This is a genomic window from Antarctobacter heliothermus, from assembly GCF_900188425.1.
GTDB classification, from domain to species: Bacteria; Pseudomonadota; Alphaproteobacteria; order Rhodobacterales; family Rhodobacteraceae; genus Antarctobacter; species Antarctobacter heliothermus.
Genome location: NZ_FZON01000003.1, coordinates 1 through 53329 on the forward strand (window position 1 = coordinate 1; position 53329 = coordinate 53329).

Consider the following 53329-nt stretch of genomic DNA (forward strand, 5'->3'; position numbering starts at 1 on the left):
GTCTGATCGGCGAACCGGACCTCGATGGAGCCGGTCAGCGCGGCGATGGAGGGATCCGCCCCGTCGATGCGACCGTCCGAGCGGATGGTTTCGATCCGGTCGAGATTGTTGGCATAGGTGATGTCGGCCGAGACGACGTTGCCGAGGGCCGAGCCATTGCGCGTGATAGCCCCGTTGAAATGGCCGAAGCGCTGCAATTCGAGGGCGGCAGGCGTGCCTGCACTGGTGGTCGTGCCCACCGTCTCGCCCTGCGCCACCAGTCGGGCCGTTGCAGTCAGCAGACCGGATCGCTGCATTTGCCAGTTGATCTGGTCGAGCACGCAGCCCGAATACATCGCAAAACGCGGCACCTCGGGCATGCCGGTCTCGATCGACATGCTGGGCAGTGTCCAGGACCCCGACTGGAACTCATGGGCCCAGGGGCCGGTCCCGGTCGTGGTCGGATCGCCAAAACCCGCCTTCAGCCAGAACCCGAAGGCCTCGGCATCAAGCGGCACGACGACATCACCGTCAGCCGTCACCGCATCCTTGATCGGCGCCAGTGGATCGCGGCCGTAGCCCAGCAATTCCGAGTTCAGCAGCGGCTGCTCCGCGCCGAGCGACGTGCTCGCGAAGGGCATTTTCGTGAAACCGCCTATGGGCGGCGTTCCATAACTCGTCTCGAACGCAAGCGCCATCTGCGCCCGCGCCCCTTGGGCTCGTGCCATCGTGTTCTCCTTGGATTGTCGGGATCAGGCCAGCGGATCGGCCATGGAATAGTACAGCATCACCGGAATGACGGCGGCCTTCAGGCTGGCCGCGCCCTCGACAGGCAAATCGACCGGGCGCGGCGCTTCTGCCTCGACCCAGTCGCAAAGGCCGCCCAGCGTTCGGTCGGCGGCAATCGCCGCGCCGATGCTTGCGGTCAGCGTGTCGAAGACCGCGTCACGGTCCGTGCCCTGCGCGACCGCCTCGATCTCGGCACGGTGCTGGTAGTGGTATCGTAACGGGGACAGAGTCACCTCGGGCTCGCCAGGTTCGCCATCGCGCAAAATCAGCAGCCCATCGGCTGGCACGCGCTCGGGCAGCACCTCGCCGCGCAAAGCGGTGGAGGGCAGAGCCAAGAGCCGCGCATTCAGCGCGGCGAGGATGGTTTCGCGAGAGGTGGGCATAAAACTGGATGCGCTCCCATGTTGTTCTTCGTTGTTCCGAATCGGATTGACGTGCTTCTAGATCGGCCGTAGAAAGGCTTGGTACAACGGAGAACAACGTCATGTCTGATCGCAAATTTACGGCATCCAAGTCAAGATCGAACCGTCCCGGTTGGAGCGTCACATTCCGACATCCGGCTCGCACGGACAGTCGCGGCGAATGGGGCCTCAAGATTAGGAAGGGTCTCGGGACCTCAGACGATGCTGCGGCCGATCTCCTTGTTGGGCAGTTGAACGGACTTCTTCAGGATGAATCCTGGTGGAGCGGTGATCGCCGCAAGGACGCAGAATTCCGTTTCGATTCAGTCGTGGTTTCGGCATTTTTCGACGGTATCGAAGTAGTTGCTCACGACGCCGAAGGAAGGCGATCTGATGTAATCCCTTTGCCTTCTGTCGATGATGGCTATGGCACTATTCTATTTTTGGGGACCACCGGGGCAGGAAAAACGACCTTGCTACGCCATATCATCGGATCAGATCCCGAAAAGGATCGGTTTCCATCCACATCAACGGCCAAAACAACAACTGCTGACATCGAAATAGTCGCCTCTCCCGGGGAATTCGCCGCTGCAGTGACTTTCATGCCCGAGCATGAGGTTCGCGCTCATGTCGATGAATGCATAGAAGAAGCTTGCTTAGAAGCGATTCAGGGCAAGCCGGATCCCAAGATCGCCGCTGCGTTACTGGAGCATCGCGAACAGCGCTTTCGTCTGTCGTATATTCTCGGCGCTTGGAAGACCTCTGTCGAAAGTGATGATGATGATTTCTCCTTTGAAGACGACGGAACACCCGAGGCGGCGATAGATGACGACGAAACAGTTTCGTCAGAGGAAATCGAGCATCAGCACGCTTGCCTTAATAGTTTGGTCTCGGCGATTAAGGAACTGAGCCAAGACACAGGTTCATCATTTGAAGCGACCCTCGGCAAACTCAAGGATCAGAAGACAGCTGATGATCGCGCTACTTGGCTTGAGCTTTTTGGCGTCGAGGCATTCCGAAATCCAAAGTTCTCTAGCGTTGCTCTCGATATCATGGATGAAGTGACAGATCGCTTCGCCCGCATTGATGTCGGCAACACAGAGCGCTCCGCGACCGACTGGCCGATCATCTGGACGTTTGGTAGCCCGGATCGTGACGAATTTCTCTCCGCCGTACGCTGGTTTTCCAGCAACCACCACAAGCAGTTCGGTCGCTTGCTGACGCCATTGGTGGACGGCATCCGTGTCCAAGGGCCCCTCTATCCAGATCTTGGTGGCGACACCGCCGAGCTAAAGCTTGTCCTTCTGGATGGTCAAGGACTTGGGCATACTGCGAGCAGCGTTTCGTCCGTGTCGACGCGCGTAACCAATAAGTTCTCGAAAGTAAACATGATTCTGCTGGTCGACAACGCGCAGCAGCCAATGCAGGCGGCACCATTGGCATTGTTACGTGCTGTCGGGAGTTCTGGCTTTTCCGACAAACTGGCGATTGCGTTCACGCACTTCGATCAGGTCAAGGGTGCCAACTTGGGCTCATTTGACCAGAAGCGGGATCACGTTCTCAGCTCAGTAGGAAACGCGGTAGCAAACCTACGAGACATCGTTGGTGCTGGCGTGGCAGGTGCCATCGAACGCCAGGTAGACGCAAATTCCATTTTCTTAGGCGGCTTGGACAAACCGACTTCCAAGCTGCCTGGTGGCTTCAAGCGACAACTGGAACAACTGATCGAGATGATGCAGGCAGCTTCATCCCCCAACGGCGAGACAGACTGTAGCCCAATCTACGATCTCAAAGGGTTGGAAATCGCGATGCATGACGCGATTGATGCGTTTCGCGATCCTTGGCGCGCGAAACTTGGTCTTGCTTATCATGACGGCATATCCAAGGAGCACTGGACCCGTATCAAAGCACTCAGCCGCCGACTTGCATCCCGATGGGCCGACGAATACGACGATCTTACCCCCGTAGCTGACCTCCTCGCGAGACTTCAGGAGGAGGCTTCGAAGTGGTTGGAACGTCCATCTGGATGGACCCGCCTGCCTTTGGACGACGAAGAACGTGAACTAGCACTTGACCGCATCAGAAGGGCCGTGTTCGGACGACTCTACGATCTGACAAAGAGCCGCCTGACAGATGACCAAGTTGCGGGCTGGCGGGACGCTTTTGACTATAGTGGGTGGGGATCCGCGACACTTCGTGCCCGTGCCATTGAGACAATCCATGAAAACGCAGCCCCAAGAATTAGTGCCGCAATGAACGCTGATGCACGGCTTTTCTTAAACCGTTTGCACGAAATACTGCAGGAAGCCATCACCGATGCGGGTGGTCAAATCTCTGCAGCCTCTGCTCAACGCGTTCAGTGAGGTAAGCCGCAATACCTGCCGTGACGGGCGGCTAGATCCGCCCGTCCACCCAATTCGCCACGATCAGCCCCGGCACGCCATCCAACGCCCGGTCCGCATCCTGCGCGAGGTTCAGTCGCTTCGGCAGCTTGACCTGCGGCACCAGCAGGAAGATCGGCGCGGTGACCTTGCCTCGGCCGGTCTTTGAACGTGACACCACCGCCTGACCCTTGGTATTCAGCCGTCCCTCCGCCACAAGCAGGCTCGGACCCGTTCGGCGATAGACGAAGCGCAGGCGCAGACCGCGGCGTCGTTCCCATTCGCCGGGGGTGATACGGCCACCGCGTGTGGATTTGCCTGCGGCGGGCAGCGGGATCGCCAGCCAGAAGCCGTCCTTCGAGCGGATCAGCGGGCCGGTGTCATGCGCCCCAACGATGACCGGGGCCTTGGACCAGACCAGCGCAGCCGCATCAAGGCTTTCGCCCGACCGCGGGAAATTCTGGCTTCGGATTGAGTTGGCGAGCCGCCGTCCGAGCCCCGCGCCAGTAATCTGCGTGCGCCAGGCAGTCTTGAGCCCGGTCCCGGCCTCGCGCATGGCGGCTGTCACCGCGTGTTCGCCCGCTGCGACCTCGGCTGCCATCATCGCCACGATATCCGGATCGATGTCGAGCTTCAGTTTCACGCGGGCCTCAAGTCCACGGTCCAGACCAATCGTTCCCGGTCACGAACGGGCTCGCCCTGAATGAGGAAGGCTTCGCCGTCGATCTCGATGCGGTCGCCAGGCCGCGGGGCTGGAACCTCCGCGACGCGTAGGTCTATCCGGGTCGTTTCCGACCAAAGGCGGGCATCGCCAAAGTCGGTGATCGCATCAGCCTGCCGCGAGACGACGCGCACCAGCATGGGCGCGCCGCCGTCGGAGGTGTAGATCGCCTCGCGCCCGATGTTCGGGTCGGCGAACAGCAAGTCGACGGCGGCGTCGAAGGCAGACATCACGTCCGCCTTGCCGAGCGCAGCACTTGTGGGCGAGTGCAGATCGGCAGCGGGTTCGACTCGATCTCAAGGCGGATCCATTCGTCACGATCCCGGTCGGGGATCATCCGCGCGTAAAGCGACTGACCCAAAGTGTTCACCGTCTCGAAGGTATCGGCGGGGGCGTGGTAGATTTCGAACAGCCCATCGACCGCCTCGGGATAGAACACCGCCTTGTCCGTCGCGACGCCAAAGCCCGCGCCACCTCGGTAACGGCGGAAGGTGATGCCGCCGAAGCTGACCTCGTCGGCGACACGCGAGCGCAGATCGGCGGCGGCCGCAGTGTTGAGGTAGGTCTCACGCACCTCCTTGTGCGCCACCAGATCGGCAAAGAAGGCCGAGCCGCATTCCGCACGCAGCGCGATGGCGCCAGTGGCGAGCCCGCCCATTGTCTCCTCGACGCTTTCGATCAGCGCCTGGCAACGTTTGCGCAGCGCACCCGAGGCGGGGGTGGCGTTATCGAGGTCAAAGTCCACCTCGGTGGCCGGGGAGATGCCAAATTCGGTGAAGTAGTTCACCACGGTGGCCCCATCGCGCGGGTCCTTCACCAACCCTTGGATACCGTTGAACAGGTGATACTCGAAGGTGGTCTCCGCATCGTTGCGCAGACGGCCCAGCTTGCGGGCGACTTCGGCTTGGACCTGCTGGGTGGCGGACTCGGTGCCAAAATCGCGCACCTGCTGGATTTCAGAGGCCCAGATCACGTCCTGCTTCTTGAACTGGCGGCAGACGAAGGCCCGCACATCGCGGCGTTCGGGGATCTGCTGATCATAGGCCGAGCCGCGTTCCGAGAACGGGATCAGCGACAGCGTGCCGTCCCGGCTCTCGATCACGACGGTGCGCGAGCGGACGCCTCGCGCACCGAACAGACCCGACCCAGACAGGGTCGCGGGTTTGTAGGGAATGTTTTCCAGCGCGCGGGTGAGTTCAATGATGGTGAAGGCATCGCCTTCGAAGATGTCCATAGTGGCCATGGGAATGCCTCCTGAGAATGTGGATCAGCGGACGAGGATGTCGGCGGCGAGTAGCGCTGTGTAAGCAGCAGCGATTTCGCCCTCGCTGGGCGTACCTGCGAAGACGAGGTCGTGGCGGTTGACGATGGCCGGGCCCCGGACCAACGCGACGGCTGGCGCATCGCCACCAGCTGCGTCGGCCTTGCCCCAGAGCACCGCCACGGCGGTTTCTGTCCCATCGACGGCGGCGGGATCATGGGCGGCGTATTTACCAGACGCGGTGATCTTGCCCAGCACTGTGCCCGGATCGAGCGTGCCAGACGCAACGGTGACGGCTTCGCGGGTGTAGTCGCGGAAGGCTTCCCAGACGAGGAAGCCTCCGGGATGCGTGGTCTCGGTGAGCGTGGTCATGGGATTACCCTTTCAATTTGAAGGTGCGGGCGACGATCTCGCCCCAGGGGCGCGCGGAAGAGCTGCGGCCCGGTTGCGGGTGATGGGCGGCAATCTCGGGGTCTGCCTCGGCCTTTGCGGCCAGCAACGCTGTGCGCACCTCGTCGAGGTCGGCGTCCTGTTCGAGGAAGCGCCCGGCCATCTGTGGCTGGCCTGCAAGGCGGCAAAGATCGACGACAGCGCGGGCTTGGGCCATGGCTGAAGCGCGGATGGCGCTGGCATCCGAAGCAGTGTTGGCGGCTGCAACAGTGCTTGGGCTTTTGTCATCCGAGGGGACGCTGCCGTTAGAAACTCCCTTCTGTGGCGTCGCTGACTCGTCGACGGGAGCGCCCGGATCAACGTTCCCGACGGGAACCTTGGTCGCTTGGTCGGGCACAGGTGGCGGATCATCACGCCCCGCAACGTCATTGTCGTCTGCAGCAATGTCGGCCTCAGGTGCCGCACTTTCTGCCGTCACAACTTCAACCAGTTCGGGTGGCGCATTGCGGAACCGGCCAATGTCGAAGCTGGCGGCAATGCGCACGGGTTCTGACAGGCGGGTGGCCAAGCCTGCATCGAGCGCGTCTTGCGCATCAAACCAGGTCTCAGCCGTCAGCAGCGCCGCGATCTCCGACTCCGACTTGCCGGATTTTGCGGCATAGCCTCGCGTCATGCTGGCTGCGATCTTGTCCAGGGTGCCGGCCATGTCCCGCATGTCCGCCGCCGTGCCCATGACGATGCCACTCGGGTCGTGGATCATCAGAAAAGCGTTTTCCGGCATCACGATCTCATCGCCGGCCATGGCGATATAGCTCGCAGCCGAGGCAGCGATCCCGTCAATCCAGACGGTGACAGTGCCGGCATGACGGATCAGCGCATTGTAAATCGCCACCGCATCGAAGACCGACCCGCCCGGGCTGTTGAGGCGCAAATCGATGGGGGCGTCATTCGGCAGCGCACCCAGCTCGGCCAGAAATCCCTTGGCACTGATGCCATAGGCACCGATTTCGTCATAGATCAGCACTTCCGCTCCCGAAGCCTGGGCGCGGATCCTGTACCAAGTGTTCATGGTGTTACTCCTGTTGCGATTGAGCGGCGGCCCCGTCGCCTTCGCCATCTGTTTCCGGCGTCCGGGTCGGTGTGGCCCGCGCGCCCTGTGTCTCGCCGGGACTGGTGCGGTAGCTGAGACCCAAATCGGCGACGCGTTTGGCATCGGCCGCGTTCTCGCGGTCAACTTCCTCAACGTCGTAGCCGGTGGCCTCGACGACCTTCCGGCGCGAGGTGATCCCTGCCTCCATCGCCAGCACTTGGGCCTGGATGTCCTTCAGCGGATCGACCCAGTCCCAGCGCGGTGGGATCCACTGAACCGGCCGCGCCGCGATGGGGTCCGAGATATCCAGCGCGCCCGACAACACGGCTGTCTCCAGCCAGCGCCGCCAGATCGGACGACACAGCTGGTGGGCCATCACCCCATGTTGCAACTGGCCAATGCGGCGGCGGAACTCCACGAGTTCGGCCCGCAGGCTCGAATAGTTCGCCTGCCGCACATCCCCGGTGACCAGATGATAGGGCAGACCAACCGAGGCCGCGATCGAGAGCAGCGTCCGGTATTGGAACGCCTCGTAGCCGCCACCCACGTCGGCGGGGCTGGAGAACTTTACGTCCTCGCCCGGCAGCAGAACCTGCATCGTGCCCGGCTCAAGGCTGGCGATTGCCGCCCCGTCCAGATCGGCCTCACTCTCACCCATCATCGGGTCTTCCGGCGCGGTCTTGGTGATGAACCCCGCGAACATCGCCGCGGTCTTCTTCCGGTCCAGTTCCGCGTCATCGTACTGGTCCAGCAGGAACAGCCGCACCATGGCGGGCGCCACATGCGGCAGGCCCCTAATCTGGCCCGCGTCAATGGGGCGGTAGATGTGAAGCACATCCTCGGCGGGCACGCGCACCGTTTCCGGGATCACCGCCCCCTGATCGGTGCTGTCGCCCGGATGGCGGCGGCGGAAGTGATAGGCCACGCGCCGTCCAATGCCGTCAAACTCGATTCCGCAGCGGATGCGATTGCCGTTGCCTGCAGCCTCCGCCTTCTCGAAGGGCAGCATCTCCGACTGAAGCAATTGCAACTGCATTGGCACCAGCAAGCCGTCCTCCGCGCGCCGTGGCCGCAGCCGCACGAAGCATTCGCCCGCCACGAACATCTCCCGCGCCACCATAGCCTGCAGGCCATAGAAATCGGTCAACCCGTCTGCGTCGGCCTCATCGGTCCAGGCGAGCCAGAGTTGCTGGACCCGATCCCGTATCGCGGCATCCCCGATCAGCGACGAGGGCTTGATCCCATCGCCAACAAGGTTTGCAGCGAAAGCCTCGCAGGCATTGGCGGCGTAGCCGTTGGTGACCACCAGTTCCCGCGATCGTGCCAGGAGACGCGGGCCGCCCGAGGCGACCAAGGCGTTGATATTCTCGAGCGGCGGGTTCCAGCCGCGAAGCCGACGTTTGGACATCGCGCCTTCAAGCCGCGCTGACACAGCGGCAGGATCGCCAGAGGGACGGCGACGGAAACGGTCGAACAGGCCCATAGATTACAGCCCTTTCGCTGTCGTCACGCGGACCTGCCGCACGATCCGTCGTCCCTCGGCGGCCGCGATCTCACGGTCGAGCGCCTCGATAGCCCGGTCGATTTCCGCCACACTGCGGTAGTCCACCGTCTTGCCGTCATAACTGACGCGCGCCACGCCAGACGATCGCTGCGTAGAAAGAGCCTCGCGGCGGGCGCGAAGGTCAGTGATCGTCGGCATCTGTATTGACCTTTCTGTGAAACCCGTTTCAACGTTTCCAACGTGCGACCAGTCGAAAGAGAAACCATGACGCCCACAGAAATTATGCACGATTTGATGCAACACGATGTGCATCTCAGAGCCACGCTAATGGCAGCGCGCAAGCAGCGCAAAGCCATGGGTCCTTTGTTTGTCGATCTGGTCACGCGGCTTGGGCACCAATCCATGCGTGAGATGGATCCGCTCGAATTGAACGCTTTGCTCCCGAGTCTTTTCTTGCTGGGCGAGTGGCGAGAGCCATTCGCATACAGACCATTTGTCCGGCTGCTGTCCCGACCATCGCCAATCGTCGAGCATCTCCTTGGCGATCACGCCACCGAAAGCGGAAGCTACCGCATACTTGCCAGCGTATTTGACGGAGACTTGGCGCCACTTTGTGACGCTGCATGCAATCCACGTGCTGATGAGTTTGTGCGGGGGGCATTCATGAATGCGCTCGTCCTTGTCTCTCTCGCGCATCCGGAGCAAAGGAAACAAATCGAGAATTTCTTCAGGAAATTCCGAAAATTGTGCCCTGATGCTCCAGACGATGTGATGATATCCTGGATGACTTCGATCGCAGAGCTTGGGCTGGAAGATATGTTGGAGAGCATTCGCGTGGACATGCAGAATGAAAAACTTCCAGCTTATTACACCGACTTTGCCTCTTTTGAAGCTCTGTTGCGTGAAACGATTGACGGAAACGGAGTGCCTGTTGGCGGTCGCTATCGTAAATTCCTGATCAGCGATGCCATCGATGATCTGTTGCAATAAACCGCGCGGTCCGACTGACATGCAACTCATTTAGGCGTTCAGCCCATATAACTCGACCGCACGCTCCGCCGCCGTGCAGTCGCGCTAGCCAACTTAGGTTTCACCGTGCCTGTCTCTTCGTTGTGGTTCGGCGGCGCCACCTGCCGTTCCAGATCGGCCCACCGCGCCTCTGGCCAGCGATCGGCCCCGAGGATCCAGGCGGCGGCGCGGGCATAGACTCGCGTGTCCAGCGCCTCGTTGCGTTCGCGCAGCTTTTGCCATTCCAGCCGGGCAAAGCCGCGTTTTGTGCGCACGGTCACCAGCTGCTCGGCGGTGAACTGCTTCAGCCACTCGCCGTCCGCCCAATTCGGCAGGTGGACTGTGCCGGGCGGACAAAGCTGCCCGGCCTCAAGTTCTTCCCGCGTCGGCCGGTCCTGGCGCAGGAAGCGATAGGTCTCTGCCTTGAAGGTCGAGGTCGCGACGGTCCAGAGCCGCGCGCCACGCCGGAGCCGTTTACCGGCAATGGTCGCGTCCACGAAGGTCGGGCCCGTCACCGGGCTGGTGCGGTTGAACCCCTCGACGCCTTTCACCGGCGCGACCTGCGCAAAGCCGACCTGCCGCGACCAGGCATAGACGGCGCTGGTCTCATAGCCCGTGTCGATGGCAAGACGGGCCAGTGTCATCGGCTGACCAGAAACATGCATCCATGTCTGGCCGAGCAAGTTGGCCAGTTGCTGCCAGCAAGCAGGATCGCCGGGGCCACCCTCGAAGACCAGATGGTCGATGAGCCAGCTTTCGAGGCCGCGACCCCAGGCCCAGACATCCACCTCGATCCGATCTTTCTGGACGTCCGCGCCAGCAGTCAGAAACAGCCCACCCGCTGGAACGCCGCCTGCGTCCCAGGTCTCGCGGCGGTCTGCCAGCCGCTGCCAGTCCGGCGCCTCGCCGGTCTCCATCCAGGTCTCGCCAAGGATGGTGTTGCGAAACGCCCGCATTGCCTCGTCCGACCCCCGTGCCGTCTCATGCGCCCGTGCAATCCGGGGCCAGCTGAGCCAGCCTACCGGCGAATAGAGTGCCGAAAGATGATATCCGACCGTTGCCGGATCGGCAGAAATGGCCGTTGCCCGCCACTCGCCTGCTTCCAGCATCGCCGTCTTGTGGTGCTCGGCGATGGCCGTCTCGCACCCCTCGCAGAAGTATTCAGCCGTCTCCGGCTGACCGGTCTCCCATCGCAGCCGCTCGAACTTCAACCAGTGCATCGCCCCGCAATGTGGGCAGGGCACGAAGAACCGGCGCTGGTCGCTGGCCTCGAACTCCCGCTCGATCCGGCTCAGGCCCCGGATTGTCGGGGTCGACACCAGGAACACCTTGCGCCGGTGCGAGAAGGTCAGCGACCGGGCCTCCGCCAGCGAGACCGGATCACCTTCCTCGTCGGCCGAGGCTGGATAGGCATCAACCTCGTCGAGGAAGATATAGCGCGCCGGGGTGGACCGCAGCCCAACCGCCGAGTTCGCGCCCGTCATGATCAGGATGCCGCCTGCGAATTCCTTTGACAGCATCGTATTGCCCGCGTCCCGCGACCGCGCCGGTTTGACCCGCTCCCGCAGGTCCGGGCTTTCGTCGATCAGCGGGTCGATCCGCTGGCGCGAGTTGCGTTTCGCCAGTTCCACCGTCGGCTGGACCGCCAGCATCGGCCCCGGCGCGTGGTGGATTGTGAAGCCAATCCAGTTGTTGCCCGCTTCCGTCGCACCAACCTGTGCGGCCTTCATGAACACGATGCGCTGCGTCGGATCACTGGGACTCAACCGATCCATGATCTCGCGCATGTAGGGCGTGCGCGCGGTCCGGTAGCGCCCGGGCTCAGCCGAGGCACGCGACGCCAACATGCGGTGCCGGTCGGCCCACTCCGAAACCGTCAGGTCTGGATCAGGCTGCACCCCGCGCGACCAGGCACGAACCAGAGCCCCGGCGCCCTCGAACGCGAAGACATCGTCATCCAAGCCCGGGCCGGATTTCCGCGAGACTTTCGAGTTGGGCGCGGACATGGGCCTCCAGAACCTTCTGCATCTGCGCCGCCTCCACCTCGAACCCATCCCCGACCGCAGCCGTCAGTTCCGAAGCCATCAGCGCGGCGACGCGCGCAGGCCAGGTCACCCACACGTCGCGCTCTTCTCGCGCAAGCCGGAACATCAGCGTCTCGGCCCGCGCCCGGTCGACCAATTCGCTTTTCAGTTTCTGCAGCCGGATCCGCCGTTCCTGCGCCTTCAGCACCTCGTTGGCAGTCTTGGCCTGCAGAAACGTTGTTCCCCCGCCGACCGGTAGCGCAGACAAACCCTGCTCGCGGAGCGTATCACCGACGGCGGTAACCGCCACCTCCGGCACAGGCCGCAGTTTCGGCTGCGGCGGTTTCCTCGTCTTGGAAGGATCGGTTGTTTCAGCGCGCAGAGCATCGCTGGCCATCGCGTCGATGCTACCATCGTCATGCAGAACCAGCCGCCCGGCGGCCTTCGCCTTCTGGATCGCGCCCCGGGACAGCCCGACGCGGGCGGCGTATTGGCGTTCGCTCAGACCCTCCATTGCGCACTCCGATTATCATTCAATATCCTGTGCTTATGATGTTGATAAGCCTCTGCAGCGGAGCGAACGTGATCCTACGAAAACGATGCAACTCACCACGGAGCCGCCACGATGACCCGCCTGAACCCGATCACCACACCCCGCCACCAACTGCGTGCAGAGAAGGCGCGTCGCAACAAGGAGGCGGCATTGAACGCCTTCATGGGCAAGAAAACCGAGATCGACGAGATGCTGGCCCGCTTGGCAAGCCTGAGCGACGACCACTTCAACGCCCACCCCGACGAGATCAACTGGGGCCATGTCGGCACCCTTGAGCATTACGCAAGCCTCCTGAAGCGCATCACCGACAGCGCCTTCAGCGAAGGCGAGCACGGGGAATGAACGGAGCAAACGCCATGGAAACCAGCACCATCTGCATCGCCATTCGCGGCCTCAACGAGCCTTGGGACACTAGCCGCATACCGGAGGTCCTTGACGAGATCGCAGCATTGCTCCGCGAGGAAGCCGACATTCCCGCGCGCCTCACCGCCGACAGCATGACAATCGCAATCGACGTCGCCACCGACCGACTGCCCGACGCCGCAGCGCTGCTGCGAGACCTCGGCCTGATCTGACCTCGGGCCGACGCCCGAGCTCCAGCCGCGCCGATGCGCGGCTTGGGGTCGTAGGAGACCGCGACGGTCGCGGTCCGAACACGGAGCCGACCCCATGACCAAACTTTCCGATACCCAGACGATCATCCTGTCCCGCGCAGCCCAGAACGCGGACCGCATTGCATTGCCGCTGCTCGAGAGCCTGCGCGGCGGGGCTGCCGCCAAGGTGGTCAGCGCCATGCTCACCAAGGGCTTCCTCGAAGAGGTCGAAGCCGACATGCGCAAGGGCGAACCCATCTGGCGCGAGACCGGAGACGGCCACGGCGTCACGCTGGTCGCCACCGACGCAGGCCTCGCCGCCATCGGCATCGAGCCCGAGAACGCGAACACCGCGCCTGCGGGCGCGACGGACGCGCCGACCGAGACTGAGGCTGTGCCCAAGGCGCGCACGCCGCGCGAGGGCACCAAGCAGGCCACGCTGATCGTCATGCTGCGCGCGCCGGAAGGCGCAACCATCGAGGAGATCATGGCAGCGACGAACTGGCAGTCACATACGATTCGTGGTGCCATGTCCGGCGCGCTGAAGAAGAAGCTTGGCCTCGAGATCACGTCAAAGAAGCTCGATGGACAGCCACGACGCTACGAAATCACCACATAAAGAGCTGCAGGTCACCAGATGTACTATATGTTGATATTTTCCTTTCAGAATCGGTGACAACCGCCTGTTATGAAACAGTCCGGCAGCACCGCCTGCTGCCTTTGCCTTACAACTGGGCCAGCCAGGTGCTGGCCCATTTTTTTAGCGCCCGATCTGGGGCGTCTCCATGTTCGAGTCGTCTCCGTCAGATCTCATGGCATCAGCGATCAGATGATCCACCGTGTGCTGGAAATACGCGACAAGCTCACCGTGCAGTGTCTTGAATTCCGACATGACCGTCCGCTCGAAAGCGTCTGGCTGCACCCGCACCATCACCGTAGTTCGACGCTGGCGCGGGTAGCGATAGGGCTTGACCCCGTGTTTGCGGCAGAGCGCCACGAAAATCCGAACTGCCCAGCGGTCTGGAAGCGAGTATTGCAGTTCGGTGGCCCCCTCATCGGTGGCGTTTGTCATCTTTGATGTCAGCCGATCAAGCGCCGCACCGGCCGCCGCGCGTTCGCCTGCGGTTGCTCCGCGCGCAAAGAGCGCTTCAAGCTTCTCAAGCTTTGCCCGAATATCTCCAGTTTGTTCCATACTGCCCCCTCATTTCCGGGCTGTGCTTGATCCATTTGCGGAGTTTGGTCAACGCTCGCGAGGCCGCCCTGAATCTGCAGGAAAGCGGGTGTATCGTGGAGGTAAGGGTTCCCTGCCACCGAACCTTGCTAGATGCGTGACCGCTTCGAACAATCGACGCAACAAATAGCCTCGCAGCAAAGAGACGCCGACAAATACGAGACCAATGGTCAGATGTTCAGCGAAGCCCGCCTCGATCCCGAACCACGGGAACACCACGATCTGCGTTGCAATAGCCAGCACGTAGCCGACGATCACGTTGGCGACGGACTCGACAAGTGACATGAAGCGTGACTGTTTCATGGACAAACGCGCTCCGCCTTCAAATCATTAAAGGTCCTTTCATCGGCGTCAAGAATGGCATCCTTCCCAGTAAACTGCTGCCATCGCTCCACAGCGACATCGACATAGGCAGGGTTCAATTCGATCCCGAGGCAGACCCGGCCCGTGGTTTCCGCCGCGATCAGCGTGGTGCCCGATCCCATGAAGGGCTCGTAGATCGCTTGACCCGGACTGGAGTTGTTCAGCATCGGCCGCCGCATGCATTCAACGGGCTTCTGCGTCCCGTGAACGGTTTCAGCATCCTGATCCTTGTTTGCGATCTGCCAGAGCGTGGTCTGCTTGCGGTCACCAGCCCAATGGCCCTTGCCGGTTTTCTTCACGGCATAGAGGCATGGCTCGTGCTGCCAATGATAATCGCCGCGGCTCAGCACCAGCCGGTCCTTGGCCCAGATGATCTGCGATCGGATGTTGAAGCCGGAGGCGATCAGGCTGTCGGCGACCGTGGTCGCGTGCAACGCCCCGTGCCAAACATAGGCGACGTCTCCCGGGAACAGCGCCCAGGCCTCACGCCAGTCAGCGCGGTCGTCGTTCAACACTTTGCCGGTACGCTTGGTCGCAGCGGCACCTACCTTGTTGCGCCAGCCGGGATCGTATTCGACGCCGTAGGGCGGATCGGTGACCATCAGAAGCGGCTTCACGTCGCCCAGCACCCTTTCGACATCGGTGGCAATGGTCGCATCACCGCAGAGCAGCCGATGCTTGCCCAGCACCCATAGATCGCCAGGCCGACTGATCGGGGTTTCTGGCGTCTCTGGAACATCGTCCTCGCCCTCGCGGGATGCGGTTTCAGGATCGACCTCGCCATTTAGCAGGGCCTCCAGTTCACCGTCATCAAAGCCGATGAGCGACAGGTCGAAATCCTCGGCCAGCAGTTCGTTCAGCTCGGCCGACAGCAGCGCCTCATCCCAAGGGCTCTCTGCCAGCTTGTTGTCCGCGATGCGGTAAGCCCGGCGCTGCGCCTCAGTCAGATGGCCCAGCACGATAACCGGCGCTTCGGTCAGCCCCAACTGCGTCGCGGCCAGGACGCGACCATGGCCCGCGATCAGTTCTCCGTCATCGGCGACGAGGCACGGCACCGTCCAGCCGAACTCCGCCATGCTGGCAGCGATCTTCGCGACCTGATCCGCGCCGTGCGTCTTCGCGTTTTTCGCGTAGGGCTGGAGCTTGGCCAGCGGCCAGGTCTCGATTGCGTCCGGAGCAAAGCTCAGCGTCATGATGTCGGTTCGCCTCAATGTAGTGGATACCCTGGACTCCGGACACCGGCAGCAAGCCTGGACTCCGTAAAGGGTCCAGCGGCCACCGGGGTGTTCGGCTCCAAGAGTTTGTTTTGTTGTGGTTTTTAGCAGGGCAGGGGGTGGATGCCTGCTGGGGTGGCTTCCCAAAAAAACGGCCCTGTCGCTGGCGATATTGCGCGCTTCGCCCCCCCGTATACGGTTGCGAACAGGAAGGACCCGTTCAATATCAATGGGTTAGATGATGCAACATTTTGGGCGGAGACGGTTTTTATCGATCAACCGGTAGGCGGTTGCAGACCTACGAACCATCAGCCGCCCAAAAGGAAACGGGGAGAGCCGTCTTCCAACGTACTCTCCCCATTATGCCTTTCAGGTAACATGGAAATGTTGCATGTGTCGAGAACAAAAGTGTTGCAACACATTGGAGTCATTAGGCATTCAACCTCGCGGCAATCTTAGTGAGCGCCAACTGCCACCTCCGCCACGCAGTGGTACGATCCACCCCTAACTCGCCACTGATCTGTTTCCACGGCACGCGCGCCGCACGCGACCAGATCAGCTTGCGCTCAGCCTCATCGATCCAAAGCACCCAGTCAAACGTCTGCTCCAGACGCGTGATGGCTAACGCTGACGGCCAGACCCGCATGGGCTCCGGCTCCATGGCAGCGATCTCCTTCTTCGACCGAACGAAGTCGGGCCAAGCGTTGAAGTACCCCTTTGCCTTGACCGGTGGCAGCTTGCGGAGGGTGCGGAACGCTTCCTCGAAATGGTCGGCCACGTCGTCGGCGGTCCAGATGTGATCACCCATTGCGCACCTCCCTGTCGGGACGTGGCCCATAGAGTTTGGCACCCAGCTGTTCCACCAATGCGCGTTCAGGCCATGTCAGACGGTCGTCATGGACGCTGACAGCCAGCACGCCCTGCTCATACCAGCCATCCCGCTTGACCTGCTCGGGGTCGCGGCGGTGACCACCGTATCCCTTTGGGGTGAACCGCATGCCGCTCATCGCACACCCCCTTTCGTCTCGATGGCCCAGAGCAGGATGGCGATGGCATCGGCCTCGTTGTCGTCCGCAGGGCTGAAGCCCCGGGCACGCGCGGCATCGATCATGGCCTGCTTGGGTGCGTTGCCCTTTCCGGTGGCATGACGCTTGATGGTGCCAACGGGCACGCCCTCGTATGGCACGCCCCTGAGTTCGCCCCAGCTGGTCAGTGAGGCCATGAGGCCGCCGTAAACATGGGCCGCATCAGTTCCTGCGTGGCGGCGAACTTCCTCGAACCAGATCGTGGCGATCGGCCCGGACAGTCGGTCCAGCTCGGTCAGCCAGTTGGTGAACCGCAGATAGCGCATGCCACCACCGTCATAGCGGCCAGGCTTGAAGCTGGCCGTACCGCTGGTGATCAGGCCGTCAAAGCCACGGATAGCCCAGCCGGTGGTGGTGCCGAGGTCGAGCGCCAGGATGCAGCGCGGGGTGTTGTTGGGTTGGGTCATTCAGACCTCCTCTTCGGTTTGGCGAGCGAGGCGAGAGGGCTGGCCGGTGAAGGCTGCGGTCTCGCCAGGCCCCGAAGGGTGGTCTGGTCACGTCAGGTGCGGGACGACTGGGCCGTCCGCCGAATTCTTCTTTGGCTTCAATGCACCCCCAATGAAGGTTTGGCTCGTCTAACTCGTTGAGGTCTCTTGGTAATATATAATAATTCAATTATTATATAGATATAAAGGGTGTCTCTCTTTCTATTATAAACCGCGCGCGCGAACACGCGAGGTGTATAGGTATCCTCTTGAAAGATTGAAGGACGTGAAGGAACGGGTTTTCAGCCTTACTTTCAGAAGGTTGTACGTCATGGCGATTCCTTCTGTCTGATTTTGCGGCCTGAAGTATCTCGCCACGGTCCATGCCATCTGGCCATTCGGTAGACCATGGCCTGCCTCGTCGATGAACCGCGCATGCCGGTGGTGATATCCCCGCCTTCGATCAGCGTTTCCAGAATCTCATTTCGGTCGCGGGATTTCAACCACTGTGATGCCCGCGTGATCTCAGATTTGGTGATCCCCTTTGACCCGGCATTCCGAATGATTTCCTTGAGCCGTTTGAGATGCGCCTCAACCTCAGTATCGGCCACATGCCGCTCGACAGCCTCGATCGTCTGCCGTGCGTAATTTTGAACGAAACCGATGGCCCAGTCTGTGGCGGTCAGGTCTATTTCAGGCTTCGTAGGATCACGCCCCACCGCCACAATCAATGCCAACTTCAGCGCGTTTTCACCAATGCGTGCCAGGATCGCCGTACAGGCCGTACCAGCGGCTGCCCGCAGCTCCCCCGTCAACTCGACACTGAGCGCCTTGAACCTTGCCCGGGCCTCATCCGTCATGGGCACGATCATCGGCGTCACGATGGTGTTTTGATCCGCCGTTTTACCCATCAGATTGCCCTTGTGGCGCCCTCCGCCTGTTGCCACGCGCTTCAGGCCCCGGATCAGCGCAGGTGCGGCCTGCCGGATACCAACCGCGATGTTCTCGTCTGGGTAATCCTCGTCGCTGGGCAGGATCAGGAAACGTGCAAGCGAGCCATCGACGACGTTTGCGCCCTGCAGCGCGCCCCAGAAATGCAGTGGCGTCGTTGTGCCGTAGACGCAAAGACAGGGCTGGACGATGTCGCGCCGCTCGTTCGACCCGTCCCGGTTGGCATATTCTGCACCGAGGAAGATGCCACCTGCCGCCGTGAAGAGTTCGGTCATGTTGTCGAGGATTTCGGTGATGTGCCGCGGGCTGCGTTTACGATCTGCGGCGGCCGCGAGAAACATGCCGAATTCGTCGATTTGGAACAGGATCGCAGGCTGGCGGTGCAGCGCGGTCAGGAGCCCGGCGCCGGAGGCGATCTTGTTGCCACCAAGGTGATGGGCCAAGCCCGCCTCGAAGAAGACCTCGTTGATGATTTCGCGGGCGTGGTTCTTGCCCGATCCACTATCGGCAATGCCGACGACATAGAGGTTCGAACGCAGGTTGCTCTCCGTGCGATATTGCCGCCCCATTAGCGCGCCGATCGCACAAAGGCTGGCCCCGAGTGACAAAAGCGGCTGGGGCCGCCGGGCTGTCGAGAGCATGTACTCCGTCAGCCCACCCACCAGCCCGTCCGGCATCACGAGCGTGAATGGCGGGTTTGTCGGTGTGTCAACGCTTTGGTTGGACTGAACGTCCAATCGCGACAACAGCTCTGCCGCCGGATGCGCGCCATCGCAAGACGCAGCGCCATCAAGGCGCATATCGCCGCCGGGCTGCCATCCGCGCTCCATCGCGAGGTGATAGATCGTACCTGCGCCGATCCGGTCCGGCTTGAAGCTGGCCCAAGCCTTGGCCGTGGCTGCAGGCACATCCTTCGCCGCCTGCGCCGACCAGTCGACGAATACATCGGCCCCGGCTTCGCCAAGCGCACCTTTCAGCGCCATACCAATCCGCATCCAGCTGTCATAATCCAGCTCGGCATTGGGCAACCATGCGAGGGCCGATGCAATGGCTGGCAATGTGCCCACTTGGCTATGGGCGCGCAGGTGCTCCGTGGCAGGTGATGCCGTATTGAGGCCACGCTGCCGCAGGGCCTCGGGCAGCAGTGCATAGGCCTCCTCCAGAAACGCCGCTGCAGCCTCCGCGGTGATTTCTGGCAGATCGGTGATGTCGAGATCGGCCAAGCCTTCATCCGGCCAGGCATAAGGCGCGCCAGTGTCCGGATGGATGGCATAGGCGACGAATTGCTGGCCAAGGCAGAGAACCTCCAACGGATGGCGCTTGATGCCGCGGAATGGCGCGGCAGTGCGATAGATCAACATGCGCTTTGGTGCCTTTCCGATCCGCAGGGCTCGCGTGTCACCCAGCCGGTCGCGCGCCAGTTGCTCGATCTGGAGCGCCAGTTCACCATCCTTGACGATGTCGATATCGACCGCAGCAACCGCGCCGCCGACGATCCCGATGCCGCAATCGGGCCAGGCCGACCAGGTCGCGATTTCGACCTCGGTTGTCGAGCGTTCTGCATGCCGGTTCCATTCCGGATAATCCGCCCAGGCCCCGCGCTTGAACTGTCCGGGCTTTTTGGTGCCCGGGCTGATCGGCAGAATGGCATAGCCATTGGTGACAAGACGCGCGCCAAATCGCGCCATGTTGGATATATCAGCCATCAGAAGGGCACCTCGGGGATCATGGCGTCGAGCCGCGTTCGGTCTTTGCCCGCAAGCTCGCGCAGGTGGTCGCAATAGCCGGTGACGACCGCATCAAGAAAGCGGTCCCACTCGGTCTCGGTCAGCATGGCGAGATCAGATTTGCCAATGCTCTCGAGGTATTCGCCGCCCTGTTGTCCGCCGACAGTCATCGCCTCGCTCTCGTTCGGGGTGGGATCGATCATGCCCTTCCTCCCGTGACAGATGTCCTGGCAGGCGCGAGAACAGAGGTGCTTGCGACTTGCGTCCCGCCGGCGGTCAGAGACGGAGAAACCCGCATTGAACCAGCCAAAGCCGCGAGGTTGCCGGTGGCAGGCGGCGCAGAGGCCGGGGTGGGTTTGTCGCATGGATCGAACCTGTAACCGGAGATTTCAAAATAGCGGCCCGAGGGACGGACCGAGATCGCGCTGGGGCGTGCGAGTTCACCAGCTTGAAGGATGGCTTCATCGACGCTGAGCGGTATGGGCAGACCGGGCGCGCGCTTGCGCCACCAGTCCGCCGCCTTTTGGCGCGCATAGCCCCGATGCTCGATGCAGACCCATTCGCTGTAGGATTTGAGCCCAGAGCTATAGGTCACCTTGAGCGAAGGAAGCCCGCCCAGCTTGTCGTGGCGGCTGTAGGAGACGCCATGGACCGGTAGCCATTGCGGCGCTTTTGGTGACAGAACTGGCAGGGCAGCGGCGGTTGGTGCGATCTTCACCTCACGTGCTGGGAAGACATAGCCGCAGTCCGAGCATTCCGTTGCCGAGAGCGCGATGATGCTGTCGCACGCGGGGCAGACCTTTGTGGGGGCTTCACCACCCCCGCCATCGCCCGGGCGTTTGGGGCGTACCAAATCAATCGGCCCGTGGCGGCGCACATTGCCCGCAAAGTCGAGCACCAGGCAGTTTTCCTTGCCCGGAGCCAGACGCGTGCCACGACCCACCATCTGCACGTAGAGCCCGGCCGACTGCGTCGGACGCAGGAGCGCAATGAGATCGACGCCGGGCGCGTTGAAGCCGGTGGTCAGCACGCCCATTGAAGCCAGCGCGCGGATCTCACCGCGTTTGAAGGCCGCGATAATGGCATCGCGCTCGTCCTTTGGTGTTTCGCCGAAGATCGTGCGGCAGGTGATGCCTTGGCGGGCGAACTCCTCGGCCACATGACGCGCGTGATCCACGCCCGAGCAAAAGGCCAGCCAGGATTTGCGGTCTTTTCCATGGGTGATGATCTCGGCAACGGCCGCCCGCGTCGTCGCTTCCTGATCGACTGCGGCTGCCAGATCGCGCGCAATGAAATCCCCCGCACGTGTACCAACCTTCGAGACATCCAGCCGCGTGGAAGGCTGTTTTGAGACCAGCGGACTGAGGTAGCCCTGATCTATCAGCTCGCGCACCGGAGCCTCGAAGGCGATATCGGTGAAGAGCGCGTTCTTGCCTTCATGCAACATGCCGCTGTCCGTCCGGAACGGCGTGGCGGTCAGACCAATCACCTTCAACGCCGGGTTGATCTGCGCCAGACCGTCGAGAAATTGCCGATACATCGTGCTGGAATTGCCCGGGATGAGATGGGCTTCGTCGATCAGCACCAGATCAGTGTGGCCGATTTCCCGCGCGCGACGGTGAATGGACTGGATGCCTGCAAACAAGACGCGGGCTTGCGCCTCGCGCTTGCCCAGACCCGCCGAATAAATACCCGCGGGAGCCGCTGGCCAGAGCCCGATCATCTCAGCATGGTTCTGGGCGATCAACTCGCGGACATGGGTCACGATCAGGATGCGCTGATCGGGCCAGGCTTTCAGCACGCCTTCGATGAAGGCGGCCATGACGAGCGACTTGCCTCCAGCGGTCGGGATCACAATGCAACAGTTGCCAGATTTGTTCTCGTAGTATTTGTAGATCGCGGAAATTGCAGCTTTTTGATATGGGCGCAGGGTCAGCATTTTGATTTCTTTCTCAGTGCGGCATGCAAAGCCAGGTGCTCTCGTGCTGGCAGCACTTCTAGATTTTCTGGCGCGTTGTTTTGTTTGTCGTGATCTTTGTGATGCACATGCTCATCCGGCCTGAGGGTCCGACCAGCCTTCTCCTCAGCAATCACTCGATGTTCATGACGGCCAAAAAGCTTGCGATAAGTTGATGGCTTTACTGACGGGAAACGGTGCAGTAGAGCCGCACGATTACGCTCCCGGCGAACGTTTTCTGGCGTGACGTAGCTCGGGTCCCCGTGTCTCCGAATTCTCTGGGCATGCAGGCCACAGTAACCCTTTCCGCCCTTCTCAATTGTCGCTTTGCAGTCTGGATATTGGCAAACTTTTGGAGGTTGGCGGCTTTTCTTTCGGCGTGCTGAAGTCAACTCGCGTGCGAGACACCCGCAGGAACGAACACTTCCAGAGCTTAAATTGCCGCTCGTGGCACGGTGGTGCGCGCCACAGTCACAAATACAACTCCATGCAATTTCGCCTTTTCGATTCCGCGCGCCGCTATCAGCAATAATCGTAAGCCGTCCAAATTTCTGGCCGATGCTAATTTTTGAGGGTCTCATCGTTTGCCCTCCGTTGTACGGGCGTCATTTGACCAGGAGGAGCCATCGCCCATGCGGTAGGTGACAATGTCGTCTCCCGCATCGATGACCTCACCCGGCACGAGATCGGGGTTGAAGAGATGTTTGCCGCAGGCGGCGCGCTGCTCGGCAGGCGCGAGCATTCGGTCGTGGCGGGCGCAGTGCCATCCGCCTTCGATCGGCGTCGCGTGCAGGCATGACCGGCAGGTCACGGCAGCACCGCCACCGTCGTGGCAAGCAGCACGGTGATCGCAAAAACGGCATTCGAACCAGCTGGGGGCCTCGCTGATCCGCGCAGGCGGATGCTGGGCGAAGATGACTCGGCCAGCCTTTTCCAACAGGCGTTCTGCCATCGCGCTGTCAGCATCGATCCGCTCGATATGCAGCGCGTCAGTGTTCTTGCAGACCGCCATGTAGAGCGCACGCGTGATACCGGTCAGGTGCATGTAGATCTGCATCTGCGCGGCGTGCTGGGGCTTGGACAGCGCCACGCCCTTCGCGCTCAGATCCGCATAGCTCTTTGCGCCGTGCGTCTTGAACTCTAGCACGTGCCAGGTTTTTGGGGCCTCAAGCAACCCGAGCGCCACGCCGTCCAAAGAGCCGCCGAAATGCCCACCATGGGCCTCGACGCGGATTTGCCGCCCTGTTTCCGGATCGACCTCCAGCACGGTCGCGCCGGTGGCGCGCAGGTTGCACACCATACGGTCCTCTTCCTGTTGCCCGGTCTCAAACAAGCGCAGCAGACGGCCGGAAAAGCGTGACGGTGTGACCCAGCGGAAATCATACCAGAGTGCGCGTGGACAGGATTTACCGATGATCGACGCGCCGAGGTGATCGCGGAAGCCATCGCCCTGGCGGGCCTCATAATCGCCATAGATCGCCGTAAGTGTTGGCGTGGGCGGTGCGGGCAGATCAGCCATCACAACCCCTCCCGTTCGCTGCGGGCTTGGGCCTCAGACAGAATGCCGTTCCAGGTTTCGGGGTCATGGCGCTCACGCAGCAGGCCGATCAGGGCATCCTTCAGCTTTTCACGGCGCCGACGACCGGTGCCTTTCGCGAGCAGTTCTGCCCGTTCGCGGCACAGGTGGCGCAGCGCGGTGCGGGCCCGGTGGAACCAGTCAGGATCAATGGGCTTTTGGCCGCGCTGGCGTGCAAGATCGGCGGTCGCGATCTGTGTGCGAATCTTGGCAATATCGTCGTCGAGGTCGATCAACCGGCGCTGGTCATCAGGCAAGCCGGGGCTGATCACAGCCACAGGGGCTGTGTTGTTCAGGTCAGTCATGGGAATATCCTCAGATGGGTTTGGGCGCTGCCCCGGCAAACGGGAGCGGAGCAGCGCGGATCATCAGCCCTTCTTGTTCCAGGGTGCCGAAGCCATCTTGGCGGGCGCGGCGGCCTGCATTGTGGGCGGAGCCGCTGGCGTTGCAGCAGGCTTTGCGGCAGCGGCTGGAGATCCCCCACCTTCGGGCGGCAGATAGGCGATGGCGTTGCTTTCGCCGTAGCCGTTCTTTGGCGGCTTGATCTTCACCTGGATCGTCATCGGGATCAGATGTAACTCCTCGCTGTCGCTGACATGCATCCTGCCCGTCGCATGGCAGATGGCAGACAGCGTGCGCTGCGCGATCTCGACCGTGGTCGGGTTCGGGTTCACCAGGTTCAACTGGTCGAAAATCTTCCGCCCCTTGTATGGGCCATCCAGAATATCCAGCATCAGCCAAAGAAACTGACCCATGCCATTGCGGGTCACGCGCATCTCGCTCTCGACGATCTGGGCGCGGTATTTTCCGGCGGGCAGAAGCTCGTAGGGTGTGGTGGGTTCAACGCTGGTGGCGTCAAATGACGTATCAAAACGTGCCATGGTCGTGTCCTTTCAGGTGAATCATTCGGATTGGGGCATGGCCGCCATGAACTCGGCCCAGCTGAGATCGAGCGTGTCCGGCAGGCCGTAACGGTTTTTGGCGAGAAAGGCGGGGCGCTCTTCGGTGTGCATGACGCGCGCACCGGACCCGAGCGCCCGAGTCACCTTCTTGTTGAAGCCGACATCGGATTTGGCGACCGAGATCCGGTAATTTGCGAACAGCACTACATCCGAATGCTCCTGCAGCAGCGCTGAAGCGCGGGTCTGCAGCTTGATGACATACCGGTCGTAGGGTTCGTGCTCGGGGCTGTCGAACCGCTTGATATCGGTATGGGCAATCTGGATGACCGCCATGCCCTTGCGGTCGCGAAGCGCGTTCAGCTTGTCGAGATATTCACGCCACACGGTCAGTGCTTCGGCATAGCCCTTGCCGAACCCGGGCGTTTCGATCGACTGCCAGCCGTTGCGTTTGCAGGCTTCTGCCCAGATCAGCGGCTCCAACCAGTCGACGCTGTCCACGACAACCGTGCCATAGTCGTGATCTTCCTCAATCAAGGCGTCCAGCGCTTCCGCCACCTCGACATAGCTGGTCGCCAGGGGGAAATGCGGGACCTGCAGCTTGCCAAGCCCGTCTTCGGTCATGATGAACACAGGCCTGTCAGATTCCGCCGCAAAGGTGGATTTGCCAACACCGGCAACGCCGTGCATCAGGATCCGTGGAGGCGTCAGCGCCGTGTTGTTGCGCAGGGATGCGAGAGAAATGGCCATCAGTTTGGGTCTCCGTCAGGATCTGTGTCGAAATCAGGCTGCGAACCGCCTGCCGGCGTGGAGGTCACGGCCACGTAGAGCGCATCGAGCCGGTCGGCCTCAGCGAGGCACTCCAATGCTTTGCGCCGCATGGCGCGCCGCGCGTCTTCAAGCAGATCGAGATCGGCGGCCGGATCGCGGGAAATGGGAGGAAGCGTGTTCATTGCGCAGCCTCCTTGCCGCTGAGATGGGGCAAACCGTTCTGGGTCAGGATGGCGGTGAGACAGTCGCCAAAGCGCCAGGTCGGGTTATCCACCCAAAACTGATCAGCCTGACGCAACGCTTCGCGCCATTCGCGCAAAGCCGCACTGTCATTGGCAATTTGGCGGTGCCGGATCTCGATGGCTCGGGCAAATTCGGTGCGCGTCAATTGGCGGGTCGACACCAGCGTCGTACCTTCAAGATCCATGGCAACGGCCGCTGGCAATGAAAACGGCAGTTCCGCCTGATCCGGCGCAGCGGCTTGCTCTGCTTTGAGCTTCAGGCGGCGTGCCCTTGTGTCGATACGGGTGACAACACCATCGATCCCGGCGAGATACTGCCCGTCCGCATCGATATCATCCCAACGCTTGACAGCAGCCTGGCGCTTATTGACCGCATGGCCAGCCATCACGTCACCGATAATCTCGGCGACAACATCATTCAGTCGCATATGTCCCATTCTGGACCTCCTGTTCGTAAAGGGTGCTGAAGTCATTGAGCCAAGCCGCCGCGCGCCGGATCGGCGCTGTGTCAATGGCATGACGAGAAGCGGGCGGTACGCGGCGTACTGCCTCCGCAGGGTTCGGTTGTTCATCGATGCGCTCGATGATCTCTTCGATCCGACCGCAGATCGCACGATCCTCTTGCGTTCCGAACACCGCGGTCTGGCGCGCCCGTTCCTCCGACGTAAGCGGCGGCGGGCGATCCTCTTCAAGGCGCTGGACGCTGTCCTGCACCCGCTGCAGCCGGTCAATCGAGCGTTGCAGCCGATCATCTGCCGCGCGGCGGACCGCAGACCGCGTGGGTTCCTCGCCCCGGTCGAGACGCTCATCTAGCGCACGCCGGATCAAGCCTGGTTCCGCTGCTTCTGCATCTCTGAGCAGACGTGCTTCGTGGATCTCGCGTCGGTTCAGTCCAAGGTCGGCGGCACTTGGCACAACTTCGTTCGCATCGCGAACGAGGTCAGTCCTGGCACCTTGTCGTCCAACGTCACCATCTGCCTGTGCACCATCATATTCATCAGCCAGTCGGCGCTTTGCGGCTGCCTCGATCTCCAGTGCATGGGCCTGCGCACGATGTGCCGCCGCAACCAGGTCGTCATGCGCGGCTTTGGCCCGGCCCAACCGGGCTGCGCGTTTCGCCGTGTCATAAACAAGGCCCGCTGCCTCGCGTGCCTCCAGAACCTCCGCCGAGGTCTTCGCGTTCGAGAGCATGCTGGCCGCGCGATCGATCATGCCGGGAAGGCTCATATCGTTTCCGGGAATGGGAAGCAGTGCCGTCATGCTGCACCCCCGTTCGGTTCAAACCGAAACTTTGGTTTGCCGGTCCGGACGGTGCGCGCAGGTTCAAAACCCTTGCGCCAGCTTTCTGGCAGCGCGCTGTATTTGCGCTCGGAGACCGACAGCTTGGTGTCGATGAACTCATCCGGGTCTTCGCCAGACGAAGCGATGCTTTCGGCGATCTGGGCGAGTTTCGCCTGATCCCAGTCGATCCGTTTCGCCAGATCAGTAATTACGGTGACGCCGTCATCTTCAAAGCGGATCGTGCCCGTGTCCTTGCCCGCCTCAGCGCGGCATTCGGCAGCACGGTCAGCGTATTTCAGTGAGATGGCACCATCGAGCCAATCCGAGACCATCTTGGCTTGGGTGAACTGCTGATCGGCAGCATCCTTCAGCATTGCCAGCTGATCCGCAGGCAGTGCCGCGATCTGACCAACCGGCATGCAGTGGATATCGGCCAGTGTAATATGGTTTGAAATTGTCATGTCGTCCCCTCTCACGCCGACATCGGGCGGTGGGGCTCGTGGTCAGCGCCACGGATTTGCTCGGCCTCAAAGCCCTCGACATCTTCGAGCCGGTAGATGACCCGGCCGCCGAGTTTGATGAATTTCGGGCCTTCGCCCGTGTACCGCCACCGCTCCAGTGTGCGGTGCGAGATGTTCCAGCGAGCCGCCAGCTCGATCTGGGAAAGGTGTCTTAGCGCCATGTGAACCTCCTTGGGGTTTTTGCGAACACTTGCGGGGCCAATATTGCTGAGGGAGTGGGAGGCACCGTGGAGGCAGGCGGGAGGCAAACTGGGAGGCAGTGAAAATGGCTGGCCATAAATGAAAAAAAAGCCGCCCCGAAGGACGGCTTTTTGCCAAAATAATTTGAGGGTGGTGGATTAGGGGTTGATCCAGCAGTTTCCGTCGTCAACCTTGATGAACCGCCATTTTTCGGCGCTGCGACCAAAAGCTTTCTTCAACGTGTTCACCTTGCCGCCATAACCCGCCTCTTCCAGAACTGCCGCCAAGCGCAGCACCTGTGAATTCGACCAGTAGGCTTCAAATAGTATCTGCAGAAAGCGGCGCTGTTTATCCCCACCGAATGTCAGAGTTTCGTCCCGATGCCAGACGATCCCGCAATCATCCGAATGGTCGATCGGGAACTTGCGCTGAACCTGGCCTGGAAACACACGGGCACCAAGCGCCTGCGGCGAGATCGCGAGCTTGCCAGGTGCGCTGGCCACATCGGCAATGCTGACGACGATGTTCCGCTTGTTCGCCGTCAATGGGATACGATCGCCTGGTGTCGAGGTCAGGACGACACGCACGTCGTCTGGCGGCCTGCGTTCCAGAAGGGCATTAATCTTGTCCCAAACAGAAGCATCGGCGAGGCGGCGCGCGTACCAGACCGGCACCGGAGCTTTCGCCCCTGCCAGCCTGATAGTTCCAATATCCCAAGCAAAGCCGTCAATTAATGGTGCCGGGCGTGGCGGCCCAGCACGATCAAACGCGACCAGCAACTTGGCAAAGATCAACGGATAATCGACCGCCAGCGCGGCGATATCCTCTGGGTCGACCGTTATCCAGCGACCGACACTGTTAAGATAGCCGTACTGTCTGCGTTCGGCACACCACTCCGCCGGGATGGGCTCATCCTCGAAGTTGTCCATCGCTGTGACGACCGGGATAAGCCCGGACGCCACCAGCAGCTTAGCCCCGAGCAACTGATCCGTTGCCCGAGGCGCTATCTGCCGCAATGTCGCCCCTTGCACCTTGGCAGCACGGGTTTCCATCACCTGCAACAACAGGTCTACTGCCCGCTTACTCAATGAGGTCGCCGATATCTGCGGTGTCGGTCAGGATGCCCCAACGGCGCAGATACTTTTCGCCGATCAGACGCTCATGTGGGGTCATGTCCTTCAGGCTACAGCCATGAGGCATTGTGACTTTGAGCGTCAGGGATTTTCCCCGGCCGCCGCTTGCGCCCGGGTGGAACTTGATCGTGAACCGTGCGCGCGTGATGACCCATTCCGGCACTTCGGTCGCGATCGGCAGCACATGTCCGGTGCCACCGATATCCAAGCCGATCCGCTTTTCCGCCATCTCCCAGACAGAGCGGTCGGCACCCGACATGGATTCCAGCGTGATCCGCTCGTTGCGCTCGCCAACTTCCATGAAACGCAGTTCCTTCACGGTGACGCCCGTGATCCCGTCCTCGATATCAGTCGGGAAATCGAAGGGCTTGAGCAGCATGCTGAGATCGTATTCCCGCAGGGGGATGTGTTTTTCGTCAAAAACGATCCCCAGCAGATCACGCGCCATAAACGCGGTCAGGTCCTTCCGGTCTTCCAGCGTGTTGGCCACCACCTCGATAACGCCGGTATCGGCCTCATAGGTCAGCGCCGCCTCGAAAACCGGCTTCACGATGCGCCGCGACAACGTGCTGTTCGCGTCGAACTCCAACATGTCTTCCGGCCGTCCTTCGCGATAAACTGCGATCTGGACGAGATCGCATTCCTGATCATCAAGGATGACGCGGTGGCGGTCGAAAACATCAACATGGACATGCGGCGTTGCGAAACGGTCACGGATCGCCTTGGTGAAGGCAGCAACCGAGACGGCATCCCGGCGGACGGCGCGGTCTTTCTCAACTTCAAAGCCGCTCCAGGACCGGCCCCGGCGCCGTTCATCGTTGTAGCGGACCTCTTCTGCCTTTCGGAACTGGTCCGGTTCATTCAGAAACACCCAAAGCGACCGGTTGTTCGCCCCCTCCAACGTGTCGAACACTGCCCGGTCAATAACGACATTCTGCAGGGCGTTCTGGCCGGGCTCATCGGCAAGGGCTGCGACCTGACCGGCATTCATGACAACGCGCTGTTTTTCGTCATCGTTCATGTCGTCGACAGCCTTGATCAGGGGCTCGACAACCTCCGACTCAGGTCTGGTCCAATCGACCGGCGCAAGGGACGTGAACCCTGAACCCGTGAAATAGTCTTGCAGTCGGGGGACGGGGGTCTTGCGGAGGAAGGCGGCAATAGCGGTCATGGGAGCCCTTTCTTGGCCATGATGAGGAGGGAATCGACGCAAAGCGATACGCAGGCGTTCGGTGTAGACCGAACAAAACGCCACGTCTACTTGCGCGCTACGATTTTGTTCGGCATACCGAACAAGCTTCCTGCAACCAAGGAAAACAAGGATGATACGATGACCACGTCCCTCGGTGCCAAGATCAAGCGCCACCGCCAGGAAAAGGGATACTCCCTCGACAAGCTCGCGGAACTGACCGACTCGAGCAAGAGCTATATCTGGGAATTGGAAAACCGCGACGCACGAAAGCCGTCCGGAGAAAAACTGACACGGATCGCTCAGGCCCTCGAGGTCACCACCGATTATCTGCTGGATGAAAGTGAGGAGCCCGGAGACGCAGTTCTGAAGGAGGCCTTCTTTCGCAAATTCAGCAAACTAGCCCCGGACGACCAGGCGAAGATCAATCAGATGATCGATATGTGGGGAAAGAAGGATTGAGCCTGCCGACGACGCCCCAAGGATGGGCGATCCGCCTTACGCAGATCCTGTCGCTATATCAGGCGGCGCATGGGCTGCCGCGGTTTCCGATCGATGTGGCGGCGCTGGCGCAGGATTTTTCGCGACAGGTGTTTCCGGACGCGCCGATCACCATGGTCGGCGGGCTGGAAATGTCTAAAGGCGTGGAAGGCATGTTGATGCCGCACCCCAACGGTTCCGGTGAGTGGGGTATCATTTACAATGAGACCATCCGTTCGCCGGGGCGGCGGAACTTCACGTTGGCCCATGAACTGGGCCACTACCTGCTGCACCGGCAGACCAATCCCAACGGCCTCGAATGTAGCAACCGCAACATGGCTGACTGGGATGAGGGCCGGAACAAGATCGAAGGTGAGGCCAATACCTTCGCCTCCTACCTGTTGATGCCGCTCGACGATTTCCGTGAGCAGATCAAGGGACGCGTCATCGATATCGATGTGATGACTGATTTGGCCGACCGCTATGCCGTGTCGCTCACGGCGGCGATCCTGAAATGGATGACCATCACCGACAAACGGGCGATGATCGTGGTAGGCAAGGAGGGATTCATCGACTGGGCATGGTCCAGCGAGCCGTTGCTGAAATCCGGCGTCTTTTACAGGGCGCGGCAAACCGTGACCGAGATGCCAGCCGCCTCCTTGGCCGCGCAGGAGGTGGACTGGGATACTTGTCGCCATGGTCACCTCCATCCGGCAGGTGTCTGGTTGGGATCTGAGCCTGTCCATGAAATGACGGTGTTCTCGCCCCGCAACGACCAGATGACGATCTCGCTGCTGCTTTATCCTGACCGCGCTCCATCCCGCTGGGAAATGGCCGAGCTGGAAGAAGAGCAGACCATCGATACATTCGACAAATTCATGGATGGTCGCACAGGCTGATTCGGCTCTGTGACTCCAATTGGCACCCCCTACGGGCGCATAGTCATTGCGCAGAAATACGCGGCTCTACGCGCAGGTCGATGCTGTCCTTAAATTATTGAATTGCTTGTGATTTCCTGATTTCGAGATACATTGACGGCATCATTCCAATCGCGAAAAGTCGCCATGTCCAGCATCACATCAGGCCCGATTTCGGGTCCTAATCCTCTTTGTCCTGAGCGCATGTCAGCGGACGCGCGCCTCGAAGAACTCGGTCGTATTCTGGCGGCTGGCGTCATTCGCCTGAACGCCGAAAACGCCAGTTCTTTATCTGCCGAAGGCGGAGACAGTTTCGTGGACTTCTCGCCCCGAAAGAGCGGTGGTCGTCGGACAAAACGTATCCGCATCGGAGGAATTGATGAAGCATCACAATAAGATAACCCCTAAAAAACCTGGGCAGGACGGAGCGATGGATCAAACCGTCCTGGCCCGCCTGGCCGCTTTGAAGACCATGTCGGTCAAAGACCTGAAGGCTGAATGGGAAAAGCTCATCGGCAGCGCCGCGCCGAACAACAGCAGGACCTTTTTAGAAATCCGCATCGCCTATCGCATCCAAGAACTGACCTACGGCGGCCCCGACCGGGAAACGCGCCGCATGTTGGATCTGCTGGCCGATGAGGTTGAGGGTGTCGCCCGGAGGAAAAACCAGATCGCCGATCCGCGCAATCCAGTCATAGGCACCAAGCTCATCCGGGAATGGGACGGGGTCGAGCAGACGGTGATCGTCCTGAAAGACGGTTTCGACTGGCAGGGCCGGAAGTTCAAATCGCTCTCGGCCGTGGCCCGTGCCATCACCGGAACGCGCTGGAATGGCTATCGCTTCTTCGGCCTGCGTGAACGCAAACGGGAGGAGGCATGATGGACATCAACGCCCGCCCCAACCGCCGCCTGCGCTGTGCCATCTACACCCGCAAGTCGAGCGAGGAAGGGCTCGACATGGAATTCAATAGCCTCGATGCCCAGCGGGAGGCCTGCGAAGCCTATATCGCCAGCCAGCGATCCGAGGGCTGGGTTGCGACCCGCGAACGTTACGACGATGGCGGTTTTTCCGGTGGCACCCTCGAACGTCCAGGTCTCAAGCAGCTTCTGGCCGACATCGACGACGGGTTGATCGACGTGGTCGTGGTTTACAAGATCGACCGTCTGTCGCGGTCGCTGATGGATTTTTCTAAGCTGGTTGAGATCTTCGACCGCAATGGCGTCACCTTCGTCTCGGTCACGCAGTCGTTCAATACCACCACGTCGATGGGGCGGCTGACGCTGAACATCCTGCTGTCATTTGCCCAGTTCGAACGCGAGGTCATCGGCGAACGCATTCGCGACAAGGTGGCGGCATCGCGCAAACGCGGGATCTGGATGGGTGGCTATGTTCCGCTGGGTTATGATGTGCAGGATCGCAAACTGTTGGTGAACGATGCCGAAGCCGCATCGGTCCGGCGCATCTTCGAGCGGTTTGTCGAACTCGGGTCCGCCACGGTCCTGGCGCGCGAACTCCGCCGCGACGGCTTCCGCAACAAGCAGGGTACGCTGATCGACAAGGGCTACCTCTATCGGCTCCTGAACAACCGCGTTTATCGTGGTGAAGCCGTCCACAAGGGCAAGGCTTATCCCGGCGAGCACGACGCCATCATCGACGAGGACCTCTGGGATCGGGCGCACGCCATCCTGCAGGAAAGCCCGCGCAAACGTGCCAATAACAGCCGGTCGCAGACACCTGCGCTTTTGAAGGGGCTGATCTTCAGCGAAACCGGCGCGGCCATGACGCCCACAAGTACGAAAAAGGGCGCGAAGCTTTACCGCTACTATGTGTCAATGGACGTCATCCGGAACCGCGAGACCGGCGAAGAGACCGCCCCGATGCGGCTGGCGGCCGGAATGGTTGAGGACGCGGTCGTGACCGAGGTCCGCCGTATTCTGCAAACGCCGGAGGTGGTGACACAGGTGATTGCGGCCCTGAAGATGGAAAATGGCGCGATTTCTGAGGCCGACATCATCGGGGCACTGCATGAGTTCACCGCGCTCTGGGCGCAGCTGTTCCCAGCCGAGCAGGCACGGATCATCCAGCTTCTAATCCGTCGTGTCACCGTCACAGCCGACGGCTTGGAGGTGGACATCAGGCGCGAAGGGATCGCAGGCGTCATCCGCGAGATGGTCACGCCGCGCAATCTGGAGGCGGCAGAATGACGAAGGCCAATGACACGATCCGCGTGCTGATCCCGCTGACGGTCCGCAAAAAGAACGGTCGGCCGAAAATAATGCCGCCCGCCGATTACAGACCAAGCGAGGACCAAGCCCAAGACCCGCATATACTGCGCGCCATCGGCCGGGCCTGGGGCTGGCGGCGGCGCATGGACGCTGGCGAGTTCAGCACGATCCAGGAACTGGCCGAAGCCGTCGGTCTGGCCGAACGCCATGTCAGCCGCCAGTTGCGGCTGGCGTACTTGGCACCGGAGGTGCTGAAACGGCTGGCCTGCGGGCGCGAGGCATCGGCCGTGACGGTCATGCATATGACTGAATGCGCGGCGCTGTCGTGGCATCAACAGGCGGCCGTGGTTTTCGGCGGAACGTCAGATGCCCCAAAGCATTACCAAGGCTAGATTTTCCTTGGCTTATCGGCCACCTTCGGCCCATGAGCGCAAACTTATCCTTTCAACAGCTTGAGACCTACATCCGCCAACAGATGCGGATGTCGCATGTATATCAGCCGGTCATGCTTCAGGTTCTGCTGGAAAAGGGTGGCTCCGCATCGACTGAGGACGTTGCCAAGGCTCTGCTGAGCTATGATCGCTCGCAGGTCGAATACTATGAAATCCGTACAAAAAACATGGTTGGCAAGGTCCTCACGCAGAATGGCGTGATCGAGCCGGTCAAAGATGGACGGCGCATTGTCGGCTACAGGCTGGCGGCCAGCGATCTGTCTGAACAGGAAATCGCTGCACTCGTTGATCTCTGCCAGCAACGTCTGTCCGCCTATATCGGTCAGCGAGGTGATGGCATTTGGGGGCACCGCGGCATTGCGGATGGCTATGTTCCTGGCTCGGTTCGATATGAGGTCCTAAAGCGGGCCAAACACCGCTGTGAGCTTTGCGGGGCCCATGAAGAACAGGCTGCCCTGCATGTCGATCATATCGTGCCACGCACCAAAGGCGGCAGCGACGACTTGAGCAACTTTCAGGCGCTCTGCGTCACATGCAACACGAACAAGCGAGACAGGGACGATACCGATTTCAGGGAGGTTCTGGCCTCCTATGGTGCCAGAGAAGAAGCCTGCGTGTTTTGCGGGATTGGCGCAGACAGGATCGTCGCCGAGAACGAACTCTGCTACGCGATCCGCGATGGGTTTCCCGTTACCCCAATGCACACGCTGGTCATCGCCAAGCGGCATGTGGCCGATTACTTCGACCTCTATCAGCCCGAGTTGAACGCGATCCAATCAATGCTCAAGGCACAACGCGAACAAATCCTAGCCGAGGATCCCGCTGTCAGAGGCTTCAATGTCGGGATCAACGCCGGGACCGATGCCGGTCAGACCATCTTCCATGTCCACGTTCACCTGATCCCGCGCCGGGAGTACGACGTTGCCGACCCCCGCGGCGGTGTGCGAGGGGTCATCCCTGAGAAGCAGAAGTATTAGGATGAAATGCGATCAGTTTACCCCGCGATGGGTCGCCGAAGGCTTCTACCTAACGTAAGGTGGCAATGAAAATATGACTCTAAAGTACAAGAGGCTTACAAAAATGAACCGAGCGGAAATATCTCGATCAACCAAGGAATCATCAAAAGAGTGGATTGAGAAATTTCCAAAAGTTGCAGCCATGGAACGGGACCCACGGGGCCTCCCGATCCCCGCGAACGTTAGCCGCGACTCGAAGAATGGAAAGCCATTTTTCGCGATAACAAATTTGATACAAGAGATAGAACTTTTTTGCTCCCAAAAGTGCGCCGTGACCGGAACGCTGCTCAACGTAGAAGACGTCTGGTTCATTACCACTCCGGACTTGGCTTTCGTACCATTCGGACTCCTATTGGACGCCCCGATGTGCGGGGAGGCTAAAGACTTTACATTACGAGTCTGCCCATACTTTGGAGTAAGAAATTATGATCGCCTTTCCGATACGCAGGCGAAAGCGATGGCTCCAAAGCTTTCCGATGCAAGCTCAGGCAAACGCTATGAGACCCCTGCTGAATTCGTGGCAGTCAAAGTCACAGGATTCCAGGGAGAACCTACCGCAGAAGGCATGCGATATATACCGAGTCGGCATTATGCGAGTATTGAATTCTGGGAAGAGCGCAACTGCCTGCGTGTCATTGATGGTAAAGGCGTCCGGGCGGAGATTGCTCAGGGACTGGAAAAAGCCTTGACGACCTGTCCGCCTGCACAGTGGCCGAACTGGGCGACAATGTCTCTAGATGGAAGTCTGAACGGGCGCTGGCCTTGGGCGCAACCTGAGATGAAGGAACTTCTGCTTCAAGAGGCTAGAAAGTTCGCCTGAAACGTCGTCGCGGTCAGCGAGACATGTGCGTCCAGCGGCGGGTGCAGTTCGAACGCCTTCGGCTCCCGCGAGAAATTCCAGAGCCGGAACAGACGCCATTCCGACCGGCACTCCTCGGCCACGGCCAACTCGTTGCGGGTGATGTGGAAGGGCGTGCGCTCCCAGCCGTTCGTGGTCTTGACCTCGATCAGCCGGGGTAGCCCGTCCGGCGCGAAACTCGCGATGTCGTAGCCCGCGCCATCGCCATCCTCCTCCGACACCCAGCGCACCTTGCGCGCCAGATCGTCCCGTCCTGCCGTTCGCAATGCCGCCCGTTCATGCGCCAGGACACGTTCCTCTCCAGCGCGGCCGAGGGCCCGGTTGCGCTCGTCCCGCCCAGCCACGTCGAATTTTCGGGCGATATGCAACATCTGCTCCAGTTCTTGCGGCGGCGGCTGGTTCGACAACGTCGGTGATGGTCCAGTCCAGATCTGCGCAGCCTCGCGCAAGCCATTTGCTGGTCGCGAGCCTGGCATCCGCCCAAGCCAAGCCGGGTTCCATGCCAACCAGCGCGCCACAGCATCAACCAAGGTCATCTGGAAATTGAACGCTGGCTTGTAGCCGGGGATCCAATCTTCGCCGAGCCCCTTCAGCACCGCGCTGATATTCTGATGCTTGAACTCGATCGAGCCTTCCGTTCGGCTTCGCAAATGAGGCATCAAACTGCGCCGGTGCTGAGCCTTGTTGTAGGGACGGCCCGCCATGTCCTCGGCCAGCATCGCGAAGTAATCCGCGACGATCAGGTCGTTTTCTTCATCTGTCCAGGGCCCGTTCGACATGCCGCCAGGCTATGAGCGGAAAGTCTGTTTGTCATCAACGACTTCTCGCGACCGTTCGCACCGTTTCGAAGAACCACGCCGCCTTCGAGTGTCTCCGTTTGCTTTGATAGCGGTCTAACCGGCCTCAACTGCGGCGTAATCCATTTTCGGCAAGCATCTGAAAAGAATAACAGTTTTGAATGCGTCTCGATTTGGGTGAAGGGCGGGTGAAAGGAGACCCGGGGCGTTCGGAGACCAATTTGGGGCCAACGGCCAGTCTCCGAAAGTCGGATGGCCTCGTTAAACCCCTTTGAACCAAAAAGAAAAAAGGCCCGCACTGGGGCCTCGTCTCGGGTTCGCGAATGGTTTGTGGCGGAGAGGAAGGGATTCGAACCCTCGAGGCGGTCTCCCGCCTACACACTTTCCAGGCGTGCGCCTTCGACCACTCGGCCACCTCTCCGCCGCCACGTTTAGCAAGTAGGGAACAGGGACTGCAAGGGGCATTCTTTGCGGGAAAGTGAGCATGTTGCGACCCAGCCCAGAGTTGTGCATCGACAGCGCCAAGCGCCTCATCCTGGGGGAGGTGAGCCGCGCCGGGCTTGCCGGGATCTGGACTTGGCCGAGAGCCTCTGCGGCGCTGGATGCGGGTGGCCGTGAACCCGATTGGGAAGGTGACGAACTTGCACGGCCCACGCCCTCCTGCCTGAACGGAGGATATGCCATGGCAAAGAAGTCTGCCGGCGACCACCCGGAGCTGAAGTTGATCGTTCCCGCCGCAGCGGCCATCGATATCGGATAGACGATGCACATGTCCGCGGTAAACCCTGACAGCACGGACGCGCGCGTTCGGCGCGGTCAAGCGGGACCTGCATGATCCGGTAGAACAGTTCCGGTCCTGTGGCGTGACCAGCGTGGCGATGGAGTCCGCCGGGGTCTACCAGATACCGACGTTCGAGATCCTTGAACGGCACGCCTTGCCCTCAGAGGCGACTTGGGTCGACTCCAAGGAGAACAACGTCAGGGTCCATGCGCAATTCAGTATGACCATGGCGCTCTGCTATCTCGTCAAGCACCCGAAACTCTTGGGCGCCTGACGAGCGGGGCAACGCCGATTTGGCGACCTCAGCCGCAGGGCCTGACCTTCAATCTACGACGGCGGGAACACCGCCCTTTCAGCCAGACGTCTTCAGTAGCCTGCCAATGTGAAAGGCTGTCTCAGTCCGGGTCCGCCTTGAGCATGTCGTTCAGCGCATAAGGCAAGATGCCTCCAGCCGCGTATATCTGGGTTTCGCGGGCTGTTTCGAGTCGGCATTGGAGCGGAACACGACCAGAAATACTGCCATCTGGCGCGCTGATCTGCAGATAGCCGCGTGCTCCGGGCGCCAGCCCTCCATCAAATACAACGTCAAAGGACTCGTCGCCGGTGAGCCCTAGGCTCTTGGCGCTGTGGTCATCCGTGAACTGTAGCGGTAACACCCCCATCCCGATCAAGTTAGACCGATGAATTCGTTCAAAACTTTCGGCGATCACGCATTGCACGCCGAGAATCCGCGTTCCCTTTGCTGCCCAATCGCGTGAAGAGCCGTTGCCATAGTTTCTTCCTGCGATCACGATTTGGGGAACGTCGTCGGCCCGGTATCTGGCCGCTGCTTCATAAATGGTGCAGGTGTCGCCTGTCGGGACGTGTCGTGTGACGCCGCCTTCGGTGCCGGGCACCATCAGATTCCGGATACGGATATTGGCGAAGGCGCCTCGAACCATGACGTTGTGGTTGCCACGTCGCCCGATATAGGAACTGAATCGGTTTTCCGGCACGCCGAGCGACAAAAGGTATTGTCCGGCTGCACTGTCGGCCGGAATGGCGGACCCGGGAGAGATGTGATCCGTTGTTATGTCGTCGCCAAGGATCAAAAGGGTTCGAGCCTGTTCTAAATGGAACCGGCTGACATCGCGGACTGCGCCGGTGGCATCGTCCAGAAAGGGCGGGCGCAACAGGTAGGTGCTATCGGGATCCCAATCGAAATCTTCACCCGCAGGAACGGTCAACGTGTCCCAGAATTCATCGGCTTCGTGCATTCGACTGTATTGATCGCGGAACTCGTCGGCGGTGACGATTTCTTGTGTTACACGTTCAATCTCGGTGGCGTCGGGCCAGATATCGGCCATATAGACCGGTTCGCCCTTTGCATTTTCGCCAATCGGATCATTGGCGAGGTCGATGCAAATGGTGCCCGCAAGGGCATAGGCGACGATTAGCGGAGGCGATGCAAGATAGGCGGCGCGCACCAGCGGATGGGTGCGACCTTCGAAGTTGCGGTTGCCGGACAGAACTGCCGTAACGGTCAGCTTCCGGTCGCGGATTTCCTGCTCGATCTCAGGGGCAAGCTGGCCGGAGCCGCCCGCACAGGTCATGCAGCCAAACCCAGTCACCTGAAACCCGAGCTGGTCGAGCGCATCCTGAAGGCCCGATCTTGTCAAATAGGAGGATACCACGCGGGACCCGGGCGACAGCGAAGTCTTCACCTTCCGATCAACACTCAACCCGGCCGCGACGGCGTTTCGCGCAATCAGCCCGGCGGCGATCATCAACGAAGGATTGGACGTGTTTGTACAGGACGTGATCGCCGCGATCACGATGTCCCCATCTGTGAGGGAGTTTGCTTGGGTTGATGATTCTGGTGATTGCTCACGGCCCCTCGTGGCAAGGAAGTCGTCGAAGCTGTTTGGCACGTCCGGCAGGTTGAGTCTGTCTTGCGGGCGGCGGGGGCCCGCTGCGGATGGGCGGATCTTGTCCAATTCGATCGTGATCACCTGCCGGTATTCGGGGGGGGCGGCGTTCCCATTGGCCCACATCATCTGGGCCCGGGCATAGGCTTCTGTCAGGGCAATATCGTCATCGTTGCGCCCGGTCTGACGTAGAAACTCCATCGCCTTGGCATCTAGCGGCGAAAAGCCCATGTTGGCGCCGTATTCAGGGGCCATGTTTCCCAAAGTTGCCCGGTCGGGAACGCTCAGGGAATCGAGTCCTTGACCATGAAATTCAACCATCTTGCCTACAAGGTCTTGTTTGCGCAAAAGCTCGGTTGCGGTCAGCACAAGGTCGGTGCTGGTCACGCCGGGCTGCAGGTGGCCGGTCAGTTTACACCCAATGACATCGGGAAAGGCCATGGAAATCGGCAGCCCTAGCAGGGCACCGCCGGCCTCAATGCCGCCAACGCCCCACCCCAGGACGCCCAGACCGTTGATCGTGGGTGTATGGCTGTCCATGCCGACCAGCGTGTCCGGGTAAGCCCAGAGATCGCCTTCGACCATTTCGCTGCGCACGGGTCGCGCGAGGTATTCCAGATTGATCTGGTGAACGATGCCCTTGCCCGGCGAGAACAGGCGGAAATTGCGGAAATTTGCCTGGGACCACTTCAGGAAGGTGTAGCGCTCGACGTTTAGCTCGTATTCCAATGCGATATTGCGACGGGCGGCATCGGCCGTTCCAGCAAATTGTGTAACGACAGAATGGTCGATGACCAACTCTGCGGGAATCCTCGGATTGACCAGTTTCGGGTCGCCGCCACGTTCAATGACAGCGGCGCGCATGGCCGTCAGGTCCGCCAAGAGCGGCACACCGGAGGAATCTGGCATCAGGACCCGGGCTGGATAGAATTCTATATCGCCGACATTCTCGCCCCGGGCGACCGCGGCAACCAGATCGGCGGCATCGCTGTCATCTTTCATGTTGCGCAACAGATTCTCCAGCAGGATCCGCGTCACAAAGGGGAGTTTTTCTATCTGTGCGCCCGGTACTGCATCTTGCAGATGCCTCAAGGACGCATAGCGGTAGCTTTTGCCGTTCACGTCGAGAACGGCATCATGGGATTGATCAGGTGTCATATCAACGTCCTTGAGTATCGGATGGTTGTGAACGGCGGTTGATGCGCAAGGCCTTGAGGGCGGCTGCACCAATCGACAAAAGCATCAACGCGAACAGCAGCATGGAAATTGGCCGCTCCAGCAAATAGGCACCCAGATGCCCCCCGGAGATTTGCAGGCTGCGCACCATTTCACCCTCGGCCATGCCGCCCAGGAGCAGGGCAATGACGGTTGCCGCGACAGGGTAGTTGTGGCGGCGCATCAGCCAGCCGAGACATGCAAATACGGCAACGGTCAATGGTCCGGCAATGGTCCCGGCCACGCCGAACCCGCCCCATGCGCACAGCGCCAAAACCGATGGGATCAGATAGCGCAGCGGTACTTTGATCACCATGCCCAGGATGCGAAGGACCAATAGGCCAACTATCCCGAGCAGAAGAACCTGCACGATATTGCCGAGGATAATCGCATAAACCAGATCCCCCTGATCTCGAATGAGGGACGGACCGCCGACGATGTTGTGGTAGGAAAATGCCGCCATCAGCACTGCGGTCGCCGCGCCGCCCGGAATCCCAAGGGCGAGCAGGGCCGTCATGGATCCCCCTTCGGATGACGAATTTGCGGATTCCGCTGCAATTACACCTTCGGGTATCCCGGTGCCGAAATCCTCGGGACGGCGGGATGTGCGTCGTGCCTCGCCATAGGCAACCAGGTTTGCCACAGAGGAGCCAACCCCCGGCACAGCACCAATCAGAACCCCGATGCCGCTGCCGCGCAAGAGCACCGATGGATACCTGAACGTAGAGAACATGGCGCGGATGATCGGGCCAAAGGCGATGGATGGAATGTCCTCGGTCGTGCTCAGGGTTTGTCGCTCTCGGATGCGCAGCAGTTCGGACGCTGCGAATATCCCGATCATTGCGGGCACGACCTGAACACCGTCCAGCAGGTAGGAACTGCCGAATGTGGCCCGCAGGACGCCAGTGCTGGACATGCCGACTTGACTGAGGACAAGCCCGAGCATGCCTGCCAAAAGGCCCTTGGCCACGGATTTTTCGCTGAGGGTCGCAATCAGGGTAAGCCCCCAGGCGATGACCAGCACCATTTCCAGCGGCCCGAGTTTAAGGACAACCACCGCAAGCGGCTGGATCAGCAGGAACAACGCCGCATAGCCAATGAACGCACCGATCACCGACGCCCCAAGGCTCAGGCCCAGGGCCTGGTTTTGTTGTCCCTTGCACGCCATCGGATAACCGTCGAACGCCGTCGCGACGGAAGACGACGATCCGGGGATATTCATCAGGATGGCTGTGACGCCGCCACCATAGACGCCGCCGGTGAAGATTGAGGTCAGGAACATGATGGACTGAATAAAGTCCATGCTGAAGGTCAGCGGCAGGAAGAGCGCCATGGCCATGGAAACCTGAAGCCCGGGAATGGCGCCGAAAACCAGCCCGATCAACAGACCCGGGATCACGAACAGCCAGGGGCTAAAACTGCCGAACAGCAGGTCCAGCGCGGTGGCGAGAGCGGGAACGTCAATCATCAGAGCACAAGTGTCTTCATGGGGAATGGAAACAGGGCGCCGAAGGCGGTCGTTGCCAAGACTGCAAATACCAGCGCGAAGGCCGGAGGTTTCCAAAGCGACCGCTCGCCACACAGAACGATACCGAACCAGACAAAGAAAAACGTCGCCACGTCAAAACCGATCACGAACATCAAGCTGCAGAAGGCGCAGAACAGAGCGAGCAAAAGTAGATCGCCCAGCATCTTGCGCATCCCGCCTTCGGGCGGAGTGTCACTGTCCGATCCCGACAGCAGGATCACAATGATCAGGATCACGGCAATGACGCTGGCGGGAACCAGTATGATCAAGTTGTTCAGGGAAAATTTCGCGGTTATCGCGCTGTGGTTCATGGCAACCGTAAAGGCCAATACGATGGCCAGGAAGATCGCATGAGACGGGGCAAGTCGATAGGACATCTGCTGCCTGCATGTTCATGGTGGCTGGAAAAGGGAACCGGGGGCTTTCCCGCGGTTCCCACCGGTTTTCCTGAAGGAGACTTTGTCAGTCTTCTGCGGAGAACCGCTTGAGAACTTCGAAGTTGGACAGAACGATTTCTGTTGTGCGCTCCGGCCCAAGCCAGTCTGCCCCGATATTCTGTTCACGCAGCTGCGCGACAAATTCGTCGTCCTGCAGGACCGCCTCATAGGCTGCGACAAAGCGGTTGAATTCTTCGGGGTGCTCGGTTGCGAATGTTGCAGACGCCGCGATACCGCGCATTGACCCGACGAGGGGCGTAAGCGACACGCCGCGATCGACGAGGGTTTCGTTCAGGGTCGGGGCGTCCCAGTCATCCAGCCGGTCATTGGACGCGACCGCCAGCGGGCGAATGAATTCTGCGATCGGCAGGCTGCCAGAAGCGCTGATAACAGTCATATCAACTTGCCCACCTGCGACGGCCGTCCGCGCTGTGCCGCCGCCTTCGTAGGTCACGACGTTGACCGCGTCAGCGGGCAGGCCATATGCCTCCAGTGCCAGCTGGATATTGATCTCACCTGTGGATCCGGTCACGACAGAGACACGGTAGCGCCCCGGTTCGTCCGCAACGGCCTGCATGAACTCCTCGAGTGTTTGAAAGCTCAGATCCTTGTTGACGGCAAACAGGTCCACATCGGTCCACTGGCCGTTAACAAAGGCGAAATCCTCTAGGCTGTAGTCCGGATCGAATTCCAGAATGGCGTTTGAAATGTACGGATGAATCGCTGTCGCAAGGAAGAACGATCCGTTCGTGGGCTGGTTCAGGAAATAGGTGGTGCCGACGTGACCACCGCCACCCTTCTGGTTCACCACGCGGATCGGCACGCTCAGCTTTTCCTGCATGCGTTCCGCGACAAGGCGCATGGACCGATCCACTGAGCCACCCGTTCCGAACGGAATGACAAAGGTGATTTGCCGTGTCGGCCAGGCGTCTTCGGCCTGTGCTGCGGTGCCCGCTGAAGCGACTGCAACCGCCAGCGTGAATGCCCGAATGAGCGAGCCCTGTTTGTTAGCCATGATTTTTTCCTCCCTGACGATCGAAAGTTGTTCCGATGCCATATTGTTAACAACCTGACCGTAGGGGCATCTTTTCACAATGGCAACCACCTCAAGGGTGAGCAGTTTTTTCTAGCTGTAGTTGACATTTGCTCTTGTTTGAGGCTCTTTGGGCGGGATCGGAAAGCGCCAAAGAAGCAAGTGGAAGAAATAATTGTCAACAATGAGCGCAAGCCGAGAGACCGCCTCGCACATCGCCGATTCGCTGAAATCAGAGATGCTCTCCGGTGATCTTGCGCCTGGTCAACGGCTTGGAGAGGCGGCGCTGGCTGAGCGTTTTTCGGTCAGCCGCGGACCGATCCGGGATGCGCTGTCACGGCTGGTCGAAATCGGCATCGCCGTTTCGGTTCCGAATGTCGGCACCCGTGTCAGGGAGTTCACACAGTCCGAAGCGCGGGAATTGTACGAGTTGCGTGAGACCCTTGAGGCCGAGGCGGCAGGGCTTGCGGCCCGACGTTCGAACCAGGTCGAGAAAGACGCGCTCGTGAGTCTGACATATGTCAGTGAAGACCGCTTTGGACCGGGCGGGCAGGGGACAGACAATGACTTTCACTTGGAGCTTGCGCGGATGTCCGGCAACGGGCTGTTGCTGCGCCTGCTGTCTGAACAACTGTACCCGCAGCTCATGTTGCTGCGCATCCACAGCCGCAATGCGACCGGGCGCCTGGGCAAAGCCCTGAACGAGCACCACGGCATCTGCGATGCTGTGGTGAGCGGTGACCCCGAATTGGCCAGCATCCTGATGCGACGGCATGTTCAGAACAGCTGGAAATCCTTCTGTGACCGGATGGACTATGCCGGAGCCGCACCAAAGACTAAACAAGGACAACTGACTTGATGATGAATCATGAAATCAACGCGGCGTTCCGTGCACGTTTGCAGGAAGATCGGGCGCTTTTGCTGCCGGGGGCTGCGAATGCTCTTGCAGCGCGCGTGATCGAAGATTGCGGTTTCGAAGCGATCTTTCTCACCGGCGCCGGGCTGACCAATAGCTACTACGGCAAACCCGACCTTGGCTTTATGGGACTGAGCGATATTGCTGCGCATACAGCGGCCATTCGCAACATCTCGGCGCTGCCGATCATCGCGGATGCGGACACGGGGTTTGGCAATGCGGTGAACATGTATCATTCGGTGCGCACGCTAGAATTGGCCGGGGCGTCGGCGATTCAAATCGAAGATCAGATCAACCCAAAGCGGTGCGGCCATTTCTCCGGCAAGGATGTTGTGGCTTTGCCCGAAGCGCGTGACCGTATTCGCGCCGCTGTCGATGCCCGCACAGATCCTAACCTGATGATCCTGGCCCGCACGGATGCCCGTGCGACCCAAGGACTTGAGGCGGCTCTGGATCGCGCTGCCGCTTTCATCGAGGACGGCGCCGATATCACATTTGTCGAAGCCCCGGAAAACGCAGAGGAGATCCGGGCCATTCCCGCGCGTCTAAAGAATACCCCGCAGCTCCTGAACATCGTCGTTGGCGGCCGCACCCCCACGCTGGAGTTCGACGAACTGGAAGCTATGGGGTTCTCGCTCATTCTCTATGCGAATGTGGCATTACAGGCCGCGATCCGTGGCATGTATTCTGCCTTGCACGACCTGAAGTCGAACCGCAAATTCGAAGATACCGGGGCGATCGCCGGTTTCGAAGAACGCCAGAGAGTCGTGAACAAGTCCTATTACGATGGGTTGGAAAAGCGCTACGGCGAGTAGGGGTCGTTGAGCACTTGTCGTCAGGCGCTGGAGCAAAACCAGTGCCTTCGCCTCAAGGAAAACCAAGGCGTAGGAAGTGCTCGTCGCAATGGTCGCGGTCTGCGGAGACTTCGGGGACATGGCGTCGATCATCACGGACGTCTCCCCGACCTTTTCGGCGGCCAAGCCAGCCATCCGTCGCGCGCCGTGTCCCAGACACTCCGCCACTGACAGCGGGCGTAATGGGTCTTGTGAGGGCCATATGCCTTCAGAGCATGCCGCCGCAAATTGTTGGGAATGATGAGGACATCCCCACTCAGAACACAGAGATCATCAACCCGCAGCTTGCCGTGGAACATTTGGAAACAGGGGTCCAGACGCGCGATCTGCGCATCGCTCAATCAGAAGGGACCGGTCTTTTCATCGCTTTGGTATTTGGCGGTGCGCCGCCTCAGGTGACTGAAATCAATAGGTCCTGAGACTAGACATAAAACGATCAAGCGCGTTCTCGGAACAGCGTCTGCTATCGCCTGAAGCCGCTGAATGATCCAACGGTTTCATGACAGCGTAGCGATGTGATTGAGTTTCTTGATGTTCCCACGCAGTGGCGCTACGTTCCGCCTCACCTCGGGGTGTCGGTTGTTAAACCGTCTGAGATGTCCGTAGATCGGATGAACCCGTTGAACCTGAACCGGTTAAAACCGGCGGAGGGAAGGGTGTGGGCCGCTGCGACGGTCTCCAATCTTGCCCTCGCGCCGCAATTTTGGAGGATCCAATGCGATCACTTACCTTCACTGTTGCCGCGGGATGTCTCAGCGCTGGCCTTGCCATGGCCGAGACACCTGTCCTGACAGTCTACGCCCCCGACTATTTCGTTTCCGAATGGGGGCCCGGCCCCAAGATCGAGGAATTGTTTGAGGCGCGCTGCGCCTGCGACCTGCAATTCAAACCCGGCGACCTGCTGCCACGCATCCTGCTGGAAGGTGACCGTACAGAGGCCGATGTCGTGATTGGTCTGAACACCGATGTCACGAAAAAGGCCCGCGAGTCCGGCCTGTTCGCACCGCACGGTGTGGACCTGTCGCCGCTGACGCTGCCGCTGGAATGGACGGATGAGGTGTTCTTGCCGTTCAACTATGGTCACACGGCGTTTGTCTATGACACCACCCGCATCGACACGCCGCCTGCCAGCTTTGACGCGCTGCTGGACGCGCCCGATGATCTGCGACTGGTGATCCAGGATCCGAGATCCTCAATTTCCGGCCTCGCGCTGGTGCTCTGGGTGCAGGCGGTCTACGGCGACGGGGCAGAGGCAGCCTGGGACAAACTGGCGCCAAAGATTGTCACCGCGACCAAAGGCTGGTCGGAAAGCTATGGCATGTTTACCGACGGTGAGGTGGACATGGTGCTTAGCTACACCACCTCGCCCGCCTATCATATCATCGCTGAAGGGGATGAGACCAAGAAGGCCGCGATCTTCCCGGAGGGTCACTATTTCATGGTGGAACTGGCGGCGAAACTGGCCGGAACCGATCAACCGGAATTGGCAGACCAATTCATGTCGTTTGTCCTCAGCGAGGATTTCCAAGGCATGATCGCCACCGGCAACTGGTCGATCCCGGCAGCGCTGTCACAGGACAAGTGGCCCGAAGGGTTCCAGAAACTCGACCTGCCGGAAAAGGTGCTGTTCTATACCGAAGATGAGGCAGCAGAGCTGCGCGCGGAGGCCGTCGAGGCATGGCGGCGCGCGCTCTCGCGGTAAGCGCCGCGCTGGCCCTGGCGTTCTTGACGCTGGGGCCGGTGGCCGTGGTGCTGGCACGGGCCGGGGGCTTTGCCACTCTTGGCCCGGGTGACTGGCAGGCGGTGCGCTTTACCCTATGGCAGGCGCTGCTGTCGGCCTCGTTCAGCGTGGTGTTGGCGGTGCCGGTGGCCAAGGCATTGGCGCGGCGGCGGTTTGTCGGGCGCGCCCTGTTGGTGACGCTATTGGGCGCGCCGTTCATCCTGCCGGTGATCGTGGCGGTCATGGGGCTGATCGCGGTTTTTGGACAGGCGGGTTTGGTCAATGCGGGTCTGACCGCTTTGGGGCTGCCGACAATCGACATTTACGGCGTACATGGCGTCGTGCTGGCCCATGTATTTTTCAACCTGCCGCTGGCAGTGCGCATGCTGTTCTCCGCCTGGCAGGCGGTCCCGGCAGAGCATTTCCGGCTGGCAGCCTCTCTGGGGCTGGGCGTGCAGGCACAGTGGCGTGTGATCGACGGCCCCCTGATGGTCCGGGTCTTGCCCGGGGCGTTTACCGTGATCTTCGTGATCTGCCTGACCAGCTTTGCGGTGGCGCTGACGCTGGGCGGCGGACCAAGGGCGACCACGGTTGAACTGGCGATCTATCAGGCGATGCGGTTCGAATTTGATCTGGGCCGCGCGGCGGCGCTGGCGGTCCTGCAACTGGCTCTGGCACTGGCGGCGGGGCTGGTGGCCTTGCGCGTGTCGGGGCAAAGCGGATTTGGGGCGGGCCGCGACCGCGAGGTGCCGCGCTGGGACGGGCAGGGGGCACTGCCGCGCCTCTGGGACGGGGCGTGGATCTTGCTGGCGGCGCTGTTCCTGCTGGTGCCGTTGTTGACGGCGGTCATGCGTGGGGTGCCAGGGCTGTTGTTGCTTGGGCCAGATACGCTGCGCGCGGCCGGACATTCGTTGATGGTGGCGTTGGGATCGACGGCGCTGTGCATGGCCTGGGCGCTGCCACTGGCGTCCCGCCGCGGAGAGCTGCTGGCGCTGCCTGCCATCGCGATTTCACCGCTGGTGCTGGGCACAGGGCTGTTCCTCATCGTGCGTCCGTTCATGAACCCGTTTGACATGGCATTGCCGGTGACGGGCCTGGTCAATGCGCTGATGGCGCTGCCCTTTGCGCTGCGTATCCTGCGGCCAGAGGCCGAGACGGTCGTGCGCGACTATGGCCGCCTGCGCACAACTCTGCGCATGACGCCCCTTGCGTGGCTGCGGCTGGTCTGGCTGCCGCGCCTGCGTCGTCCCATGGGCTTTGCCGCCGGTTTGACAGCGGCGCTGGCGATGGGTGATCTGGGGGTCATCGCGCTGTTTGCGGACCCGGACCGGACAACCTTGCCGTTGCAGGTTTACCGTTTGATGGGGTCATACCAGATGGAGGCAGCGGCCGGCGCGGCGCTGTTGCTGTTGATGCTCAGCCTGAGCCTGTTCTGGCTGTTTGATCGGGGAGGACGGGTGAATGCTGCGACTTGAAGACCTGCAGGTGGCGATGGATGCGAGCGCGCTGAAAGTCGATCTTGCGCTGCCGCCCGGTCGGCGGGTTGCGCTGTTGGGACCGTCCGGGGCGGGCAAGTCGACGCTGTTGGACGCCATTGCCGGGTTTCGTGTGGCCACGCAGGGGCGCATCCTCTGGCAGGGGCGCGACCTGACGCAATCGCGGCCTGACGCGCGTCCGGTCTCTATCCTGTTTCAGGACAGCAACTTGTTTCCTCATCTCACGCTGGCACGGAACCTGTGTCTTGCGCTGCACCCCGACGGCCGCCGCCCGGATGATGAGGCAAACGCGCGCATTGAGGGCGCATTGCGGCGCGTGGGGCTGGAGGGCATGGCGGACCGCAAGCCGGGCACCTTGTCGGGTGGCCAGCAGGGGCGGGCGGCCTTGGCGCGCGTGCTGCTGATGGCGCGGCCCGTGATCCTGCTGGATGAGCCGTTTGCCGCACTGGGACCGGCGCTGAAACGTGAAATGCTGGATCTGGTGCGCGAGGTGGGCGAGAGCCTTGCCGCGCTGGTGGTCATGGTGACCCATGACCCGCGCGATGCCGCGGGCTGGGCGCAGGATGTGGTGTTTGTGGCCGAAGGCGTGGCGCATCCGCCGGTTCCGACCGACAGATTCTTTGGTGATCCGCCACAGGCCTTTCGCGACTACATCGGCGAAATCGGCTGACAAACGGACACTTGCAGGCGCATGCTTTGGTCAGGGAAGCCACCGAGGGAGACCAGCCAATGGCGATCAATTCAGGGGGTTGCCTGTGCGGCGCGCTCAGATTCGAGGTCACGGAGGCCCCGCTATGGGTCACGGCCTGCTTTTGCCGGTTTTGCCAACGGGCGACCGGATCGTCGGGCATGGTCGAGCCCATCTTTATCATCCAGGCCTATCGCATCACCCAAGGTAGGCCGGCGCGGTATGTTCATGTCTCGGCGGGCAGCGGCAGAGAGGTCTACATGCATTTCTGCCCCACATGCGCGACCAAGACCCACCTGACGTTTGAGCGCTGGCCAGACCGTCTGGGGGTGTATGCCGGAGCATTCGACGATCCCGGATGGTTCGATTTCACGCCCGAGAACAGCAAGTTCATCTTTCTGGACGAAGCACCGCGCGGGGCGATGGTTCCGGCGGGGTTCACCTGTTTCCACCAACATGCGGCGACACTGGACGGCACGCCGATGACGCCGTTTGTCCCCGAAGGCCACTGGCTGGCGCAGCGCCGGATATGAAAAAGCCCCGCCAGATTGGCGGGGCTTTGTCTTGACCAGAAAGGCGCGATCAGGCGGTCGGCTTGCGCTTGATCGGGGCCCAGAGGCGTTTGTTGACCAGGTAGAGAAGCGCGGTCAGCACCACCAGAAAAAACACTCCGATAAAGCCGGCTTCCCGGCGGGCCATCAACTTGGGCTCCGCGGTCCACATCAAGAAGGCGGCAAGGTCTTGCGCCTCATGGTGCAGATCGTTCGAGTGACCATCGTCAAAATCGACGTCCTCGCCGTACAGCGGCGGTGCCATCGAAATCCAACCACCGGGGAAGGCGTGGTTCTCATAGAGAATCGAACCTGCTTCTTCCTTTTCTTCGCCGGTGTAGCCGGTCAGCAGCGAGGCGATGTATTCCGGACCGCCCATGCCCTTGAACATCTGGTTGATGCCAAGGCCGTAGGGGCCGTGAAAGCCTGCGCGCGCCTTGGCCATCATCGACAGGTCGGGCGCCCCGGCAGAGGTCACCGACGGGAAGTGATCGGTCGGGATCGCCGGGCGGAAGTCATCAAGCTCTGCTTCGAAGACCTCAAAGTTGGCAGAGTAGGCAATGACCTGCTCTTCGCTGTAACCCAGTGCTTCCAGGTCGCGCAGCGGGACGTAGCGCAGCCCGTGACAGGCTGAACAGACCTCAGTGTAGATCTTGAGGCCGCGCTGAAGCTGGTTCTGGTCCCAGGTGCCGAAGGGGCCTTCGAACGAGAACGCAAAGTCCTCGACATGGGCCTCGCCGCCGGCGGCATGTGCGCCGCCGGTCAGACCGAGGGCCACGAAGGCCGCGAGGGTAAGTTTCTTGAACATCTCTTACGGTCCTTCCTGTCTTATTCGGCCGGGGTCGGGGCAGCAGTGCCCTTTGCCGCGTCCTTCGGCGGATAGTGCGCGTCGAAGTCGGCCTCGATTGTATCGGGCTGTGCCAGCGGTTTTTCGATCACACCCAAGAGCGGCAGGATGATCAGGAAATAGGCGAACCAGTAGGCCGAGGCGATCAGCGAGAAGCTGGCGTAGGGTTCCTCGGCGGGCATGGCGCCCAGCCACATCAGCGCAAAGAAGTCGATCACCAGTAGCCAGAACCACCATTTGAACATCGGGCGGTACTTGCCCGAACGGACCGATGAGGTGTCAAGCCAGGGGACCAGCGCCATCACGAGGATCGCGCCGAACATCGCCAGCACGCCAAAGAACTTGGCGTCGATGATACCGCCCGTGACGAAGGAGGCGAATTGCACCAGCCAGACGTCAGAGGTGAAGGCGCGCAGGATCGCGTAGAACGGCAGGAAGTACCATTCCGGCACGATGTGTGCGGGCGTCGAAAGCGGGTTCGCCTCGATGTAGTTGTCGGGGTGGCCCAGGTAGTTCGGCATGAACCCGACGATGGCAAAGAAGACCGCCATGATCAGCGCCAGCGCAAACAGGTCCTTGATCACATAGTAGGGCCAGAACGGAACCGTGTCCTTTTCCGCCTCTGCCTTGGACGCGCGACGCACCTCGACACCTGTCGGGTTGTTGTTGCCCGTGGTGTGGAAGGCCCAGATGTGGATGGCCACCAGCGCGGCGATCACGAAGGGCAGCAGGTAGTGCAGCGAGAAAAAGCGGTTCAGCGTGGCGTTGTCCACCGCCGGTCCGCCCAGCAGCCAGGTCTGGATCGGCTCACCCACCAGCGGGATGGCGCCAAACAGGCCGGTGATCACGGTCGCGCCCCAGAAGGACATCTGACCCCAGGGCAGAACGTAGCCCAGAAAGCCGGTGCCCATCATGCACAGGTAGATCAACATGCCGATGATCCACGTCACTTCGCGCGGGGCCTTGTACGACCCGTAGTAGAGACCCCGGAAGATGTGGGCGTAGACGGCGACAAAGAACAGCGAGGCGCCGTTCATGTGCAGGTAGCGGATAAAGTGACCGCCATTCACGTCGCGCATGATGTGTTCGATCGAGGCAAAGGCCAGATCGACATGAGGCGTATAGTGCATCGCCAAGATGACCCCGGTGGCGATTTGCAGCACCAGACAGAAGGTCAGGACAATGCCCCAGATCCACATCCAGTTCAGGTTCTTGGGGGTGGGGATCATGATCGTGTCGTACAGAAGACCCACGATCGGCAGGCGGCTGTGCAGCCACTTTTCTACGCCGGTCTTGGGCTCATAATGGTCGTGTGGAATTCCAGCCATGTTCTAGCTCCTTAACCCAGCAGGATCGTGCTGTCGTCGACCCATTCGGCGGGTGGGACAGGCAGGTTTTCGGGGGCGGGGCCTTTGCGGATGCGGCCCGCCAGATCGTAATGCGACCCGTGGCAGGGGCAGAACCAGCCGCCAAATTCACCGGCATCGCCCAGCGGCACACAGCCCAAGTGGGTGCAGACACCCATCTGGACCAGCCACGCTTGTGGTGCTTCACCCTCGGGCGACGGCAGCGTCCGGTTGGCATCGGTTGCGGGTGCATTTGAATCGGCCAGATTGGCGTTGCGCGCGTTGGTGTCAACGACGCTCTCGCCTGCTGCAAAGGCCACTTCCTGTTCCTTGGCTTCTTCAATCTCGGCACCGGTGCGGTGGCGGATGAAAACCGGCTTGCCCAGCCATTTGACGGTCAATTGAGTGCCAGGGGCAACGCCAGACACGTCAACCCGGATGGTCGACAATGCGCGCACGTCGGCCGAAGGGTTCATTTGATTGACCAGCGGCCATACGGCTGCGGCTGTTGTGACGACTCCGGCGCCGCCGGCGGCGTAGTAGAGGAAATCTCTTCTGGTGCCTTCGTGGTCTTCTGCGTGGGACACGAGGTTCGCTCCATTGCTGTGGGGCCGGCGGCCCGCGGTAAACCCATGAATCCGGAGCCTCGACAGACTCCGGACCCCGCTCAGGCACGGTATCTAGCCGGGTGCCTCTGAGTGGTAAAGGATGCAAAAGCCTCACACTCAATTCTCGCGCGCATCTGTCGCGGTTGAAACCGCCCCGTCCCAATGATTATGTCATTCTCGACGAATGATAGAGGCGGCGACATGCGGCGTTTGATTCTTTCCCTTGGCATCCTGATCGGTCTTGCAGCACCTGCTGCGGCAGAGATGGAGCTTTCTGTCTACTCCGGGTGGCAAACGCTTCCGCATAGCCGAATCTCTGGCGAGTTGCCGAATGGCGGCGGATCGTATGACGAGCTCGTCGGGTGGGAGGGGAAGCCCTTTACCATGCCGCCATACTATGGCGCGCGTGCAACATGGTGGCGCAGCGACACTTTGGGTTTCGGTGTCGAATACACCCACACCAAGGCGTATGCCGACGATTCGGCCAAAAAGGCGCTAGGCTTTGACCGGCTGGAATTCACCGACGGTCACAACGTGCTGACCGCCAACGTGATGCGCCGCTGGCCGGAACGCTGGGGCAAGGTCACGCCCTATGTCGGCGGTGGTTTGGGGATCGCGTTTCCGCATGTCGATGCCGACCATGTCAGCGGTTCGGACACATACGGGTTTCAGGTGACGGGGCCGGCCATGCGCCTGACTGCCGGTGCCAGCTATCCGATCAACGACCGCTTTTCGGTCTTCGGCGAATACCAGTTCACCTATTCCGCCAACGAAGGCACGTTTGACGATGGCGGCACGTTCAAGACCAACATCAAGACCAACGCGCTGAACGTTGGCATCTCGCTGAATTTCTGACGGGATATCGGATGTGGCCGCGTCGTAGGGCGCAACGATGGGCGGACAGATGTCCGCCCTTTTTCGTGTCAGCCGCTTTTCGTGTCAGCCGCTGGGCGTCGTGGCAATCATCGACGGACGCTGTGCGAACTCTGCATACCAATCGGACAGCGCATCGCGGCCCGTGCGCCATGACCGCGCCTCATGCCGGAAATCGAGATAGCCCAGCGCCGAACCCACGGCGATATGGCCCATGTCCATGCGCCCCTGAAGGTGGCTCATCCAGCGCGTGCCCAGCGCATCCAGTGCGCGCGACACCTTGGCCCACTGGCCCTCGATCCAGTCCATCGAGACCTTTTCGGCGGGGCGGAAACGCTCTTCG

The 53329-nt window shown here is 60.9% G+C and carries 64 protein-coding genes, 1 tRNA gene and 1 riboswitch (1 of these 66 cut by a window edge); of the genes, 23 read left to right on the forward strand and 42 right to left on the reverse strand.

The features are described from left to right. Both CHB90_RS02035 and CHB90_RS02040 read right to left on the reverse strand, forming a co-directional pair. Window positions 1–707 (reverse strand): phage tail tube protein (locus CHB90_RS02035; protein WP_141135787.1); only part of this gene is annotated, 707 nt, incomplete at its 3' end. Between the two features lie 24 nt (window positions 708–731). Then, entirely contained in the window at window positions 732–1151 is a 420-nt protein-coding gene (locus CHB90_RS02040; protein ID WP_089276194.1) for an acyl-CoA transferase, read from the reverse strand. 101 nt (window positions 1152–1252) lie between these two features. Here CHB90_RS02040 and CHB90_RS02045 point away from each other — a divergent pair, with 101 nt between their 5' ends. After that, window positions 1253–3532 (forward strand): hypothetical protein, encoded by a 2280-nt coding sequence (locus tag CHB90_RS02045; protein ID WP_089276195.1) that lies wholly within the window; start codon window positions 1253–1255, stop codon window positions 3530–3532. A gap of 31 nt (window positions 3533–3563) precedes the next feature. Here the strand turns inward: CHB90_RS02045 and CHB90_RS02050 are convergent, their stop codons facing one another. Genes CHB90_RS02050 through CHB90_RS02080 form a run of 7 tightly spaced genes read right to left on the reverse strand, consistent with a single transcriptional unit; the run spans window position 3564 to window position 8714 of the window. Further along, the gene (locus CHB90_RS02050) at window positions 3564–4193 is read right to left on the reverse strand and encodes a DUF6441 family protein (RefSeq protein WP_089276196.1); all 630 of its coding nucleotides are present in this window, start codon (window positions 4191–4193) and stop codon (window positions 3564–3566) included. Continuing rightward, window positions 4190–4501 (reverse strand): head-tail joining protein, encoded by a 312-nt coding sequence (locus CHB90_RS02055; protein ID WP_089276197.1) that lies wholly within the window; start codon window positions 4499–4501, stop codon window positions 4190–4192. The genes CHB90_RS02050 and CHB90_RS02055 overlap by 4 nt, the downstream gene beginning before the upstream one ends. Further along, complete coding sequence (locus tag CHB90_RS02060) at window positions 4501–5514, reverse strand: major capsid protein (protein ID WP_089276198.1); 1014 nt, start codon at window positions 5512–5514, stop codon at window positions 4501–4503. The genes CHB90_RS02055 and CHB90_RS02060 overlap by 1 nt, the downstream gene beginning before the upstream one ends. Before the next feature lie 24 nt (window positions 5515–5538). Continuing rightward, window positions 5539–5904 (reverse strand): head decoration protein, encoded by a 366-nt coding sequence (locus CHB90_RS02065; RefSeq protein ID WP_089276199.1) that lies wholly within the window; start codon window positions 5902–5904, stop codon window positions 5539–5541. 4 nt (window positions 5905–5908) lie between these two features. Further along, window positions 5909–7039, reverse strand: coding sequence for a head maturation protease, ClpP-related (locus CHB90_RS02070; RefSeq protein WP_089276200.1), 1131 nt, complete (start codon window positions 7037–7039; stop codon window positions 5909–5911). Further along, window positions 6996–8495 carry a phage portal protein gene (locus tag CHB90_RS02075; protein ID WP_089276201.1) on the reverse strand — a complete coding sequence of 500 codons (1500 nt, stop codon included), beginning with the start codon at window positions 8493–8495 and terminating at the stop codon, window positions 6996–6998. Before CHB90_RS02075 ends, CHB90_RS02070 begins: the two co-directional genes overlap by 44 nt. A gap of 3 nt (window positions 8496–8498) precedes the next feature. Then, complete coding sequence (locus CHB90_RS02080; RefSeq protein ID WP_089276202.1) at window positions 8499–8714, reverse strand: phage head-tail joining protein; 216 nt, start codon at window positions 8712–8714, stop codon at window positions 8499–8501. 66 nt (window positions 8715–8780) lie between these two features. Between CHB90_RS02080 and CHB90_RS02085 the strand changes: the two genes are divergently transcribed. Continuing rightward, window positions 8781–9506, forward strand: coding sequence for a DUF1186 domain-containing protein (locus CHB90_RS02085; protein ID WP_089276203.1), 726 nt, complete (start codon window positions 8781–8783; stop codon window positions 9504–9506). Window positions 9507–9544: 38 nt separating this feature from the next. Here the strand turns inward: CHB90_RS02085 and CHB90_RS02090 are convergent, their stop codons facing one another. Together CHB90_RS02090 and CHB90_RS02095 are read right to left on the reverse strand one after the other, a co-directional pair. Continuing rightward, window positions 9545–11530 carry a phage terminase large subunit family protein gene (locus CHB90_RS02090; protein WP_089276204.1) on the reverse strand — a complete coding sequence of 662 codons (1986 nt, stop codon included), beginning with the start codon at window positions 11528–11530 and terminating at the stop codon, window positions 9545–9547. Next, window positions 11478–12062: a hypothetical protein gene (locus CHB90_RS02095; protein WP_089276205.1), complete on the reverse strand. Its 585-nt coding sequence runs from the start codon at window positions 12060–12062 to the stop codon at window positions 11478–11480. The genes CHB90_RS02090 and CHB90_RS02095 overlap by 53 nt, the downstream gene beginning before the upstream one ends. A 111-nt stretch (window positions 12063–12173) precedes the next feature. Here CHB90_RS02095 and CHB90_RS02100 point away from each other — a divergent pair, with 111 nt between their 5' ends. The 3 genes from CHB90_RS02100 to CHB90_RS02110 all read left to right on the forward strand — a co-directional run bounded on the left by CHB90_RS02100 (window position 12174) and on the right by CHB90_RS02110 (window position 13313). Further along, entirely contained in the window at window positions 12174–12443 is a 270-nt protein-coding gene (locus tag CHB90_RS02100) for a hypothetical protein (RefSeq protein WP_089276206.1), read from the forward strand. Between the two features lie 14 nt (window positions 12444–12457). Then, on the forward strand, window positions 12458–12676 hold the full coding sequence (locus CHB90_RS02105) for a hypothetical protein (RefSeq protein WP_089276207.1): 219 nt from the start codon (window positions 12458–12460) through the stop codon (window positions 12674–12676). A 94-nt stretch (window positions 12677–12770) separates the two neighbouring features. Further along, entirely contained in the window at window positions 12771–13313 is a 543-nt protein-coding gene (locus tag CHB90_RS02110) for a DUF3489 domain-containing protein (protein ID WP_089276208.1), read from the forward strand. A gap of 141 nt (window positions 13314–13454) precedes the next feature. Here the strand turns inward: CHB90_RS02110 and CHB90_RS02115 are convergent, their stop codons facing one another. The 21 genes from CHB90_RS02115 to CHB90_RS02215 form a co-directional block, all read right to left on the reverse strand. Continuing rightward, a complete protein-coding gene (locus CHB90_RS02115) occupies window positions 13455–13886 on the reverse strand; it encodes a hypothetical protein (RefSeq protein WP_089276209.1) in 432 nt (143 codons plus the stop codon). A gap of 48 nt (window positions 13887–13934) precedes the next feature. Beyond that, complete coding sequence (locus CHB90_RS02120) at window positions 13935–14228, reverse strand: DUF7220 family protein (RefSeq protein WP_342744940.1); 294 nt, start codon at window positions 14226–14228, stop codon at window positions 13935–13937. Beyond that, on the reverse strand, window positions 14225–15481 hold the full coding sequence (locus CHB90_RS02125) for a site-specific DNA-methyltransferase (RefSeq protein WP_089276210.1): 1257 nt from the start codon (window positions 15479–15481) through the stop codon (window positions 14225–14227). Before CHB90_RS02125 ends, CHB90_RS02120 begins: the two co-directional genes overlap by 4 nt. 451 nt (window positions 15482–15932) lie before the next feature. Beyond that, entirely contained in the window at window positions 15933–16310 is a 378-nt protein-coding gene (locus CHB90_RS02130) for a DUF6362 family protein (protein ID WP_089276211.1), read from the reverse strand. Next, window positions 16303–16509, reverse strand: a complete 207-nt coding sequence (locus tag CHB90_RS02135) for a hypothetical protein (RefSeq protein WP_425426580.1) — start codon at window positions 16507–16509, stop codon at window positions 16303–16305. Before CHB90_RS02135 ends, CHB90_RS02130 begins: the two co-directional genes overlap by 8 nt. Continuing rightward, a complete protein-coding gene (locus tag CHB90_RS02140; protein ID WP_089276212.1) occupies window positions 16506–16994 on the reverse strand; it encodes a crossover junction endodeoxyribonuclease RuvC in 489 nt (162 codons plus the stop codon). Before CHB90_RS02140 ends, CHB90_RS02135 begins: the two co-directional genes overlap by 4 nt. A 347-nt stretch (window positions 16995–17341) precedes the next feature. Then, on the reverse strand, window positions 17342–19669 hold the full coding sequence (locus tag CHB90_RS02145; RefSeq protein WP_089276213.1) for a PriCT-2 domain-containing protein: 2328 nt from the start codon (window positions 19667–19669) through the stop codon (window positions 17342–17344). After that, a complete protein-coding gene (locus CHB90_RS02150) occupies window positions 19669–19893 on the reverse strand; it encodes a DUF6511 domain-containing protein (RefSeq protein WP_089276214.1) in 225 nt (74 codons plus the stop codon). Before CHB90_RS02150 ends, CHB90_RS02145 begins: the two co-directional genes overlap by 1 nt. Beyond that, complete coding sequence (locus CHB90_RS02155; protein ID WP_089276215.1) at window positions 19890–21629, reverse strand: DEAD/DEAH box helicase; 1740 nt, start codon at window positions 21627–21629, stop codon at window positions 19890–19892. Before CHB90_RS02155 ends, CHB90_RS02150 begins: the two co-directional genes overlap by 4 nt. Beyond that, window positions 21623–22228, reverse strand: coding sequence for an HNH endonuclease signature motif containing protein (locus CHB90_RS02160; protein ID WP_089276216.1), 606 nt, complete (start codon window positions 22226–22228; stop codon window positions 21623–21625). Before CHB90_RS02160 ends, CHB90_RS02155 begins: the two co-directional genes overlap by 7 nt. Further along, window positions 22225–23166 (reverse strand): PD-(D/E)XK nuclease family protein, encoded by a 942-nt coding sequence (locus CHB90_RS02165; protein ID WP_089276217.1) that lies wholly within the window; start codon window positions 23164–23166, stop codon window positions 22225–22227. The genes CHB90_RS02160 and CHB90_RS02165 overlap by 4 nt, the downstream gene beginning before the upstream one ends. Further along, window positions 23166–23528 (reverse strand): hypothetical protein, encoded by a 363-nt coding sequence (locus CHB90_RS02170; RefSeq protein ID WP_089276218.1) that lies wholly within the window; start codon window positions 23526–23528, stop codon window positions 23166–23168. The genes CHB90_RS02165 and CHB90_RS02170 overlap by 1 nt, the downstream gene beginning before the upstream one ends. Window positions 23529–23591: 63 nt before the next feature. Continuing rightward, a complete protein-coding gene (locus CHB90_RS02175) occupies window positions 23592–24104 on the reverse strand; it encodes a DUF669 domain-containing protein (protein WP_089276219.1) in 513 nt (170 codons plus the stop codon). A gap of 21 nt (window positions 24105–24125) precedes the next feature. Continuing rightward, the gene (locus CHB90_RS02180) at window positions 24126–24872 is read right to left on the reverse strand and encodes an ATP-binding protein (RefSeq protein WP_089276220.1); all 747 of its coding nucleotides are present in this window, start codon (window positions 24870–24872) and stop codon (window positions 24126–24128) included. Continuing rightward, entirely contained in the window at window positions 24872–25075 is a 204-nt protein-coding gene (locus CHB90_RS02185) for a hypothetical protein (RefSeq protein ID WP_089276221.1), read from the reverse strand. The genes CHB90_RS02180 and CHB90_RS02185 overlap by 1 nt, the downstream gene beginning before the upstream one ends. Beyond that, on the reverse strand, window positions 25072–25572 hold the full coding sequence (locus tag CHB90_RS02190; protein ID WP_141135788.1) for a hypothetical protein: 501 nt from the start codon (window positions 25570–25572) through the stop codon (window positions 25072–25074). Before CHB90_RS02190 ends, CHB90_RS02185 begins: the two co-directional genes overlap by 4 nt. Next, a complete protein-coding gene (locus CHB90_RS02195; protein ID WP_089276223.1) occupies window positions 25550–26395 on the reverse strand; it encodes a hypothetical protein in 846 nt (281 codons plus the stop codon). The genes CHB90_RS02190 and CHB90_RS02195 overlap by 23 nt, the downstream gene beginning before the upstream one ends. Further along, a complete protein-coding gene (locus CHB90_RS02200; RefSeq protein WP_089276224.1) occupies window positions 26392–26877 on the reverse strand; it encodes a hypothetical protein in 486 nt (161 codons plus the stop codon). The genes CHB90_RS02195 and CHB90_RS02200 overlap by 4 nt, the downstream gene beginning before the upstream one ends. 11 nt (window positions 26878–26888) lie before the next feature. After that, window positions 26889–27098, reverse strand: a complete 210-nt coding sequence (locus CHB90_RS02205) for a helix-turn-helix transcriptional regulator (RefSeq protein ID WP_089276225.1) — start codon at window positions 27096–27098, stop codon at window positions 26889–26891. A 177-nt stretch (window positions 27099–27275) separates the two neighbouring features. Further along, window positions 27276–28181 (reverse strand): hypothetical protein, encoded by a 906-nt coding sequence (locus CHB90_RS02210; RefSeq protein ID WP_141135789.1) that lies wholly within the window; start codon window positions 28179–28181, stop codon window positions 27276–27278. Between the two features lie 16 nt (window positions 28182–28197). After that, entirely contained in the window at window positions 28198–29616 is a 1419-nt protein-coding gene (locus tag CHB90_RS02215) for a hypothetical protein (RefSeq protein ID WP_212591558.1), read from the reverse strand. Between CHB90_RS02215 and CHB90_RS02220 the strand changes: the two genes are divergently transcribed. The 8 genes from CHB90_RS02220 to CHB90_RS02250 all read left to right on the forward strand — a co-directional run bounded on the left by CHB90_RS02220 (window position 29581) and on the right by CHB90_RS02250 (window position 35350). Continuing rightward, window positions 29581–29901: a helix-turn-helix domain-containing protein gene (locus CHB90_RS02220; RefSeq protein WP_027261243.1), complete on the forward strand. Its 321-nt coding sequence runs from the start codon at window positions 29581–29583 to the stop codon at window positions 29899–29901. The genes CHB90_RS02215 and CHB90_RS02220 overlap by 36 nt on opposite strands. Further along, complete coding sequence (locus CHB90_RS02225) at window positions 29898–30818, forward strand: ImmA/IrrE family metallo-endopeptidase (RefSeq protein ID WP_089276228.1); 921 nt, start codon at window positions 29898–29900, stop codon at window positions 30816–30818. The genes CHB90_RS02220 and CHB90_RS02225 overlap by 4 nt, the downstream gene beginning before the upstream one ends. A gap of 165 nt (window positions 30819–30983) precedes the next feature. Beyond that, window positions 30984–31232 carry a hypothetical protein gene (locus CHB90_RS26085; RefSeq protein WP_141135790.1) on the forward strand — a complete coding sequence of 83 codons (249 nt, stop codon included), beginning with the start codon at window positions 30984–30986 and terminating at the stop codon, window positions 31230–31232. 34 nt (window positions 31233–31266) lie between these two features. Then, window positions 31267–31716, forward strand: coding sequence for a DUF2924 domain-containing protein (locus CHB90_RS02230; protein WP_089276229.1), 450 nt, complete (start codon window positions 31267–31269; stop codon window positions 31714–31716). Continuing rightward, window positions 31716–33041 (forward strand): recombinase family protein, encoded by a 1326-nt coding sequence (locus CHB90_RS02235; protein WP_089276230.1) that lies wholly within the window; start codon window positions 31716–31718, stop codon window positions 33039–33041. Before CHB90_RS02230 ends, CHB90_RS02235 begins: the two co-directional genes overlap by 1 nt. Next, window positions 33038–33454 (forward strand): hypothetical protein, encoded by a 417-nt coding sequence (locus CHB90_RS02240; RefSeq protein ID WP_089276231.1) that lies wholly within the window; start codon window positions 33038–33040, stop codon window positions 33452–33454. Before CHB90_RS02235 ends, CHB90_RS02240 begins: the two co-directional genes overlap by 4 nt. Before the next feature lie 32 nt (window positions 33455–33486). Continuing rightward, window positions 33487–34491, forward strand: coding sequence for an HIT family protein (locus CHB90_RS02245; protein ID WP_212591559.1), 1005 nt, complete (start codon window positions 33487–33489; stop codon window positions 34489–34491). Between the two features lie 310 nt (window positions 34492–34801). Next, the gene (locus CHB90_RS02250) at window positions 34802–35350 is read left to right on the forward strand and encodes a hypothetical protein (RefSeq protein WP_141135791.1); all 549 of its coding nucleotides are present in this window, start codon (window positions 34802–34804) and stop codon (window positions 35348–35350) included. Here CHB90_RS02250 and CHB90_RS02255 read toward each other — a convergent pair. Both CHB90_RS02255 and CHB90_RS02260 read right to left on the reverse strand, forming a co-directional pair. Further along, window positions 35326–36168 carry a protein NO VEIN domain-containing protein gene (locus CHB90_RS02255; protein WP_089276233.1) on the reverse strand — a complete coding sequence of 281 codons (843 nt, stop codon included), beginning with the start codon at window positions 36166–36168 and terminating at the stop codon, window positions 35326–35328. The genes CHB90_RS02250 and CHB90_RS02255 overlap by 25 nt on opposite strands. Before the next feature lie 349 nt (window positions 36169–36517). After that, a tRNA-Ser gene (locus CHB90_RS02260) sits at window positions 36518–36607 on the reverse strand. Between the two features lie 63 nt (window positions 36608–36670). Between CHB90_RS02260 and CHB90_RS26730 the strand changes: the two genes are divergently transcribed. Beyond that, window positions 36671–36946 (forward strand): hypothetical protein, encoded by a 276-nt coding sequence (locus CHB90_RS26730; RefSeq protein WP_212591560.1) that lies wholly within the window; start codon window positions 36671–36673, stop codon window positions 36944–36946. Window positions 36947–37049: 103 nt separating this feature from the next. Next, window positions 37050–37241, forward strand: coding sequence for a hypothetical protein (locus CHB90_RS26735; protein ID WP_212591561.1), 192 nt, complete (start codon window positions 37050–37052; stop codon window positions 37239–37241). A gap of 121 nt (window positions 37242–37362) precedes the next feature. On the opposite strand, the gene acnA is transcribed toward CHB90_RS26735, so the two are convergent. From acnA to CHB90_RS02285, 4 genes are all read right to left on the reverse strand, one after another. Continuing rightward, the gene (acnA, locus tag CHB90_RS02270) at window positions 37363–40032 is read right to left on the reverse strand and encodes an aconitate hydratase AcnA (protein WP_089276234.1); all 2670 of its coding nucleotides are present in this window, start codon (window positions 40030–40032) and stop codon (window positions 37363–37365) included. A gap of 1 nt (window position 40033) precedes the next feature. Continuing rightward, a complete protein-coding gene (locus tag CHB90_RS02275) occupies window positions 40034–41653 on the reverse strand; it encodes a tripartite tricarboxylate transporter permease (RefSeq protein ID WP_245823121.1) in 1620 nt (539 codons plus the stop codon). Further along, window positions 41557–41994: a hypothetical protein gene (locus CHB90_RS02280; RefSeq protein WP_089276236.1), complete on the reverse strand. Its 438-nt coding sequence runs from the start codon at window positions 41992–41994 to the stop codon at window positions 41557–41559. Before CHB90_RS02280 ends, CHB90_RS02275 begins: the two co-directional genes overlap by 97 nt. Before the next feature lie 85 nt (window positions 41995–42079). Further along, the gene (locus tag CHB90_RS02285; protein ID WP_089276359.1) at window positions 42080–43069 is read right to left on the reverse strand and encodes a Bug family tripartite tricarboxylate transporter substrate binding protein; all 990 of its coding nucleotides are present in this window, start codon (window positions 43067–43069) and stop codon (window positions 42080–42082) included. Between the two features lie 202 nt (window positions 43070–43271). Between CHB90_RS02285 and CHB90_RS02290 the strand changes: the two genes are divergently transcribed. From CHB90_RS02290 to CHB90_RS02320, 7 genes are all read left to right on the forward strand, one after another. Further along, a complete protein-coding gene (locus CHB90_RS02290) occupies window positions 43272–43946 on the forward strand; it encodes a GntR family transcriptional regulator (RefSeq protein WP_089276237.1) in 675 nt (224 codons plus the stop codon). Then, the gene (locus CHB90_RS02295) at window positions 43946–44818 is read left to right on the forward strand and encodes an isocitrate lyase/PEP mutase family protein (protein ID WP_089276238.1); all 873 of its coding nucleotides are present in this window, start codon (window positions 43946–43948) and stop codon (window positions 44816–44818) included. The genes CHB90_RS02290 and CHB90_RS02295 overlap by 1 nt, the downstream gene beginning before the upstream one ends. Before the next feature lie 254 nt (window positions 44819–45072). Further along, window positions 45073–45276 (forward strand): hypothetical protein, encoded by a 204-nt coding sequence (locus tag CHB90_RS02300; protein WP_089276239.1) that lies wholly within the window; start codon window positions 45073–45075, stop codon window positions 45274–45276. A 139-nt stretch (window positions 45277–45415) separates the two neighbouring features. Beyond that, a riboswitch (TPP riboswitch) is annotated at window positions 45416–45528 on the forward strand. 44 nt (window positions 45529–45572) lie between these two features. Continuing rightward, window positions 45573–46559 carry a thiamine ABC transporter substrate-binding protein gene (locus CHB90_RS02305; protein WP_089276240.1) on the forward strand — a complete coding sequence of 329 codons (987 nt, stop codon included), beginning with the start codon at window positions 45573–45575 and terminating at the stop codon, window positions 46557–46559. After that, entirely contained in the window at window positions 46535–48052 is a 1518-nt protein-coding gene (locus CHB90_RS02310) for a thiamine/thiamine pyrophosphate ABC transporter permease ThiP (protein WP_089276241.1), read from the forward strand. The genes CHB90_RS02305 and CHB90_RS02310 overlap by 25 nt, the downstream gene beginning before the upstream one ends. Next, window positions 48039–48743: a thiamine ABC transporter ATP-binding protein gene (locus tag CHB90_RS02315; RefSeq protein ID WP_089276242.1), complete on the forward strand. Its 705-nt coding sequence runs from the start codon at window positions 48039–48041 to the stop codon at window positions 48741–48743. Before CHB90_RS02310 ends, CHB90_RS02315 begins: the two co-directional genes overlap by 14 nt. A gap of 59 nt (window positions 48744–48802) precedes the next feature. Beyond that, window positions 48803–49294, forward strand: coding sequence for a GFA family protein (locus CHB90_RS02320; protein WP_089276243.1), 492 nt, complete (start codon window positions 48803–48805; stop codon window positions 49292–49294). A gap of 49 nt (window positions 49295–49343) precedes the next feature. Here the strand turns inward: CHB90_RS02320 and CHB90_RS02325 are convergent, their stop codons facing one another. The 3 genes from CHB90_RS02325 to petA are packed head-to-tail and all read right to left on the reverse strand — an operon-like array spanning window position 49344 to window position 52092. Beyond that, window positions 49344–50120, reverse strand: a complete 777-nt coding sequence (locus tag CHB90_RS02325) for a cytochrome c1 (RefSeq protein ID WP_089276244.1) — start codon at window positions 50118–50120, stop codon at window positions 49344–49346. Between the two features lie 20 nt (window positions 50121–50140). Beyond that, a complete protein-coding gene (petB, locus tag CHB90_RS02330; protein WP_089276245.1) occupies window positions 50141–51487 on the reverse strand; it encodes a cytochrome b in 1347 nt (448 codons plus the stop codon). Window positions 51488–51498: 11 nt separating this feature from the next. Further along, complete coding sequence (gene petA, locus CHB90_RS02335; RefSeq protein ID WP_089276246.1) at window positions 51499–52092, reverse strand: ubiquinol-cytochrome c reductase iron-sulfur subunit; 594 nt, start codon at window positions 52090–52092, stop codon at window positions 51499–51501. 222 nt (window positions 52093–52314) lie between these two features. Between petA and CHB90_RS02340 the strand changes: the two genes are divergently transcribed. Further along, window positions 52315–52968: an outer membrane protein gene (locus CHB90_RS02340; RefSeq protein WP_089276247.1), complete on the forward strand. Its 654-nt coding sequence runs from the start codon at window positions 52315–52317 to the stop codon at window positions 52966–52968. 84 nt (window positions 52969–53052) lie between these two features. On the opposite strand, the gene CHB90_RS02345 is transcribed toward CHB90_RS02340, so the two are convergent. Further along, a protein-coding gene (locus CHB90_RS02345; RefSeq protein WP_089276248.1) for a glutathione S-transferase crosses the window boundary here: on the reverse strand, window positions 53053–53329 show its 3' portion. It continues 329 nt past the right edge of the window; only the last 277 of its 606 coding nucleotides appear in the window; the start codon falls outside the window, past its right edge — the gene reads right to left on this strand; its stop codon occupies window positions 53053–53055.

What these genes read in the sequence shown, in the direction of transcription:
- CHB90_RS02100 (WP_089276206.1), top strand. Translation starts at nt 12,174, where the DNA reads ATGACCCGCCTGAACCCGATCACCACACCCCGCCACCAACTGCGTGCA.
- CHB90_RS26730 (WP_212591560.1), top strand. Translation starts at nt 36,671, where the DNA reads ATGTTGCGACCCAGCCCAGAGTTGTGCATCGACAGCGCCAAGCGCCTC.
- CHB90_RS02315 (WP_089276242.1), top strand. Translation starts at nt 48,039, where the DNA reads ATGCTGCGACTTGAAGACCTGCAGGTGGCGATGGATGCGAGCGCGCTG.
- CHB90_RS02230 (WP_089276229.1), top strand. Translation starts at nt 31,267, where the DNA reads ATGGATCAAACCGTCCTGGCCCGCCTGGCCGCTTTGAAGACCATGTCG.
- CHB90_RS02190 (WP_141135788.1), bottom strand. Translation starts at nt 25,572, where the DNA reads ATGGGACATATGCGACTGAATGATGTTGTCGCCGAGATTATCGGTGAC.
- CHB90_RS02060 (WP_089276198.1), bottom strand. Translation starts at nt 5,514, where the DNA reads ATGGCCACTATGGACATCTTCGAAGGCGATGCCTTCACCATCATTGAA.
- CHB90_RS26085 (WP_141135790.1), top strand. Translation starts at nt 30,984, where the DNA reads ATGTCCAGCATCACATCAGGCCCGATTTCGGGTCCTAATCCTCTTTGT.
- CHB90_RS02040 (WP_089276194.1), bottom strand. Translation starts at nt 1,151, where the DNA reads ATGCCCACCTCTCGCGAAACCATCCTCGCCGCGCTGAATGCGCGGCTC.
- CHB90_RS02110 (WP_089276208.1), top strand. Translation starts at nt 12,771, where the DNA reads ATGACCAAACTTTCCGATACCCAGACGATCATCCTGTCCCGCGCAGCC.
- acnA (WP_089276234.1), bottom strand. Translation starts at nt 40,032, where the DNA reads ATGACACCTGATCAATCCCATGATGCCGTTCTCGACGTGAACGGCAAA.
- CHB90_RS02090 (WP_089276204.1), bottom strand. Translation starts at nt 11,530, where the DNA reads ATGTCCGCGCCCAACTCGAAAGTCTCGCGGAAATCCGGCCCGGGCTTG.
- CHB90_RS02125 (WP_089276210.1), bottom strand. Translation starts at nt 15,481, where the DNA reads ATGACGCTGAGCTTTGCTCCGGACGCAATCGAGACCTGGCCGCTGGCC.
- CHB90_RS02115 (WP_089276209.1), bottom strand. Translation starts at nt 13,886, where the DNA reads ATGGAACAAACTGGAGATATTCGGGCAAAGCTTGAGAAGCTTGAAGCG.
- CHB90_RS02130 (WP_089276211.1), bottom strand. Translation starts at nt 16,310, where the DNA reads ATGGGTGATCACATCTGGACCGCCGACGACGTGGCCGACCATTTCGAG.
- CHB90_RS02195 (WP_089276223.1), bottom strand. Translation starts at nt 26,395, where the DNA reads ATGACGGCACTGCTTCCCATTCCCGGAAACGATATGAGCCTTCCCGGC.
- CHB90_RS02055 (WP_089276197.1), bottom strand. Translation starts at nt 4,501, where the DNA reads ATGTCTGCCTTCGACGCCGCCGTCGACTTGCTGTTCGCCGACCCGAAC.
- CHB90_RS02255 (WP_089276233.1), bottom strand. Translation starts at nt 36,168, where the DNA reads ATGTCGAACGGGCCCTGGACAGATGAAGAAAACGACCTGATCGTCGCG.
- CHB90_RS02320 (WP_089276243.1), top strand. Translation starts at nt 48,803, where the DNA reads ATGGCGATCAATTCAGGGGGTTGCCTGTGCGGCGCGCTCAGATTCGAG.
- CHB90_RS02295 (WP_089276238.1), top strand. Translation starts at nt 43,946, where the DNA reads ATGATGAATCATGAAATCAACGCGGCGTTCCGTGCACGTTTGCAGGAA.
- CHB90_RS02325 (WP_089276244.1), bottom strand. Translation starts at nt 50,120, where the DNA reads ATGTTCAAGAAACTTACCCTCGCGGCCTTCGTGGCCCTCGGTCTGACC.
- CHB90_RS02235 (WP_089276230.1), top strand. Translation starts at nt 31,716, where the DNA reads ATGGACATCAACGCCCGCCCCAACCGCCGCCTGCGCTGTGCCATCTAC.
- CHB90_RS02150 (WP_089276214.1), bottom strand. Translation starts at nt 19,893, where the DNA reads ATGATCGATCCCACCCCGAACGAGAGCGAGGCGATGACTGTCGGCGGA.
- CHB90_RS02175 (WP_089276219.1), bottom strand. Translation starts at nt 24,104, where the DNA reads ATGGCACGTTTTGATACGTCATTTGACGCCACCAGCGTTGAACCCACC.
- CHB90_RS02135 (WP_425426580.1), bottom strand. Translation starts at nt 16,509, where the DNA reads ATGAGCGGCATGCGGTTCACCCCAAAGGGATACGGTGGTCACCGCCGC.
- CHB90_RS02165 (WP_089276217.1), bottom strand. Translation starts at nt 23,166, where the DNA reads ATGGCTGATCTGCCCGCACCGCCCACGCCAACACTTACGGCGATCTAT.
- CHB90_RS02075 (WP_089276201.1), bottom strand. Translation starts at nt 8,495, where the DNA reads ATGGGCCTGTTCGACCGTTTCCGTCGCCGTCCCTCTGGCGATCCTGCC.
- CHB90_RS02245 (WP_212591559.1), top strand. Translation starts at nt 33,487, where the DNA reads ATGAGCGCAAACTTATCCTTTCAACAGCTTGAGACCTACATCCGCCAA.
- CHB90_RS02240 (WP_089276231.1), top strand. Translation starts at nt 33,038, where the DNA reads ATGACGAAGGCCAATGACACGATCCGCGTGCTGATCCCGCTGACGGTC.
- CHB90_RS02305 (WP_089276240.1), top strand. Translation starts at nt 45,573, where the DNA reads ATGCGATCACTTACCTTCACTGTTGCCGCGGGATGTCTCAGCGCTGGC.
- petB (WP_089276245.1), bottom strand. Translation starts at nt 51,487, where the DNA reads ATGGCTGGAATTCCACACGACCATTATGAGCCCAAGACCGGCGTAGAA.
- CHB90_RS02340 (WP_089276247.1), top strand. Translation starts at nt 52,315, where the DNA reads ATGCGGCGTTTGATTCTTTCCCTTGGCATCCTGATCGGTCTTGCAGCA.
- CHB90_RS02155 (WP_089276215.1), bottom strand. Translation starts at nt 21,629, where the DNA reads ATGCTGACCCTGCGCCCATATCAAAAAGCTGCAATTTCCGCGATCTAC.
- CHB90_RS02200 (WP_089276224.1), bottom strand. Translation starts at nt 26,877, where the DNA reads ATGACAATTTCAAACCATATTACACTGGCCGATATCCACTGCATGCCG.
- CHB90_RS02160 (WP_089276216.1), bottom strand. Translation starts at nt 22,228, where the DNA reads ATGAGACCCTCAAAAATTAGCATCGGCCAGAAATTTGGACGGCTTACG.
- CHB90_RS02285 (WP_089276359.1), bottom strand. Translation starts at nt 43,069, where the DNA reads ATGGCTAACAAACAGGGCTCGCTCATTCGGGCATTCACGCTGGCGGTT.
- CHB90_RS02280 (WP_089276236.1), bottom strand. Translation starts at nt 41,994, where the DNA reads ATGTCCTATCGACTTGCCCCGTCTCATGCGATCTTCCTGGCCATCGTA.
- CHB90_RS02300 (WP_089276239.1), top strand. Translation starts at nt 45,073, where the DNA reads ATGCCGCCGCAAATTGTTGGGAATGATGAGGACATCCCCACTCAGAAC.
- CHB90_RS02180 (WP_089276220.1), bottom strand. Translation starts at nt 24,872, where the DNA reads ATGGCCATTTCTCTCGCATCCCTGCGCAACAACACGGCGCTGACGCCT.
- CHB90_RS02085 (WP_089276203.1), top strand. Translation starts at nt 8,781, where the DNA reads ATGACGCCCACAGAAATTATGCACGATTTGATGCAACACGATGTGCAT.
- CHB90_RS02205 (WP_089276225.1), bottom strand. Translation starts at nt 27,098, where the DNA reads ATGGCGCTAAGACACCTTTCCCAGATCGAGCTGGCGGCTCGCTGGAAC.
- CHB90_RS02170 (WP_089276218.1), bottom strand. Translation starts at nt 23,528, where the DNA reads ATGACTGACCTGAACAACACAGCCCCTGTGGCTGTGATCAGCCCCGGC.
- CHB90_RS02045 (WP_089276195.1), top strand. Translation starts at nt 1,253, where the DNA reads ATGTCTGATCGCAAATTTACGGCATCCAAGTCAAGATCGAACCGTCCC.
- CHB90_RS02080 (WP_089276202.1), bottom strand. Translation starts at nt 8,714, where the DNA reads ATGCCGACGATCACTGACCTTCGCGCCCGCCGCGAGGCTCTTTCTACG.
- CHB90_RS02140 (WP_089276212.1), bottom strand. Translation starts at nt 16,994, where the DNA reads ATGACCCAACCCAACAACACCCCGCGCTGCATCCTGGCGCTCGACCTC.
- CHB90_RS02095 (WP_089276205.1), bottom strand. Translation starts at nt 12,062, where the DNA reads ATGGAGGGTCTGAGCGAACGCCAATACGCCGCCCGCGTCGGGCTGTCC.
- CHB90_RS02220 (WP_027261243.1), top strand. Translation starts at nt 29,581, where the DNA reads ATGACCACGTCCCTCGGTGCCAAGATCAAGCGCCACCGCCAGGAAAAG.
- CHB90_RS02185 (WP_089276221.1), bottom strand. Translation starts at nt 25,075, where the DNA reads ATGAACACGCTTCCTCCCATTTCCCGCGATCCGGCCGCCGATCTCGAT.
- CHB90_RS02065 (WP_089276199.1), bottom strand. Translation starts at nt 5,904, where the DNA reads ATGACCACGCTCACCGAGACCACGCATCCCGGAGGCTTCCTCGTCTGG.
- CHB90_RS02290 (WP_089276237.1), top strand. Translation starts at nt 43,272, where the DNA reads ATGAGCGCAAGCCGAGAGACCGCCTCGCACATCGCCGATTCGCTGAAA.
- CHB90_RS02145 (WP_089276213.1), bottom strand. Translation starts at nt 19,669, where the DNA reads ATGGCTGATATATCCAACATGGCGCGATTTGGCGCGCGTCTTGTCACC.
- CHB90_RS02105 (WP_089276207.1), top strand. Translation starts at nt 12,458, where the DNA reads ATGGAAACCAGCACCATCTGCATCGCCATTCGCGGCCTCAACGAGCCT.
- CHB90_RS02310 (WP_089276241.1), top strand. Translation starts at nt 46,535, where the DNA reads ATGGCGGCGCGCGCTCTCGCGGTAAGCGCCGCGCTGGCCCTGGCGTTC.
- CHB90_RS02120 (WP_342744940.1), bottom strand. Translation starts at nt 14,228, where the DNA reads ATGAAACAGTCACGCTTCATGTCACTTGTCGAGTCCGTCGCCAACGTG.
- CHB90_RS02070 (WP_089276200.1), bottom strand. Translation starts at nt 7,039, where the DNA reads ATGGCGAAGGCGACGGGGCCGCCGCTCAATCGCAACAGGAGTAACACC.